This window comes from Belliella alkalica (assembly GCF_022549785.1).
Classification (GTDB): Bacteria; Bacteroidota; Bacteroidia; order Cytophagales; family Cyclobacteriaceae; genus Belliella; species Belliella alkalica.
Genome location: NZ_JAKZGO010000010.1, coordinates 1 through 57671 on the forward strand (window position 1 = coordinate 1; position 57671 = coordinate 57671).

47 protein-coding genes and 1 tRNA gene are annotated in these 57671 nt (G+C 36.5%); 24 read left to right on the top strand and 24 right to left on the bottom strand.

The window, feature by feature from the left end; genetic code table 11:
• Positions 1-165: 165 nt before the first annotated feature.
• The 6 genes from MM213_RS12870 to MM213_RS12895 form a co-directional block, all read right to left on the bottom strand.
• Positions 166-1509 (bottom strand): hypothetical protein, encoded by a 1344-nt coding sequence (locus MM213_RS12870; protein WP_241412804.1) that lies wholly within the window; start codon positions 1507-1509, stop codon positions 166-168.
• The gene (locus tag MM213_RS12875) at positions 1509-2756 is read right to left on the bottom strand and encodes a hypothetical protein (protein ID WP_241412805.1); all 1248 of its coding nucleotides are present in this window, start codon (positions 2754-2756) and stop codon (positions 1509-1511) included. The genes MM213_RS12870 and MM213_RS12875 overlap by 1 nt, the downstream gene beginning before the upstream one ends.
• Before the next feature lie 231 nt (positions 2757-2987).
• Positions 2988-5057 carry an IPT/TIG domain-containing protein gene (locus MM213_RS12880; RefSeq protein WP_241412806.1) on the bottom strand — a complete coding sequence of 690 codons (2070 nt, stop codon included), beginning with the start codon at positions 5055-5057 and terminating at the stop codon, positions 2988-2990.
• 11 nt (positions 5058-5068) lie between these two features.
• Complete coding sequence (locus tag MM213_RS12885) at positions 5069-6283, bottom strand: hypothetical protein (RefSeq protein WP_241412808.1); 1215 nt, start codon at positions 6281-6283, stop codon at positions 5069-5071.
• A gap of 120 nt (positions 6284-6403) precedes the next feature.
• Entirely contained in the window at positions 6404-7723 is a 1320-nt protein-coding gene (gene rseP / locus MM213_RS12890) for an RIP metalloprotease RseP (RefSeq protein ID WP_241412810.1), read from the bottom strand.
• A 3-nt stretch (positions 7724-7726) separates the two neighbouring features.
• The gene (locus tag MM213_RS12895; RefSeq protein ID WP_241412812.1) at positions 7727-8893 is read right to left on the bottom strand and encodes a 1-deoxy-D-xylulose-5-phosphate reductoisomerase; all 1167 of its coding nucleotides are present in this window, start codon (positions 8891-8893) and stop codon (positions 7727-7729) included.
• Positions 8894-9117: 224 nt separating this feature from the next.
• Between MM213_RS12895 and MM213_RS12900 the strand changes: the two genes are divergently transcribed.
• The 9 genes from MM213_RS12900 (at position 9118) to tnpA (ending at position 20388) form a co-directional block, all read left to right on the top strand.
• A complete protein-coding gene (locus MM213_RS12900; RefSeq protein ID WP_241412813.1) occupies positions 9118-10560 on the top strand; it encodes a S1C family serine protease in 1443 nt (480 codons plus the stop codon).
• 384 nt (positions 10561-10944) lie between these two features.
• Positions 10945-11358, top strand: coding sequence for a nucleotidyltransferase substrate binding protein (locus MM213_RS12905; RefSeq protein WP_241412814.1), 414 nt, complete (start codon positions 10945-10947; stop codon positions 11356-11358).
• Between the two features lie 108 nt (positions 11359-11466).
• Positions 11467-12894, top strand: coding sequence for a YncE family protein (locus tag MM213_RS12910; protein ID WP_241412815.1), 1428 nt, complete (start codon positions 11467-11469; stop codon positions 12892-12894).
• Positions 12895-13286: 392 nt separating this feature from the next.
• Positions 13287-14573, top strand: a complete 1287-nt coding sequence (locus MM213_RS12915) for a hypothetical protein (protein WP_241412816.1) — start codon at positions 13287-13289, stop codon at positions 14571-14573.
• Positions 14574-15173 carry a hypothetical protein gene (locus MM213_RS12920; protein ID WP_241412817.1) on the top strand — a complete coding sequence of 200 codons (600 nt, stop codon included), beginning with the start codon at positions 14574-14576 and terminating at the stop codon, positions 15171-15173.
• A gap of 49 nt (positions 15174-15222) precedes the next feature.
• A complete protein-coding gene (locus MM213_RS12925; protein WP_241412818.1) occupies positions 15223-15936 on the top strand; it encodes an ABC transporter ATP-binding protein in 714 nt (237 codons plus the stop codon).
• Positions 15929-17575 carry a putative ABC exporter domain-containing protein gene (locus MM213_RS12930; protein ID WP_241412819.1) on the top strand — a complete coding sequence of 549 codons (1647 nt, stop codon included), beginning with the start codon at positions 15929-15931 and terminating at the stop codon, positions 17573-17575. Before MM213_RS12925 ends, MM213_RS12930 begins: the two co-directional genes overlap by 8 nt.
• 150 nt (positions 17576-17725) lie before the next feature.
• Positions 17726-19093, top strand: a complete 1368-nt coding sequence (locus tag MM213_RS12935) for a cystathionine beta-synthase (RefSeq protein WP_241412820.1) — start codon at positions 17726-17728, stop codon at positions 19091-19093.
• An 842-nt stretch (positions 19094-19935) separates the two neighbouring features.
• Complete coding sequence (gene tnpA / locus MM213_RS12940; RefSeq protein WP_255806961.1) at positions 19936-20388, top strand: IS200/IS605 family transposase; 453 nt, start codon at positions 19936-19938, stop codon at positions 20386-20388.
• 904 nt (positions 20389-21292) lie between these two features.
• Here tnpA and MM213_RS12945 read toward each other — a convergent pair.
• From MM213_RS12945 to MM213_RS12955, 3 genes are read right to left on the bottom strand one after another with little or no spacing between them, the layout of a single operon-like run.
• Positions 21293-22339: a vWA domain-containing protein gene (locus MM213_RS12945; RefSeq protein ID WP_241412822.1), complete on the bottom strand. Its 1047-nt coding sequence runs from the start codon at positions 22337-22339 to the stop codon at positions 21293-21295.
• Positions 22326-23228 (bottom strand): hypothetical protein, encoded by a 903-nt coding sequence (locus MM213_RS12950; protein ID WP_241412823.1) that lies wholly within the window; start codon positions 23226-23228, stop codon positions 22326-22328. Before MM213_RS12950 ends, MM213_RS12945 begins: the two co-directional genes overlap by 14 nt.
• Positions 23221-24099, bottom strand: coding sequence for a DUF58 domain-containing protein (locus MM213_RS12955; protein WP_241412825.1), 879 nt, complete (start codon positions 24097-24099; stop codon positions 23221-23223). Before MM213_RS12955 ends, MM213_RS12950 begins: the two co-directional genes overlap by 8 nt.
• Positions 24100-24189: 90 nt before the next feature.
• On the opposite strand from MM213_RS12955, the gene MM213_RS12960 reads away from it, so the two are divergent.
• Positions 24190-24552: a DUF4296 domain-containing protein gene (locus MM213_RS12960; protein WP_241412827.1), complete on the top strand. Its 363-nt coding sequence runs from the start codon at positions 24190-24192 to the stop codon at positions 24550-24552.
• On the top strand, positions 24536-26923 hold the full coding sequence (locus MM213_RS12965; RefSeq protein ID WP_241412829.1) for an endonuclease MutS2: 2388 nt from the start codon (positions 24536-24538) through the stop codon (positions 26921-26923). The genes MM213_RS12960 and MM213_RS12965 overlap by 17 nt, the downstream gene beginning before the upstream one ends.
• 85 nt (positions 26924-27008) lie before the next feature.
• On the opposite strand, the gene MM213_RS12970 is transcribed toward MM213_RS12965, so the two are convergent.
• Genes MM213_RS12970 through MM213_RS12995 form a run of 6 tightly spaced genes read right to left on the bottom strand, consistent with a single transcriptional unit; the run spans position 27009 to position 32694 of the window.
• Positions 27009-27509, bottom strand: a complete 501-nt coding sequence (locus MM213_RS12970; protein ID WP_241412831.1) for a hypothetical protein — start codon at positions 27507-27509, stop codon at positions 27009-27011.
• Between the two features lie 55 nt (positions 27510-27564).
• Positions 27565-28200: an ABC transporter ATP-binding protein gene (locus tag MM213_RS12975; protein ID WP_241412832.1), complete on the bottom strand. Its 636-nt coding sequence runs from the start codon at positions 28198-28200 to the stop codon at positions 27565-27567.
• Positions 28201-28203: 3 nt separating this feature from the next.
• The gene (gene lpxA / locus MM213_RS12980; protein WP_241412833.1) at positions 28204-28983 is read right to left on the bottom strand and encodes an acyl-ACP--UDP-N-acetylglucosamine O-acyltransferase; all 780 of its coding nucleotides are present in this window, start codon (positions 28981-28983) and stop codon (positions 28204-28206) included.
• On the bottom strand, positions 28980-30374 hold the full coding sequence (locus MM213_RS12985) for a bifunctional UDP-3-O-[3-hydroxymyristoyl] N-acetylglucosamine deacetylase/3-hydroxyacyl-ACP dehydratase (protein ID WP_241412834.1): 1395 nt from the start codon (positions 30372-30374) through the stop codon (positions 28980-28982). Before MM213_RS12985 ends, lpxA begins: the two co-directional genes overlap by 4 nt.
• Positions 30375-30413: 39 nt before the next feature.
• Complete coding sequence (lpxD, locus tag MM213_RS12990; protein ID WP_241413022.1) at positions 30414-31436, bottom strand: UDP-3-O-(3-hydroxymyristoyl)glucosamine N-acyltransferase; 1023 nt, start codon at positions 31434-31436, stop codon at positions 30414-30416.
• A gap of 19 nt (positions 31437-31455) precedes the next feature.
• The gene (locus tag MM213_RS12995; RefSeq protein WP_241412836.1) at positions 31456-32694 is read right to left on the bottom strand and encodes an HD domain-containing protein; all 1239 of its coding nucleotides are present in this window, start codon (positions 32692-32694) and stop codon (positions 31456-31458) included.
• Between the two features lie 51 nt (positions 32695-32745).
• Between MM213_RS12995 and porX the strand changes: the two genes are divergently transcribed.
• The 3 genes from porX to MM213_RS13010 are packed head-to-tail and all read left to right on the top strand — an operon-like array spanning position 32746 to position 35945.
• The gene (porX, locus tag MM213_RS13000; protein WP_241412837.1) at positions 32746-34302 is read left to right on the top strand and encodes a T9SS response regulator signal transducer PorX; all 1557 of its coding nucleotides are present in this window, start codon (positions 32746-32748) and stop codon (positions 34300-34302) included.
• Positions 34303-34306: 4 nt separating this feature from the next.
• A complete protein-coding gene (gene tsaE, locus MM213_RS13005) occupies positions 34307-34750 on the top strand; it encodes a tRNA (adenosine(37)-N6)-threonylcarbamoyltransferase complex ATPase subunit type 1 TsaE (RefSeq protein WP_241412838.1) in 444 nt (147 codons plus the stop codon).
• Positions 34743-35945 (top strand): alanine dehydrogenase, encoded by a 1203-nt coding sequence (locus MM213_RS13010; RefSeq protein WP_241412839.1) that lies wholly within the window; start codon positions 34743-34745, stop codon positions 35943-35945. Before tsaE ends, MM213_RS13010 begins: the two co-directional genes overlap by 8 nt.
• Here the strand turns inward: MM213_RS13010 and MM213_RS13015 are convergent.
• A complete protein-coding gene (locus MM213_RS13015; protein ID WP_241412840.1) occupies positions 35942-36415 on the bottom strand; it encodes a response regulator in 474 nt (157 codons plus the stop codon). The genes MM213_RS13010 and MM213_RS13015 overlap by 4 nt on opposite strands.
• A gap of 222 nt (positions 36416-36637) precedes the next feature.
• Here MM213_RS13015 and MM213_RS13020 point away from each other — a divergent pair, with 222 nt between their 5' ends.
• From MM213_RS13020 to MM213_RS13045, 6 genes are all read left to right on the top strand, one after another.
• Positions 36638-37741 (top strand): ThiF family adenylyltransferase, encoded by a 1104-nt coding sequence (locus MM213_RS13020; RefSeq protein WP_241412841.1) that lies wholly within the window; start codon positions 36638-36640, stop codon positions 37739-37741.
• Positions 37731-38426, top strand: coding sequence for a hypothetical protein (locus tag MM213_RS13025; RefSeq protein WP_241412842.1), 696 nt, complete (start codon positions 37731-37733; stop codon positions 38424-38426). Before MM213_RS13020 ends, MM213_RS13025 begins: the two co-directional genes overlap by 11 nt.
• A complete protein-coding gene (locus tag MM213_RS13030; RefSeq protein ID WP_241412844.1) occupies positions 38423-40546 on the top strand; it encodes a sensor histidine kinase in 2124 nt (707 codons plus the stop codon). Before MM213_RS13025 ends, MM213_RS13030 begins: the two co-directional genes overlap by 4 nt.
• Complete coding sequence (locus MM213_RS13035) at positions 40539-41627, top strand: hybrid sensor histidine kinase/response regulator (RefSeq protein WP_241412846.1); 1089 nt, start codon at positions 40539-40541, stop codon at positions 41625-41627. Before MM213_RS13030 ends, MM213_RS13035 begins: the two co-directional genes overlap by 8 nt.
• 147 nt (positions 41628-41774) lie before the next feature.
• The gene (locus tag MM213_RS13040; protein WP_241412848.1) at positions 41775-42314 is read left to right on the top strand and encodes an inorganic diphosphatase; all 540 of its coding nucleotides are present in this window, start codon (positions 41775-41777) and stop codon (positions 42312-42314) included.
• A 52-nt stretch (positions 42315-42366) separates the two neighbouring features.
• Entirely contained in the window at positions 42367-43413 is a 1047-nt protein-coding gene (locus MM213_RS13045) for a porin (RefSeq protein WP_241412850.1), read from the top strand.
• Here the strand turns inward: MM213_RS13045 and MM213_RS13050 are convergent.
• Positions 43385-43861, bottom strand: coding sequence for a hypothetical protein (locus tag MM213_RS13050; protein WP_241412852.1), 477 nt, complete (start codon positions 43859-43861; stop codon positions 43385-43387). The two genes, MM213_RS13045 and MM213_RS13050, sit on opposite strands and share 29 nt — an antisense overlap.
• Positions 43858-44454 (bottom strand): acyl carrier protein phosphodiesterase, encoded by a 597-nt coding sequence (locus tag MM213_RS13055; protein ID WP_241412853.1) that lies wholly within the window; start codon positions 44452-44454, stop codon positions 43858-43860. Before MM213_RS13055 ends, MM213_RS13050 begins: the two co-directional genes overlap by 4 nt.
• Before the next feature lie 74 nt (positions 44455-44528).
• Between MM213_RS13055 and MM213_RS13060 the strand changes: the two genes are divergently transcribed.
• A complete protein-coding gene (locus MM213_RS13060) occupies positions 44529-46460 on the top strand; it encodes an AAA domain-containing protein (protein ID WP_241412855.1) in 1932 nt (643 codons plus the stop codon).
• A 385-nt stretch (positions 46461-46845) separates the two neighbouring features.
• Here the strand turns inward: MM213_RS13060 and MM213_RS13065 are convergent, their stop codons facing one another.
• A complete protein-coding gene (locus MM213_RS13065) occupies positions 46846-47370 on the bottom strand; it encodes a DUF4924 family protein (protein ID WP_241412857.1) in 525 nt (174 codons plus the stop codon).
• Positions 47371-47580: 210 nt separating this feature from the next.
• On the opposite strand from MM213_RS13065, the gene lepA reads away from it, so the two are divergent.
• From lepA to MM213_RS13080, 3 genes are all read left to right on the top strand, one after another.
• The gene (gene lepA / locus MM213_RS13070) at positions 47581-49374 is read left to right on the top strand and encodes a translation elongation factor 4 (RefSeq protein WP_241412859.1); all 1794 of its coding nucleotides are present in this window, start codon (positions 47581-47583) and stop codon (positions 49372-49374) included.
• 171 nt (positions 49375-49545) lie between these two features.
• Positions 49546-50430 (top strand): bifunctional 5,10-methylenetetrahydrofolate dehydrogenase/5,10-methenyltetrahydrofolate cyclohydrolase, encoded by an 885-nt coding sequence (locus tag MM213_RS13075; RefSeq protein ID WP_241412861.1) that lies wholly within the window; start codon positions 49546-49548, stop codon positions 50428-50430.
• 97 nt (positions 50431-50527) lie between these two features.
• Positions 50528-50610: transfer RNA gene (locus tag MM213_RS13080), tRNA-Leu, on the top strand.
• Between the two features lie 124 nt (positions 50611-50734).
• Here MM213_RS13080 and MM213_RS13085 read toward each other — a convergent pair.
• From MM213_RS13085 to MM213_RS13105, 5 genes are all read right to left on the bottom strand, one after another.
• A complete protein-coding gene (locus MM213_RS13085) occupies positions 50735-52018 on the bottom strand; it encodes an ATP-binding protein (RefSeq protein WP_241412863.1) in 1284 nt (427 codons plus the stop codon).
• Positions 52019-52115: 97 nt separating this feature from the next.
• Entirely contained in the window at positions 52116-52715 is a 600-nt protein-coding gene (gene rnhB / locus MM213_RS13090) for a ribonuclease HII (protein ID WP_241412865.1), read from the bottom strand.
• Positions 52690-55359, bottom strand: a complete 2670-nt coding sequence (locus MM213_RS13095) for an MGH1-like glycoside hydrolase domain-containing protein (RefSeq protein WP_241412867.1) — start codon at positions 55357-55359, stop codon at positions 52690-52692. Before MM213_RS13095 ends, rnhB begins: the two co-directional genes overlap by 26 nt.
• A 165-nt stretch (positions 55360-55524) precedes the next feature.
• Positions 55525-56667, bottom strand: coding sequence for a glycosyltransferase family protein (locus tag MM213_RS13100; protein WP_241412869.1), 1143 nt, complete (start codon positions 56665-56667; stop codon positions 55525-55527).
• 3 nt (positions 56668-56670) lie between these two features.
• The gene (locus tag MM213_RS13105; RefSeq protein WP_241412871.1) at positions 56671-57543 is read right to left on the bottom strand and encodes a UDP-2,3-diacylglucosamine diphosphatase; all 873 of its coding nucleotides are present in this window, start codon (positions 57541-57543) and stop codon (positions 56671-56673) included.
• Positions 57544-57671 lie beyond the last annotated feature (128 nt).

Genomic DNA, 57671 nt, shown 5'->3' on the forward strand with positions numbered 1-57671 from the left:
TTAAACAGGGATTCTGTCAAAGGGATTGGTATGTCTTGTTGAAAAAGAAAAATGTTATAAATGATGAATATCAGAGCCAATTTATTGATTAAGTACGACCTAAAAATCAGAATCCTCGAAAACAAAGATTTTAAATACCCATAGGGATAGCCCAGCTTAGTCCAACTATGTTTTAAACGCAATCTTGATATATCTATTTATTATAGTTATTTTTTTGGGTAGATTGCGTCTAAAACACTTTACGTTAGATATGTAATAAATTTTGTCCCCAATAGATCTGAATACTCTTACTGAACCATTATTCAAATCCATGATTGGAGTACGAGGGTCGATGATATTGACCTGAACTTTGTTTGCTGATTCTATACCAGCGTTTACAATTGAGACATTGATTGTTTTGTTTTGATTTATCTCATTACTGTAAAAAAGTACTTCCAATTCATTTTCGGTCACACTTATCACCTCATATTCAATGCTGTTGTCTTCTATTTTAAGAGGATTAAGGTATGGTGCAAAGGAGTTGAAATTATTTCCTTTGAGTATTACTGATTTACGCTTAACGCTATTAATATTTATAACTTGATTGGGATCGAAGGTTGTTGGTTTTATTTTGAAGTTGTTTTCTACTAGATATTTTTGTCCTCTTATTCCTACATTGAACTTAGGTGAGTTTGTGTTGAAAAATGCCATAGGTTTGAATGCGATGGTTGAATCCGTCACGGTTATATTGTCACTAAAATAAGGGAATTGCCCATCAATTATTTCGACATATATACTGCTTGTTCTGAAATATTTACCTTTTATTATAAATAGGGTGGAAAAATCCAGAAATCGATTTTCATCTACCAAAAATTCTGGTTCTCGTAAATTGAAAGGAATGTAAAGGGTTAACTTTTTTTCAGAGACTTCAATTTCAAAGCTAACATCTTGTGATTTTGAGAAGGTCGCTCCGTCAGGAATTGTAAACTCAAAGTACTCTGTTGTAACATTGATGACTGTTGTTTGCTGATTGTTGATTTTTACTTTGTATTTAGATATGTTTTGGGTTAAGTTTCTGGCATACATTCTGATTGTGTCTCCATAATAGGCATTTTCCGGAAACTCAATTCTTTCATATATAAAACCTGTAGATCCCTGACTTATAAAATTTGTAGGTTCTGACAAAGTAATCCCCTCACTTGTTTTGATATACGCTGCCACAAAGTATTGACGTTCTTTGATTAGTGAATAGTTAGCTTTGAGTTCGAAAAATTTATCGGGCTTTCCTGCTTGTTTTACGATCTCACCATTTTCCAAAAGATCCAATTGGGATCTCCCATAATAAAAACCATACTCTATAACTTTTTGCTTTCCGATATCATAAATATTAGCAGCAAAAACGACTCCTGTGGAATCGACTTCTTGAATATATGCTACACTAAACCTAGGATTGGTCACTTCAGGTAATTTCTCTTCTTCACATGAAAAAAGGAACATACACAAACCAAAAAGAAAGATCAATTTTTTCATTATTTCATTTGTCTAAAAGAGTACCCAATCATGAATCCAGTGTTTAAGCTATTAAAATAGACTAATCTGGGGAGATTTATAGTCATTTGACTTGGTGTATAGTCAATCACAAGCTCGGCGGACAGTCTGCTGTTTTGGTTCTTTAGCAAGATAGCGCCTAGTTTTAGAGAAGGACTGAATGTAGTTGGACTGATTTTGACAGCTTCAAACTCATTTACCAATGTGATTCCTTCAGCCTTCATATGATAATCCGATATCATAAATTGATTTTTCGTGAAGTTCACTCTGTTTATAATACCTGCTCCAAAGTAAATATCTATTGCTCTTGATTTGACAACAGAATAATTAATGAACCATTGTGCAGAAATTACCTGCCTGGTGTACGTACTTGTACCAGTGACCCTATCTACAGGGTTGTCATGCATGAAATTGATGGTGTTGTTTTGGCTACTGAAGCCTATCAGTAAGTCCATTGATGCCCTTGGTAATTCTCTGTAGAAGTCTAGTCTAGTGCCAAGTAGAAAAATAGGAGAGAAGGGATTTTCAAGGTTTTGTGTTGTAGGTAGCGAATTTGGCGTTGATTTACTGCTAGTATGTACAATGCCAGTTTGAGCCAAAATGCTCATTCTGAATTTCGGGGCGCTATTTAAGTTTTTAGCGTAAGCTGTTTCCTTACATTCATGATATTTGACAATGTAGGAGGTCAAACTCTGATCATTGAGAGAAACTTTTTTTAGGTCATCTTTTAATATAAGGTTACATTCGCCAGCAGTGAGATAGCTTAAGATATTCAAATGTCTTTTTGAGGTACTTTTTGAACCTCCCACAATTGATGTGTTACTTTTCTTATTTAGGTTGAGGATATCACCATTTTCCAGTTCGATAAAATACTTGCCGTTTGATTTTAAGAGTGAAAATTCTCCTACAAACAAAATCTGAACAAATTTATTAGGCTGAGCAAACTCTTCGGGGTTTGTGTTGAGGTTTTTTACCACATATTTCTGATTATTTTCCAGCAGAAAACTATCAGCTTCTGAAGTAGAATATGTAGTAGTTTCGCCATCAATCCCAATTAATTTGATACTACCTTGTTTTTTCTTTTCTTTAAAAACAATGGATCCTGTAACTGTTGATCCGTTTTTTAGATAAAGATAATCTTTGGAAGGGTTATCTTTCTGGGCGAAAGTGACATTCGTTAAACAGTTGAATATCAACAAGGTTAAAAAATGAATGTAGATTTTTTTCATATAGCGAAAGTAAATATTCACCAATTCTAACTAAAAAATAATTCAAAAAAAATAGGTCAAAGAAAATTTTCTTTGACCTACTAAATATTTTTTATAAAAAAAGGATTTTGTTTTTTTAAACAACTTCAAAATGTAGTCTGCCCATAGGGAAAATCATCATTTCGATATAGACAATTTGACAAAAAGTAACTGTAAATTACATTACTTTCATGCTAGTTATATGAATTTAAATCATGGGTTTAAGAGGTATTTAGGATCAAATTCTCCCAGAAAACCATACTGAGTAAAATACACGAATTTACTATTGTCGATTAATATTGCATTTGTATTGATTTGTTTTTGATACATATAGTTTGCTCTACTGAAATAGTTTGCTTCACCAGTATTTAAATTCAATTTATAAGCACCATCCTCTTCTATAGTAAATACATCTGAATCAATTAAAATGAAGTCTTGGATAATTCTTGAAGTATTTATGTTTTGGAATTTTTTCACTTCCACCCAGCCTTCTAAGTTTTCTTCAAATTTCATGACCCTTATTTGTGAGTTTTCTTTTTCTACAAGCATTGGGCTGTTATTGAATTTGTTAACTTTTTCAAAGATTATAAGAGATGAAGAAAAATTTCCATTTGTCAATTTTTCCCATGTTTCATTTGTCAAATCAAATCTCCATCGTTGGTTTGTTAATTGACCAAGTACAGCAACATTTTCTGCTAATTGACCTCCTTCTATATAAAGATACCTAGAAGTGGAAAACACTCTTCTAGGTTTATATAACTTTATTGGAAGAGAAGGGAGCTCTTTTATTGTGTTTGAAGTCAGATCAACCTTATAAAATTTTGGATCAAAAAGATCTTGGCTATATGTGGAGATGTATAATTCATGATCATTGTGTTGCAGATTGAATATTGTATTGAGGTTGTTAAAAATTGACCAGTTTTCCATTTTTTTCACAATTGCTTGTGCTTCAAAATCAATTTCAAATATGGCATTCTCAATCGTCAGTAGTTTTCTTGATCGAAACCCATTAAATGAGTTGGCTTGTTGTGATATAATAGAATAATTGAAACTATTTAAGTTAGGCTGGCTTGTTTTGATGTCGGGGTTCGTTTGTGTGAATTTTACTGAGTGATTTGATTCTTTCCCCATACTTCTAATCGATATTTGGTTGACCCTACCTTCAAGCATTCCATTCGGTCTAATGTATAGTTTATTAGGTTCAGGTAACCTAGCTGGATAAAAATCAGTTGAGATATTTCCATTTACTAGAATTGTCTCTCCATTAATTATATTGCTATTAAAATTTTCGCCAGTTATCTCGTAGCTATTTTCTTCTTTAAATTCACCAATTATTTCCTGATCGGGATCTAGTTCAGTTTGATTTAAATTAAACAACCTCACATTACTTAATCTTCGATTTCTTAAAGTCAAGTTGACTGTGGGTTGGGTACTTATGAAGCTTGAGTTAAGCTTAAATGAAAACAGACTGTCTGTATTAGATATAATTTCCAAAGAAGAGCTTTGACCATTAAGCATTCTGTTCTCAATATTTTGAATATTGGATCCTAAGTATTTGCCTCTGATGACAACAGTGTCTATGAAATTAAATGTATTAATATTTTGCAAGTATAATTCAGGCTCTCTAAAAGTGATTGGAAACCATGCGTTAAATGTTTTTCCAGAAATTTTAAAATTAAAATTATAATTTATTGTGTTTGGGTCATCACTTATCAATGGTAAGGTAAACTTGAAATATTCACTAGAAATCGCGACTACGTTTGCTTTTATCCCATTAAAATTGATTTCATAATTTCCAATTAGATTGCTGAGATTGGTTCCAAAAACCGTAATAGTGTCTCCAAAGTATATCGGATTCTTAATATCAATGCTTTCGAAAATGAAACCATCACTTCCTTCACTTCTGAATTTTTCAGGAACAGAATATACATATCCTTGACTTGTTTTAATATAAGCGACTACATTGTAGTCTCTAGTTGCTTCCAATGAATGGTTGACTTTTACTTCAAAAGTTTTTGATGGTGCACCTTGAATTGAGAAGATTTCAGAATTGTCAAACCTAGGTATAATTGGAAATCTTGTAATCATAAAGCCATGTTCTATGATTTCTACCTTTCCTGAATTATAAACATTTGCAGATAGTGATACCCCTGACTGAGAGGTTTCTTGTATGTAAGCTACGCTAAACTGTGGGTTGTCAATTTCAATTTCGGCTTCTTCTTGACATGAATAAAGCAGGAGAATAGACAAAACTAGTGCAAGGATTTTAGATGAGTTTTTCATTTTACGTTTGATTAAAATGTTATACCTAAAAGTAGTCTGCCATTCAATCTATGGTAAGTTGAGCTCATTGTTGATAGTAAAATGTTTTCAGAAGAAAAGACTCTTGATACATTGAGCTCTGTTACTAATTGGTTTTTAGGAGTTAATTGTTTGCGATACCCTATTTTCGCAACAGGTGAAATGGTACTTTTCTTTATTTCATGCCATGTAATTTCCCGTACTATGATTTCATTGGTCATAGAAAGTTCGGTGTTTACCAAAGAGAAGTCTTGATCAATAAAGTTGTAGCTATGTTGAACTCCCACACCAAAATAAGTTTGATGATTATCATTCTTAATAAGGTTATAGTTTAATATAAAGGCACTTTCCAGAGTAGATAGTTTATAATTTATTGATCCTATGTATAAATTAGTTTGGTCGATGGTTCTTGACATCAGTTCTTTTTCATAAGAATTGTAACTAAACAAAATATCGGCAAAATATTTTTTTGGTATTCTAATTATATTGGAAGCTGACAATCCAAAAGTTAGGCTAGGAGAGATGGTTTTACTAGAACTGATTTCGATTGGAGAAGAGGAGCCTTGTCCATCAGAAATTCCAGAGGCATTTAATCCAACCCCAAAAAGAATATTAATGACTGCTAATTTATAATTGTAGTAATACTTATTGTATGGTGAATTTTCACATTTATGAAACTGCTCTAAAAGTTGGATCAAATTTTCTTCTTTATATACGAAAGATTTAAGTGCCACTTTGGTCGTTGGATTGCATTGTCCTGTTGTGACAAAGCTTAATGTCCCAAGGTTTTTTATGATTTTATTTCTGTCTCCTTCTGGATTTACTAATTCCAGTAATTCATTGTTTTTGAGTTCTAATAAGAGGTTTTTACCTACTGCATACAGAGAAATATCTCCTTGAAACAATATTTGAGTAAACTGGTTTTTTGCAATATTTATGTTCTCAATAAAATAGAGGCCTGAGTCTGTACCAAATCCCTCTAGTTCTGTAGTGCTATACGTAGTGACTGCAGAAGTAAGAGGATCTAAAAAAACAACTTCCCCAGGACTTTTGGAAGGATTGAAAGATACTACACCATTTTTTTTCTGACTCGATTTTAAGATTACGAATCCTCCTTCATCTTGGAGTGTTTGTGACAAACTTACATTTATAGGCAAAAAAACTACTGCCATTATGAGGATGAATAAAGATATTGATTTTTCTTTCATTATACTTTTACAAGCTATGTATCAGGGGTGAAGCATCAATTCTACAAAAAATAAAATTCAAAAAAAATAGGTCAAAGAAAATTTTCTTTGACCTACTAATCTTTTTTTATTTGGACGGAATTATCCGCCTGTGAAAAGCTTCAAAATATCATTTCCAATAGCAAATACCATTAGCGCCAAAAGCATTACCATGCCCACTTTTTGAGCATTTTCGAGGAATTTATCTGATGGGGTTTTGCCTGAGATCATCTCGTACAATAAGAATACTACATGGCCACCATCTAAAGCTGGAATAGGCAACAAATTCATGAATGCCAGTATCATAGATATCAATCCAGTAATGCTCCAGAATTTTGTCCAGTCCCATTTGTTGCCATATATTTTTGCCATTCCGATAGGGCCGGAAACATTTTTCGGAGAAACATCACCTGTAAACATACGTCCCAAAGCTCTCGCATTGATTATCACAACCCCAAATGCTTTCTCAGTTCCTTTTGTAATCGATTCTGCAAATCCAAACTTCTTAGATACAGGCTCCAATAGTGGATTGATCTGAAAGCCTAGGGTGCCATCTTCAGCTACTTTGACAGTTTTGTCAATTTCTTGGCCGTTTCGATCAATTTTAATAGAAACTTCGCTATTGGCAGCTTCAGCTAAAGCATTTTGCCATTCGTTAAAATACTTGACAGGCTGACCGTTTACTTCTATAAATTTATCTCCTTTTTGTAATCCTACTCTTTCGGCCTCAGTCCCTTTGGTTACTTCAAAAATATCAAAAGGCATCCTAATGTGGATGAAGTTGGACATGCTTTCTTCATTTGAGAAGGAATTGATAAATCCTCTTGGGATTTTCACCTGAATTATTTCCCCATTTCTCTCCACGGTATAATACCCATCTGTACTCAAAAGCGCATCACCACCACTTATTTCTGAAAGACTCTGATATGGCTCTCCATTGATGTCGAGTATTTTGTCTCCATCCTGCAAACCTATTTGCTTCCCAATATCATAAGCTACAATTCCGTGCTCTACAACTTGCTCTTTGGAATAGTAAGTCTCACCCTTTTGATAAACCAAAGCAACAAAGATCAAAATACCTGTGATGACGTTGACTATAATACCACCAAGCATCACGATCAATCTTTGCCAAGCAGGTTTGGATCTAAATTCCCATGGTTGTGGCTCTGAGCTCATTTGCTCAGTATCCATTGATTCATCCACCATCCCAGAGATTTTTACAAAACCTCCAAGTGGAATAGCACCAATTGAATATTCTGTTTCGCCCCATTGAAAACCTATGATTTTTGGAGGGAATCCTATTGAAAATTTTTCTACTCTCATGCCAAACATCTTGGCTGTAAGCAAATGGCCTAATTCATGTAGCCCAACTAAAATAGATAGCCCAAGCAAAAGCTGACCTACCATTATTAATGTATCCATTATTTATTTTTTACTCTTGATTAATTCTTCTGTTACTATTCTGGTTAATTTGTCTGTCTCAACAAAGTCCTGCAAGCTTGGTTGCTTGATGAAATCCACTTTTTCCAATGAAGTTGCAATAAGGTCTGACATTTCCAGAAAACCTATTTCCTCCCGCAAAAATGCAGCCACAGCGATTTCATTTGCGGCATTTAATATACATGGCGCATTACCACCTCTTTCCAATGATTCAAATGCCAATCTCAGATTCTGAAATGTCTCCATATCGGGCTGTTCGAAGGTCAAACTTGGATATTGTACGAAATCGAACCTTGGGAAATCCGATCGCAACCTTTCGGGAAAGCTCAATGCAAATTGAATAGGAATACGCATATCTGGAAGTCCAAGTTGCGCTTTGATCGAACCATCTTCAAACTGAACCAAACTATGTACAATAGATTGTGGATGCACTATAACGTCTATCTGATTCGCATTGATTCCAAAAAGCCATTTTGCTTCGATTACTTCCAAACCTTTGTTCATCAAAGATGCTGAGTCAATGGTAATCTTTGCACCCATATCCCAATTTGGATGCTTCAAAGCTTGTGCTTTAGTAACCGATTCAAGGAATTTCTTATCTTTTCCCCTAAATGGGCCTCCCGAAGCTGTAAGGATGATTTTTTCAATTGGATTGTGAAATTCACCTACCAAACATTGAAAAATCGCAGAATGCTCAGAATCTACAGGATATATATTTACACCTTTTTGCCTTGCCAACTTGGTAACCAATTCTCCAGCTACCACAAGTGTCTCTTTGTTTGCCAAAGCTATTTGCTTACCACTTTCTATGGCTTTGATCGTTGGTATCAACCCTGCATATCCAACTAAAGCTGTCAAAACTACATCAATGGTGTCCATTTCCACTACCTGAGCCAATGCTTTTTCGCCAGCATACACTTTTATATCCATGGGAAGTAGTACTTCCTTGACTTTTTCGTAAAGCGATTCATTGGCAATGACTACACAATTGGGCTTGAATTCAATAGCTTGCTGAATCAGCAGATCAGCATTGTTTTGGGCTGTAAGTACTTCTACTTCAAACTTGTCTAAGTTTGATTTGATGACATCGAGGGTTTGTGTTCCGATACTTCCCGTAGAGCCTAAAATGGCAACTCTTCTTTTTTCTGACATGAAATAATTTGTATTAGGCAATTTGGGTTTAAATAAGTCAATAATTCTAAGTCTAACTTTCTCACCCTTCCTTAAGTCTGACAAAATTACAAGGTTCAAAGACTTTTCCTTGTGATTTTTCAGTCTTTTTGACTTTTCGTCGATTTGGCATGAAAATCGGTGTTTTTTTTACATAATTTAACTATTCTATTTAACCGAAAAATTGAATAATCGTTAAAAATTAAATGATGAAAAATTTCAAGTTATTAGTACTCGCTTTCTTTGCCGGAATTGGAGGGGCATGGGTGTTCCAAGAGTTTATGGCAAATCCTCAAGTGCAGGATAACGTTTTTCCTGATCAAGAGTCATTTCAGAGACAACAAGTCAATTTTGATGCAGAAGCATTTATCACAAATGTCCCCAATTCCCCTGTGTCATTTATTGAAGCTTCCGAAAAAAGCACTCCCTCTGTTGTCTTTATCAAAAATTTTTCCGGAACAGACTATAAGCGATATGGAATTTTTGATTATTTCTTCGGGACAGGCCCAAATCAACGTGTAAGTACAGGCTCTGGGGTTATCCTGAGTCAGGATGGTTACATTATTACCAACAATCATGTAATCGATAGAGCAGAGACTATTGAGGTAGTTCATCAAAAGAGAACTTATCAGGCAAAGTTGATAGGTACAGATAAGAATACTGATATTGCTGTATTGAAGATAGAAGCAGGGAATTTGCCTGCAATAAAGCAAGGAAGTAGCCGAGATTTGAGAATTGGAGAATGGGTGATTGCCGTAGGGAATCCCTTTAATTTGACTTCAACAGTGACAGCGGGAATAGTTTCCGCAAAAGAGAGACAGATAAATATATTGGGCGGGGATTTTCCTTTGGAATCATTTATTCAAACAGATGCTCCGATCAACCCAGGGAATTCAGGTGGAGCCTTGGTAAATACTAAAGGAGAATTGGTAGGGATCAATACGGCGATTTTATCGAGAACAGGTTCCTATACGGGGTATGGTTTTGCTGTACCTGTGGATATAGCAATGAAAATTGCAAATGACCTTATCAAGTTTGGAGAAGTACAAAAAGCGCTTCCAGGAGTAGATGTTGTTGAGATTACTCCAGAATTGGCTGAGGAGATGAAATTAAACACCTTGGATGGGGTTATTGTCACCAATGTCCTGCGTGGAGGAGCTGCTGAAAAGTCTGGAATTCAAAAAAATGATGTGATTACAAGAGTGGAAGGCTTTAATGTAACAGGAAAAGGGAGCTTTGAAGAAGTTTTGTCATATTATTATCCTGGAGATCGTCTGAATTTCACATTCCAAAGAAAATCAGATGTGAAAAATGCTGAACTTACACTTCAAAACTTAGATGGAGGGACAGGAGTCCTTAAGAGGGAGTTTTACACTTCGGCATTGTTGGGAGCTCGTCTGGAAGCGATCAATGCCATTGAGAAAGATAGGTTGGGTGTAGATAATGGCGTGAAGATAGTAGGCTTGACGAGAGGATATTTGAGAGATTTGGGATTGAATAATGGCTTTGTACTAACCCAAATAAATGGCGACCCAGCCATCAATCCCGAAAAAGTGGGGGCGTTTTTGGAAAAATTCAGTGGCAGACTACTTCTTGAAGGATTTGCATCAAATGGACAGCCCTTTATGCAGAGTTATAGCATAAGGTAGGGAGATGGATGAAGGAGAAATGATTAAAGATGAAAGGGAAATGATCTAGATTACATAGTTAGGAAGGGTGAAAGTCGAGAAGAGAAGCGTTTGAGAATCAAGAGAAAGGAAGCGAGATACAAGAGGGGTTTGAAACTCAAGATAGCCCTGAAAGGGCTTATGATCCAAGCATCGGATTATGACCCGATGTCTAAAAAGATTTCAGTTGAACATTTGCCCTTGCAGGACAATTGAATAGATGAAGAGGATAAAGAAAAATCAAAAAAACATTATTAACTATTTTAATGATGTGGCTTCTGATTGCTTTGCAAGAAACGAAAATATTTAGCTGATTTTTTCGGAGAATGAAAGAAAAAACCTATCTTGAATGAAAACAAAATAGCCATGAAAACTGCACCCTTGACCTGTGAAAAATGTTTTTCGGATTTTCAAGAAGCCTTAGAAGAGCTGAAAGCTGTCATAAAATCAGCTAAAAACAAAGGTTTGGATGCCAAAACAGAAGCCCAGATTGTTCGGGTATTTGAATTGACTCATGAATTGACCTTAAAGACAATCACGGAATTTTTCAGGAATCAAGGACATTCAGGATTTAGTGGTTCCAGAGATATTACAGTAGAAGCATTCCATGAAGATTTGATTGATGATGGCCAAGGTTGGCTCGATATGATAATCTTAAGGATCAAATACAACCCAATATATCCAGAAAACACCCAGAATGAATTGGTAGATCGGATTATAAATTCCTTTGTAAAGCTGTTTGAGAATTTCGAGAGAAAGATGGAAAAAAAGCTTGAATAGCCCTATTTCATTTAAATGATTTAGTTACTTTTTTTAACTGTAATTATTTGACTTACATGTTTTTATTTTTTAAAAATAAATGAATAGTTTTGCTAAATTTCACTTCTTATGAATAAGCGCTCTATTCTGTTAATCGTCTATTTGTTTTTTTTTGTTTTCTCTTGTGATTTTTATTCTCGGGAAGAAACTACCATTGAAAAAAAAGAGGAGGTTTTTCCTTCTGAGTTAGAAGTAATCAGTACAAGATTTAGGCCTGGAGAAATTTTGAAAAATGAGCCAGACTCTGTTGTTATTGGTTATAATGAAGCGCTTGAGAAAGTTAAAATCACGATTGCAAATGGGCATTCGAGTTTCCCAGGATTTACCGTAGATCTGATTTCTGAAGCGAAACAAATTGTAATTCAATCAAGGGATTTTTTTAGCGGATCAAATCTAATTTTTAAAATTGAAGGTGAAAATTCTTCTGGAAAAATCTTTACCAAAGAAGTAAATGTAGATTTGTTTCAACAAAAAAAGGTTTTTGCAGGGCGAGTTGCTTCTATGCAATTAGACAAAGATGGTAAGACAGTTTGGATGACAGCATTGGAACCAAATCGATTGTACAAGATAAATTCTGAGGATTTGACTATTGAGCAAAAAATAGATCTGCCATTTTCTCCCCATGATGTTCATGTTAGTCCTTATGATGGATTGGTTTATTTGACTAATTATGATTATCCTGAAATTTGGGTTTTAGAATATCACAACCTTAATGTCGTACATAAAATTCCTATTTTTAAAGAACCAATTCCTTTCGATCATCCTGATCATCCGTACATTTTGCCATATAGTGTGGCGTTTTCCAAATCCGGGATAGGATTGGTTTCTTTTTTATCAGACGGAATGAGTGGAGGTAAGATCAGAATAATTGATGCTTCAAAAGACTACCAAATTAGGAATTTTGAAGAGAATACTGAAAGGATCTTTGAAAGTGAGTTCGTCACTTATAATCATGTAGTGGAATATGTGAGGACCTCAGCTGATGGGAATTCCATTTTTATAATACCAAGTGCAGGCAATGGAAATGTTCTTCACATATTCGATCCAAAAACGGAAAAAGTGAAAAATGAAGAAGCTCCTTGGAGAGTTGCTAAAGGTATCAACCCTTTTAAATTCCATTATTTAAAAGACATGTTCTTTCACCTATCATTTCTACATCAATATTTGCGACTTGAGTCAGGAGAGACTTCAAATAATGCTGGCTTTCTATGGTCAAGATATATTGATGGAGATTTTGCTAACGGAGAAAAAGATACACAGGTGTTTTATATTTTACATAATAGGCTTATGGTTAGATATGATTTTTCAAAAATGAACTATACTGCAGTTAGAGTGAATGCTGAACATTTCAGGAAAATGATCTCTTTGCCATTTGATAGGTCTTTCTTGTTTGCTGCCCTCAATGAAGATCCAAACAAGCAAGGTGTCATTCAAACTGAGCTAATCAAAATGCCTAGGGGTTGGTTTTCACAAAATCCTCTTGATTTTCGAGAATAAAATCCCTTGAGAGCTTCATAAATAAAGGTCTAATGATTTGATTTTGAAATAAACAACTTGAATCTTTGGGTTTATCGATGTTTCTGTTAGGATTCAGATATGGCATTTGTTGTAAAGTACTTTTCACTTGGAGTGTTTGGTGTTAAAACTCTGAGATCAACCACTTCTTATGCTTGCTGACCGAAGTATGATATATGCGCTATGGGCTATCTATTTGCGGAAAATTTATCACTTAGGACATGCACTCTCCAAAAAGCATACTACGCAACAGGAAATTTTTAAAATTTAAAAATAAATATAAAATCATGTAGCGTTTACATAACATTTTACGTCTTAGAGAAGTAAGTCAGTAAAATTTTCCTAAATCGTCTTTTTTCAAAATTATTTATGATATGAAATCTACCTTCCAATTGCCCATCCAATTGCGGCTCCTTCCCTTCGCTCTGTTAATTATGTTGGTTTTTCAGGGATGTCAGGATCAGACTACAAGTACATATACTTATAGAACTCAGATGCCTGTTTATTTGCAAATGAATGATTTTAGAACTTCCGAGGCAATTATTGAGCCTGGTAAAGAACTGGAAAACCCTGGGAAAATTTATATTTATGAGGATTTTTTGTTTATCAACGAGCCACAGAAAGGAATTCATATCCTAGATAATTCAAACCCTTCTAACCCCATCACAGTCAATTTTCTCAAAATCCCGGGAAATGTTGACTTGGCAGTAAATAGCAATATGCTTTATGCTGATAATTATCTTGATCTTTTGGTTTTTGATATAAGCAATCCAAGAAATATCCAACAAATAAAAAGAGTTGAAGATGTTTTTGAAAGTATGTACACTGAAAGAGGTACAGGAACTTTTATGACTTTGAAAGATACCGTTTTGACCATGGATTCTGAATTCAGCCGCGGATGGGGATGGGGTTGGGGTAATATTTTTTGGAATAGAGGAGGAATGTTAGCCATGAATTCCGATGCTTCCAGAGGTGGAGGAGAAAGCTACGGGCAAGGTGGATCCATGGCAAGATTTACTTTGATGAATGCACACCTTTATGCAGTAGATGAATATTCGCTTAGGGTTTTCAATGTAGAGCAATCAGATAATCCTGATTTTCTTAAAAATATCAATTTAGGTTGGGGAATAGAGACTATTTTTCCTTTTCAAAATAAACTATTTATCGGTTCAAACACAGGTATGCATATCTATGATGCCAGTTCTCCCTCAGATCCTAAGCAAATGTCAGTCTATCAGCACGTGACAGCTTGCGATCCTGTTGTTGTCAATGAAACCTATGCTTTTGTAACTTTGAGAACTGGCGTCAATTGTAGGTTTGGAGTTGATGAACTTCAGATTCTTAACATAGAAGACCCTTACTCGCCTAAGTTGCTGAAATCATATCCAATGGAAAATCCCCACGGTTTAGGTCTTGCTGGAGATTACTTGTATTTGGCTGAAGGCAGGCATGGACTCAAAAGCTTCAATGTAGCAGATGTGATGAATATCGATAAGAATCAGCTTGAATATCTCAAATCTTTAAAATCTGTGGACATCATTCCTGGTCCAAAATCATTGATTGTAATAGGTCCTGATGGCGTTTGTCAGTTTGATTATTCGACGCCAAACAAACTGGTTCAATTGAGTTGTATAAATGTCAAAAATCCAATAGTTGTTTAAGTGAGGTTATTTCTATTATTTACTGTTTTGTTTTTTACGAGCCAATTTTCCTATTCTCAAAGGGAAGTTGGCTCTTATGTTCATCATGCTGAGATTGGAGCTTTGCTAGGAACAAGTAACCAGGGGGAAAGAGTTAATTTTTCATTACAATCTTTCCATGGGGTTCAAATCGATAAATTCAATACAATCGGGTTTTTTGTAGGATTTGACACATATCCTGATTTTAGTCTGATGCCGATAGGTTTTGGTTGGAAACATACCATAACTCCTGAGAAAAAATATTCTTTTTACAGCAGTTTAGATCTTGGGTATGGTTCAGCTTGGTTTCAGAAGAAAGTAACAGAAAATGGGTTTCAGTCTTGGAATGAAGGGGGGGTTGTGGCTAGTCCAGCCATTGGATTGAGAAAGAAGGATAAATCTGGGAACGATAAGTATTCGTTTGCAATAGGCTTCAAGAAGCAATATGCCAGATCGTATGAAGGGCGATTGACTACAGGCGTAGCCACTCCTGTGGATGGAATTCCACCGGGTTTCGAATCACTTTTTGAAGAAAAATTTGTTTTCAATAACTTATTCATTCGCTTAGGGATGATTTTTTAGCATATATTGAAGGCTAATTATTAAATTGGGCTTTCAAAAAATTTCAGAAATGCTAGAAGTTATTGGTTTAGTAAAGAAATACGGCAAGGCGAATGCGGTGAACGATATAACTTTTTCGCTACAAGGAGGGGAAGTAGTTGGGCTTTTGGGGCCAAATGGAGCAGGGAAAAGTACAACCATGAAGTGTATAGTAGGTTTGCTCAGGAAAACTTCCGGCGAAATCTATATTGGTGGAATTGATCACATGCAAGTAGGGGCAAAAAAGCTCTTTTCGTATATTCCTGAAACTCCAAGTGTTTATGACTTGCTGACTGTCAAAGAGCACATGCAGTTCATCGCTCAAGCATATAGTGTTGAAAATTGGCAAGAAAAAAGTGAAGTACTTTTTGAAACTTATGACTTGACTGATAAGAAAGATAAGCTAGGTAGAGATTTGTCAAAAGGAATGCGTCAGAAAGTATCGATCTGTTGTGCTTTGCTTCCTGATCCACAGATTTTGTTTTTTGATGAACCAATGATTGGTTTGGATCCAAAAGCAATTAGAAATACTAAAAGGATTTTCAAAGAACTCAAAGAACAGGGAAAGACCATCTTGGTTAGTACCCATCTGATCGATAGTGTGGAAAGTATTGCTGATAGGATAATGATCATGAAAAGTGGCAACATCGTGGGTAATGATACTTTGGAAAACCTAAAGCTGCAAATGAAGGGAAATGATTCTAGTTTGGAAGACTTATTCTTAGAATTGACAAAAGATGAATGAAATAAAATTACTCTTCCGAAAAGATCTTTTTATCCTTATCAATAATATTAAGCTGATTCTCAAAAACCCTTTGAGACTTTTGCCTTATATTTTTGTAGTGGGGTATTTCAGTTTTTTCTATTTTAGGAGAACAGGAAAATCCACTGAAAGTGTCAATCCTGAGGATCTTGAAAAGCTGCAAGAAGCTGCAAAAGGAGCTGTTGATATAAATTATGGGATGGCTGTTCTGGTTGGGAGTTTGACATTTTTGGCATTGGTATTTCTGGTTTTCCAGTTGTTCAGAGCTACCAAAAAGAATGTGAGTTTCTTCAGTATGGCAGATGTGAATTATTTATTTACAGGGCCATCCTCACCAGCCAATATATTGGTCTATTATATGATTAGGTCACTTTTGCCAGCTATTGGTGGAAGTATTTTCTTTATGATCTATGCAAGTTCGCAATTGGTGGAGACCTTTGATCTTGAAGTCTGGCAGATCTGTATCATGGCAATTGGATTGGCACTGTTTATTTTTATCCTATCTCCCATCAAGTTCTTGGTTTACACTTTACATACCAAATACAATATACTTGGATATTTCAAGACGGGTGTTTTTGTTTTGGGTGTAATATTGGGGTTGATGATCCTGATTCCCGGATTGATGGCAGAAAAATTTTGGCAGGGAATGTTTCTTTGGATAGCGTCTCCATGGTTTGATTTCTTTCCTTTGATAGGCTGGAGCCGTGCAATATTGATGTTTGCAGGTCATCAAAACATTTTGATTGTCCTCGGTTTTGTGGCAGTCTATGCCATTACATTCTTCATTATCCTTAAGCTGGTCTTGGTACATTCTGGATATTACTATGAAGATGTATTGGAATCGACCCAGTCCAAAGAAGAGGTAAAAGAAAAAGCGACTGGCAAAAGCCAAGCTTCAGAATCTACAATGAGTTTGAATGCCAAAAAACAATTAGATATTCCAAACTTTGGGTTTGGTGGCAAAGCACTCTATTGGAGGAATTACGTCCATAGCTCCAGACAAGATTTCCACCCTCTGTTTGGCTTGTACGGGTTGGGTTTTGCTGGGTTAGGGGTGATTTTTGCAGTACTTTCTAAATTTGATTGGTTTGCACACCAGGTGATCTATTTCTATTTGCTGATGTTGATCTTCATCTACTTTTTTGCCGGGATGGGCAGAAACAATGTTGGTGATTTGAAAAAACCGTTTTTCATTTTGATACCTGCAAGTTGGTCATCGAAATTCTGGAACATGATCAAGCTGGATGTGATGCAGACTTTGATTTTTGCTACTATATTGATCGTACCGACAGTTTTGATAGCATCTTTAAGTCTTTGGTTGATTCCGACATTTATCTTCTGTATGCTTGCGTTTTATATGTCAGGATTTGCCATGACACTTTGTACCAATGTAGGGTTTGATGAGGGATGGGACAGAAAGCTGATTAAGCCTGTTTTGATTATTGGTGTATTGATGTTTGGGATACTTCCAGCTATTGGAGGAGGTGTATTTGTGTACATTGTATCCAAGCAATTTGCCTTAGGGATGTTGGGTATTTCGCTGGGGATGTTCATAGTCACAGCAGTGATGTTGCATGTCGCGATGGATTTGGTGAGAAGGGTGGAGTTTAAGGAGCTTTGATGATTTTTAAAGCAAAATCTAGTCAAAACTTTCAATTTCATTTTATTTGATGATTGTTTACCCCAAATCATTCCCCCAAAAATTCAACACCCCAACAGATCCCCTTTAAAATTATTCGTAACTTGCAGCCAAATTAGCAATAGCGATCTTATGATTTATAATTCAATAATTGAAACAATAGGAAATACACCTTTGGTCCGCCTGAATAAAGTCAATCAGGGCATCAAAGGTGAAATTTTGGTGAAAGTGGAATACTTTAATCCAGGTAATTCTATGAAAGATAGAATGGCCATCAAAATGGTAGAGGATGCGGAGAAAGAAGGTATTCTGAAACCAGGAGGGACGATCATTGAAGGAACAAGTGGTAACACTGGGATGGGCTTGGCCTTGGCAGCAATCGCAAAAGGGTACAAATGTATCTTCACCATGGCTGACAAGCAGTCAAAGGAAAAAATCGATATTCTTAAAGCCGTAGGAGCGGAAGTAATCGTCTGCCCAACTAATGTGTCCCCAGAAGATCCAAGGTCTTATTATTCTGTAGCAAGGAAATTGAACAAAGATATTCCCAATTCTTTTTACCCAAATCAGTACGATAACTTATCCAACTGGAAGGCGCATTATGAAACTACAGGCCCTGAAATTTGGAAAGATACAGAAGGGAAAATTACCCATTATGCTGCTGGTGTTGGTACTGGTGGTTCTATGTGTGGCACTGCCAAATATTTGAAAGAGCAGAACCCAGATATCATCACTGTGGGAATTGATACCTATGGTTCTGTATTCAAAAAATATAAAGAAACAGGCATATTTGATGAAAATGAAGTTTATCCATATCTGACTGAAGGTATTGGTGAAGATATTTTGCCCAAAAATGTAGATTTTGACATGATCGATCACTTTGTGAAAGTGACTGACAAGGATTCGGCTGTGATGACAAGAAGGTTGTCGAGAGAAGAAGGTCTTTTTGTCGGTTGGTCATGTGGATCGGCTGTGCATGGAGCTTTGGAATATGCCAAGGAGCACCTTAAAGAAGGAGATAGAATGGTCATTATTCTTCCTGACCACGGCACAAGGTATTTGGGGAAAGTTTATAATGATGATTGGATGAGAAATCATGGCTTCTTGGAAGATAGATCATTTGGAACTGCAAGAGATATCATTGCATCTAGAAATGGAAGCTATCAGCTAGTAGTTACCCAAAAATCAGACAAAGTAAGAGAAGCGATTGCATTGATGAATAGCACCAGTATTTCCCAGATTCCAGTAATGGACAATGGAAATGTAGTCGGATGTATTACAGATAATAAGCTTTTGAGCAAAATCATCGATAACCCAAACCTCAAAGATTCACCTGTGTCGGAAGTGATGGAAGATTCGATGAAGTTTGTCGCTTTGGATAGTACGCTGGATGTGCTTTCATCGATGGTGGACAAAGAAAAAGCTGTTTTGGTACGTGATGATAAACATCAGATTCACATCATTACAAAACATGATATATTAGAAGCAATTACTAAGTAAAGATAAGATCCTAGGTTCCTAGGAACAGAACGCCTACTGAAAGATGCTTTCTTTCGGTAGGCGTTTTTTTTCTCATAATCAGATAATTCCTGCACCCTTTCAGGGTTTCTTGGGTAGATTCTAGCTTGGTTATCGATGGGTTTTACCCATCGTTAATGTCACTAACCCTTTCAGGGTTTTTGAGATTAAGATTCTCTTATTTTGTAATGAATTTTAACCGTTGGATCCCTACACCCTTATAGGGTTTTTTGGGGAGGTTCTGGCTTGGGTGTCGATGGGTTTTACCCATCGTTAGCTTCATTAACCCTTTCAGGGTTTTTGAGATTAAGATTCTCTTTTCTGTGAATTTTAACCGTTGGGTTCCTACACCCTTATAGGGTTTTTTGGGGAGGTTCTGGCTTGGGTGTCGATGGGTTTTACCCATCGTTGGCGTCACTAACCCATTCAGGGTTATTAGATTTTATCCAAAAGCAATCAGATTTTTAGCTTTTAAAATTCTTGATGTATCGTAAAATGCAAAATGCCCTGAAAGGGCATTTGATACTAACAATGGGTAATGCCCATTGAATAAATAGGCTAGAGCTCCATCTTGCCCTGAAAGGGCAATTGATATTAGCAATGGGTAAAACCCATTGAATAAATGTATCGTCACGCTACCTCCCCAGCCCTGAAAGGGCTATTGAAAGATGTTAATTTCAATTTTGGAATTTAAAAACATTTAAATTAAATTGATAGAGCATTAAAACAGATAATATCAAACTAATTTGGCACATCGAAAATTAAGCTTCTCAGTATTTTTAATTAAATTTTTAATCTAAAACCCTTTTTCAGGGATTTGTTTTATGGGACAATCGTTAGTAAAAAATTATATCCATATTGTATTTAGCACTAAGCATAGAATGCCGCTTATTAAACCAGATATTGAAAGCCGCATTCATAGCTATTTAGGAGGGATTTGTAATCATTATGAATCACCTTCAATTATAGTAGGTGGGTATGTTGATCATGTTCATATATTGTGTATGCTCTCTAAAAAGATTGCTTTAATGGAGTTTGTAAAAGAATTGAAATCTAAATCTTCAAAATGGGTGAAAACAATAGGTCAAGACATTGATTCATTTTATTGGCAAGATGGGTATGGTGCATTTTCTGTAAATCCAAGCGAGATTGATATAGTGGTAAAATACATTCAAAATCAACATCAACACCATTCCAAAAAATCTTTTCAGGAAGAGTATAGATCTTTCCTAAAGAAATATAAAGTGGAGTATGATGAAAGGTATGTCTGGGACTGAATTTCTTTTTGGTCGTAATCCTACACCCTTACAGGGTTTTTTTGGAGATGTTCTGGCTTGGGTATCGATGGGCTTTACCCATCGTTAGCGTCACAAACCCTTTCAGGGTATTTTGGGTTTAAGATTTTCTTTTCTTTGAATTTTAACCGTTGGATTCCCACACCCTTTCAGGGTTTTTTGGGTAGGTTCTGGCTTGGGTGTCGATGGGTTTTACCCATCGTTAGAGTCATTAACCCTTTCAGGGTTTTTGAGAATAAGATTTTCTTTTCTTTGAATTTTAACCGTTGGATTCCTACACCCTTTCAGGGTTTTTGGGGATGTTCGCGCTTGGTTATCGATGGGCTTTACCCATCGTTAGCGTCACAAACCCTTTCAGGGTATTTTGGGTTTAAGATTTTCTTTTCTTTGAATTTTAACCGTTGGATTCCTACACCCTTTCAGGGTTTTTTGGGTAGGTTCTGGCTTGGGTGTCGATGGGTTTTACCCATCGTTAGCTTCATTAACCCTTTCAGGGTTTTTGAGAATAAGATTTTCTTATTTTGTAATGAATTTTAACCGTTGGATTCCTACACCCTTTCAGGGTTTTTTGGGGATGTTCTGGCTTGGTTATCGATGGGTTTTACCCATCGTTAATGTCACTAACCCTTTTAGGGTTATTAGATTTTAGCCAAAAGTAAACAGATGCCTAGCTTTTAAAACTCTTGAAGTACGTAAAATGCAAAGTGACCCGAAGGGGTAATTGAAACAATAAAAATGCAGGTCAATTGAACAGAAGCTTACAGTAACAACCCATGCCCTGAAAGGGCACTTGATACTAACAATGGGTAAAACCCATCGACCAAATAGGCTAGAGCTCCACCTTGCCTTGAAAGTGCACTTGAATGGTAAATGAATAAGAAATAACTTAATCCAATAAGAAGTTGTTAAAGAATGTACTTTTCATTCCTAGCCAAACAAAAAAGAAAAGTAAGCCCCAAAATAAATAAACCCTATAATAATCCATGGTTTCTTTGTATCGGGATTCTATAATCTCAGCTTTTTCAAGTGTATCGATTTCTTCAAAAATTCTTTCTAATGCATTGTCGTCGGAAGCTCTGTAGAATTGACCACCTCCAATCTTTGCGATTTCTCTCAAGGTAGTTTCATCCAAATAGCTTTCTATCATCTGTGGTCTTCCAAAAAAGTCCACACCATACGGTACCATTCCATCTTTTCCCACTGCGATAGAGTATATCTTGATATCAAAAGCAGCGGCAAGTTCAGCTGCAAAAATAGGATCTACATTCCCCGCATTATTCTCTCCATCACTTAGAAGGATCATTACTTTGGATTTTGATTCTGCTTCCCGCATTCTGTTTGTCCCCGATGAAATCGCACTTCCTATAGCGGTTCCTTTTGCATCCATCATGTTGAAGGAAATATCTTTGATCAAATCAGTAAGAAGGCCATAATCAGTTGTCAATGGTGCCAAGGAGTATGCCTCCCCTGAGAAAATCACCATTCCAATTCTATCTCCAAACCTTCCATTTATGAAATCAATAGCCGTTTCTTTAGCGGCTTCCAGTCGGTTTGGTTTGAAATCTTGTAAATCCATGGACTCGGAAATATCCATCACCAGCATGATATCTATCCCCTCCGTGTACTGTTCGACCCTTTCGTTGGTCTTTTGTGGACGGGCAAGTGCTACCACCACCATCCACAAGGTCAAAAGAAAGAACAGGGTAGGGATTAATCTCAAATATGTCCAAGGATTGCTTCGGGCAACGCTTTTTGGAAGGGAGATTTCCAACACAGGGTTTTTGAGAAATTTTATAAATTTCCTCAAAAGCATCAACAAAGGCACAGCCCAAATCAGGTGTAATGCCCAAATATTTTCCCATTCAAATCCACGAAGCGTTTCTGGAAAAAACCAATACAAGGATAAAAAATCAGATATACTATTTGCGCTCATCTTTCTGGGTAATTTTTTGTTGATAGGTATCCGCACATATTCCCTTTAGGTTCTGACATGCTTGTCCTATATCCTTGCCTTCCTTTCCGGCATAAATAATCATCTCAATTTCTCTAAAATCCTTGATAATTTCCTTGTTTTCCAAGAATTCTGAAATCTCTACAGTAGTCCACTCTCTGAAAGGTTTGTTTTTGAGGTGCTCCATATAAGCCTTCCATAATCCCAGCATTTCATCTGCATTGGACATATCAGGATTGCTTGAGAAAGCTTTTTCTGCCTTTTCCCAACGCAATAAGAATCTCTTGTATTTCTGCTTTTCCAGCCAAAGATTCCATCTTTTTTGAATAGGTTTTCCAAAGAAGAAAAGAAGAACTGATGCCACAATCAATACAGCAACCAAAACACCTATCAAAAGAGGGTAATTGAAATCCTTTTCAATAGGCTGATATACATTATTATTCTTAAAAGCAAGCTCCTCAGGAAGAGGGTTAATGGTAAGTTTGAGTGCCAAATCGGCCTCGTCAGTCATGTACGTAATGCTGTCATATTTGAGGACCTCATAGACAGGAAGGGAGAATTTCAGTACTGGATCCAAAGAGAAGTTTGACAGATAGTAAACTGCACTATCCAAAGTTTGCCCCTCTTTTGTACTGGAGATGTAGGTTTTCTTTTCCAAAAAAACCAAAGGGCTAAAGTCATAAGTGGAATCTGGGAAAATGATATTGTATCCTTTTCCATAAGTAGCCTTGAGGACATAAGGAACCCTCTCTCCAAGTTTGGCTGAATCCTGTAAGAAATAACCTTCCACTTTCAAGTCTTGACCCAAACTCAAAGTACTTGAAATCAGCATGATTGCAAATCCGAGTAAAATTATGCGAATTTTAGCCACGTTTCATGGTTTTGTTACGAGTTTTGAATAATTCGATCAAAGGTAGTACGATATCTTGTCTTGTATCGATGCCTAGATAATTGATTTGGTTTTTTTTGCATATATTTTTCAGATGGTCTCTTTCTGTAGTGAAAGTTCCAGAGATTTTCTTGGAAAATGAACCAAATGCAGTATTTACCCAAGTAGTATTTCCTTGTTCTTTGTCATACACAGGAATGATACCCAGCGATGGTAATTTGGATTCTCTAGGGTCAGTCAATTGTATCGCTACCAAATCATGTCTTTCTGCGAGCGCTTTGAATGGCCTTTCGTATCCTTCATCGATAAAATCTGAAATGATGATAACAATGCTCCTCTTTTTGATCAAGTTGAGTGCAAAAGTGAACATTTCGTTCAGATTTGTCTTCAGGGATTTGTTTTCGTGGTTGAAAACACCCTTGATGATTTTTACTCCCTGTTTCGGCCCCTTTCCTGGCAAGATGATTTTTTCCTTTTCATCAGAATAAGAAATCAATGCTACTTGGCTTCCTTCAAAGATCGCAGCCAAAGTCAACACTCCCGCAACTTCCTTTCCAAGATCTATTTTTTTTCTGCCAACTTCCCCAATATCTTGAGATCCACTGACGTCCAAGAGGAAATAGACACATTGGTCTTTATCTTCTTTGAATGTTTTCACAAAGGTTCCGTGACCTTTGGCAGAAACTTTCCATTCTATAGTCCGTACATCATCACCATACTGGTAAGGTCTCAAATCATCAAACTCCAAGCCAGCGCCTTTGAAAATTGACTGATAATCTCCTTGTAGGTGGTTGTTGGCTACCTTTCGGATCATTATCTCATATTTTCTTAATTTCTTTAGCAGTTGGTTCATATTCGTCGTTTTCGGATGACTAATTTAAGGCAGTCTTTTGAATAATAAAATTTATATGATGATCTCTATTAAATGTATTAATTTTGAAACGTGAAAAAGCTAATATTCATTATACCGATTATCATTTTACTTTATGGATGTAAGGATAGAAATATCCCTTCAGGAGTCTTGGATGAAGACAAAATGGTCAGTGTTCTGATCGATATACACCTTGCAGAAGGGTTTGCTAGTACCTTTCCGATCAATTATGATTCATCAAGGACTATTTACCCTATGTTCGAAACAGACGTTTTTAGAAAACATAATGTCTCTGACACAGTTTTTCACAAGAGTTTGGAGTTTTATTTGGCTCATCCGAGAAAGATAGACAGGATTTATGCCAGAGCGATAGATTCCCTTAATGTAATAGAAAAATTAGGAAATACGAAAGAGACGGATGATTTACCCCAATAGTGTAGAAGATAAAATTAATTTTGATAAAATTAAAGAATTGATCAAAGCGGAGTGTAATAGCTCCCTTGGTGTCGATTTTGTAGATAAAATGAATTTTTCAAAAGACTTGAGACTTATCACAAGGCTTTTGGATCAGACAGAAGAGTTTAGGCAGATTTTGGTTTCTGGGGAATCATTTCCATCATCGAATTTTACCAACATCTATCCTTATCTGGAAAAAGCCAAAATAGAAGGTACTTTTTTGTATGAAGATGACTTCCACGAAATCAAGCTTTCTTTGATGACTCTAAGTGGTTGCGTTGCGTTTTTCAACAAGTTTTCTGAAGAGTACCCCAATTTGCACCAACTTTTGGGCTTGGTAAGTTTGGATCAGACTTTACTGAAAGCCATTGAACGCATTATTGATGAAAAAGGAAAGATAAGAAATAATGCATCCAAGGATTTGTCTTTGATCAGGTCGCAGATTATTTATGAAGAAAGCAGGTTGCGAAAAGTACTTGATAGGATTTTTAGGGATGCTAAAGCAAAAGGTTTAACTCCAGATGATGCTTCAGTGACGATTAGGGGAGGGAGAATGGTTATTCCTGTGTTGGCAGAAAACAAAAGGAAGATCAAAGGCTTTATCCACGACGAATCAGCAACTGGTCAGACGGTATTCCTCGAACCGGCTGAGGTTTTGGATATCAATAATGAACTGAAGGATCTAGAGTATATGGAGCGTCGGGAAATTCAGAAAATCCTCACGCAACTTACTGATCTCCTCAGAGGGTATATTCCAGAATTGAGAAAAGCTTATCAATTTTTGGGTTTGGTCGATTTTATCCGTGCCAAAGCCAAATTCGCTATCAAAACCAATTCCTCTAGACCTATTCTCGAGAAACAAAGACAGGTAGAATGGTATAATGCCACTCATCCTCTATTGCAATTTGCTCTGAAGCAACAGGGAAAGCAGGTGATACCACTTAATATACAACTTGACCACAATAGAAGGTTGCTGGTAATATCAGGACCAAATGCTGGAGGTAAATCCGTGACGCTTAAGACTGTCGCAATGATTCAGTACATGCTTCAATGTGGATTGCTTGTGCCTGTAGATTCGCATTCAAAGTGTAGCATTTTTGATCACTTTTTTATCGATATTGGAGATGAACAAAATATTGAAAATGATCTGAGTACATACAGTTCTCATTTGATGAGTATGAAGTATTTCACGCAGTTTGCGGATAAGAAAACCATCTTGTTTATTGATGAATTTGGTACAGGTACTGAGCCGCAATTTGGGGCAGCTATAGCAGAAGGTATTTTACTTTCCTTGAACAAGCTAGGGGCTTATGGTGTGATTACTACCCATTATGGGAACTTGAAGGAAATAGCTTCCAAAAATCAGGGCCTCGTCAATGGAGCAATGCGCTATGATGTTGATAAGTTGGAACCGCTATACCAACTAGAGATCGGTAAGCCTGGGAGTTCTTTTGCTTTGGAAATAGCTTCGAAAATTGGCATTTCCAAGGAGATCATCAACTATGCAAAGGAAAATATAGGCGAGGAGCGAGTACGATATGATAAAATGCTCAACAAGCTGGAAAATGAAAAAGTCCGATACGAGCAGTTGATCAATGAAAATGCCAAAAAAGAGCGTCTTCTTGATATCAGAATGAAAGAGTACAATTCCCTGAAAGAAACAATAGATTCTAACAAGAAACAATATATCCAAGAGGCCAAGAATGAAGCCAAGCAGCTTTTGGATGAGGTAAACAAAAAGATAGAAACCACGATCAGGTCAATCAAAGAAAATAAAGCTGACAAAGAAGCAACTAAGAAGCTAAGGGCGGATTTGGAGTCATTCAAATCTAAGATCAAGCCTGAAAAGGTTATTGAAAAAGCACCAGAAATCAAAGTGATAGATGGGGAAATCGCGGTGGGTGATTTTGTAAGACTCAAGGATAATGGGGCTGTAGCTGAAGTGCTTGCTATCAAAAATAAAGATATCGAAATAAGTATTGGGGATTTGAAATCCAATGTGAAAATCAAGCGTCTGGAGCGGATTTCGAGTACGGAAATGAAGAAGGAGAAAAAGTCTTTTGCCAAGAGAACTGGTTTCGACACCAATGCCAAAATGATGGAATTTTCACCAAACTTAGATATTAGGGGGAAAAGGGGAGAAGAGATCCTTCCTTTGGTTCAGAATTTTATTGATGACGGCTATATGTTGGGAATGAAAGATCTCAGGATTGTTCATGGAAAAGGTGATGGGATCCTGAAAGATATTACAAGAAACATCCTGAAAAACATGAATCAAGTAGCAAAAGTATCAGATGAACATGCCGACCGTGGAGGTTCAGGTGTTACATTGGTTGAGATGAAAGCTTAAGCTTTTTTCTTTTCAAGGCAAAAAAAAGTGGTTTGGAATCTTAAAGATCCAAACCACTTTTTTTGATGCTATATATTGTTTTTTTTTACTGCTTACGCTTAAGGTTAAATCTATAGTTACCAGCCAAAGCGGCTCCTTGGGTTCCTTTTTTTTCTGCTCCTGGAGCTACGATACTAAATATCAAAACAAGATCATTTGCAGAAGGCTTGGTATGTGATATTTCTGGACCTGATGCAGGTCTTGTTCCTGCCAATGAAATTTTTGTTAGGTCACCAGCCACAAAATTCCAGTTTCCTGAATTGTCAAAGAGATCACCACCATTGCTGACAGAGTAAGTTTTGCTGTTTTGATTGGCAGAAAAAGTAATCTCAAAATTTTGATAAAGGTTGGTTACTGAATTGCCTTCTCCTCTAAATACGGAGCCTCCACCAGCCACTGTCCAAGTGGTTGAAGATTTCCCTGCTAGAGATTCTATCGCGAGTTCTTCTGGGGATTTGATTGGGGTAGGGTCATCATTCTTTTTACATGCAAAAAAGATCAATCCAAATGCTGAAATCCATAAAATTACTAAGAGTGATTTATTCATATATGGGTAGTATTGGGTAATCAATGAATGTAAATTTAATAATATGGATTATTAATCAAAGCTTTTGTTTGATCTTGTAGTCTTCAATTTTGATGATGTTATTGCAGGATTGATATTCTCTTGGATCATTAGAGCAAATAATTAACGTTCTGCTTGAGCTGAATTTTTCAATTAACGATAAATACCAATCTACACCTTTTTGATCTAAGTTGGAAGTAGGTTCATCCAAAAGTATCAGGGGAACTTGAGAAAAAAAACAAAGACCAAGCTTCAGCCGTTGTTTCATACCAGAAGAAAATTGACTGATAGGCTTATTTTCATGACCATTAAGATACATTTCGCCAATCATTTTTTCAAAAGAAAAACCAGGAATTGAAACCTTGAATTTAAAATGAAAATTCAAAAGCTCAATAAGTGAAAATTCTTCTGGCAGCTCTAAATAGGGGGCAGAAATTGTGAGGTGATTGAAGATTTCTTCTGTCGATATTTTCTTTTCTTCTAAAAAGTAAGATACAGAACCTTCTGTTACAGGACTTAGGCCAGCTATAGCTTTTATCAATGTTGATTTTCCTGAACCGTTGCTTCCGGTTATTGCAAGTTTTGATGCCGCATGAATAGTTAGATTCAAGTTTCTGAATATCCATTCATATTGAAACCTTTTTGCGGCATTTTCAAGCTTGATCTCAATCATGAACTAGTTGATGTAACCTTTCATGACACCTCTTTCTGATGAGCGAATGAAGTTAACAATCTCGTCTCTTTCTTTCGTTGCAGGTAGGTTTACTTCGATTTCTTCAAGAGCACGACTATTATTGAGGCTATTTAAGAATAAAAATCTATAAACATCTTGAATGTGACTGATCGTTTCGCTTGAGAATCCTCTTCTTCTCAGGCCTAGACTATTTACCCCTGCATAGCTTAGCGGCTCTCTAGCTGCTTTTGTAAACGGAGGTACGTCTTTTCTCACCAATGATCCACCTGAAATCATAGAGTGCATTCCAACTTTCACAAACTGATGTATAGCGCTGCTTCCACCAATTATTGCCCAATCGTCAACAATGACATGTCCAGCAACTTGGACAGAGTTTGCAATGATCACATTATTGCCTACAATACAATCATGTGCAATGTGCACATAAGCCATTAGCAGGCAATTGCTTCCGATTTTTGTTGTCTTTTTATCGATAGTTCCTCTGCTGATAGTAACACATTCCCTTATAGTAGTATTGTCTCCAATTTCTACAAGTGTTTCCTCTCCTTGGAATTTCAAGTCTTGAGGTATGGCTGAGATTACAGCTCCAGGAAAAATTTTGCAGTTTTTACCGATTCGAGCACCAGGAAAAATTGTGACGTTCGATCCTATCCAAGTACCATCTCCGATGATCACATCTTCATGGATCATGGTAAAAGGATCGATCTGTACGCCTTCTCCGATTACAGCGCTCTCGTTAATATGGGATAAATTGCTGATCATGATTCTTTTCTAACAATACTTGCAGTCATAACGGCTTCACATACCAATGTGTTGCCCACATAGGCTTCACCTTTCATTTTTGCAATACCTCTTCTGATAGGTGCAAGTAATTCACATTTGAATACTAAGGTGTCTCCAGGGACAACCATTTTTCTAAATTTACAATTCTCAATTCCTAAAAAATAAGTCCAATAATTTTCAGGATCATCTACTGTGCTCAAAACCAAAATCCCTCCCGTTTGTGCCATTGCTTCAACTTGTAAAACACCTGGCATTACAGGGTTAGCGGGGAAATGCCCCATAAAGAACGGTTCATTTATCGTCACGTTTTTCACTCCAGCTACCACAGTTTCGTCTAGATAGATAACTTTGTCCAATAATTGGAAAGGATATCTATGTGGCAAGATATTACTAATTTGCGCGATATCCATGACCGGTGGTAATTTTGGATCATAATGTGGGATATGGCTTGGGCCAGCTTTTTCCATTGCTCTTTTTAGCTTTTTCGCAAAGGCTACATTCGCTGCATGGCCAGGTCTAGCTGCTAGAATTTGAGCTTTGATCGGCCTACCTACCAATGCCAAATCACCTACCACATCCAGAAGTTTGTGTCTTGCTGGCTCGTTTTTATACCTTAATTCGACATTGTTAAGAATTCCTTCTTTCCTAACTTCTACTTTTTGTTTGTTGAACATCTTCGCCAAATGTTCTAATTCTTTTTCTTCTACAACTCTATCTACTACAACAATAGCGTTGTTGAGATCTCCTCCTTTTATGAGGTTTTGATTGTAGAGCATTTCCAATTCGTGCAAGAAACAAAACGTTCTACAAGAAGCAATTTCCGTCCGGAATTGACTAATGTCTGTGATAGAGGCGTGTTGAGACCCAAGGACAGGTGAATTATAATCCACCATCACTGTCACTCTATAGTCATCCAACGGCAAAGCTGCCATTTCTACTTCTCTGGATGCATCTCTGTAAGTAATGCTCTCAGGAACTTCAAAAAATCTTCTTAGCGCATTTTGCTCTTCAAAGCCAGCACTGTCTAATATTTCAATAAATTGAATAGAAGAACCATCCATAATTGGGGGTTCTGGACCATCTAGTTGAATCAAAATATTGTCAATCTCCAATCCAACCAAGGCCGCCAAAACATGCTCAACAGTAAATACTCTCGCCCCACTTTGTTCTAAGGTAGTGCCTCTAGATACGTCTACTACATTGTCTACATCAGCATCGATGGTAGGCATACCTTCTATATCGATTCTTTGGAATTTATAACCGTGATTTGGAGGTGCTGGTAAAAAAGTCATGTTTGAAATTACTCCAGTGTGGAGACCAACACCTGATACGGTGACTTGTTTTTTAATTGTATGTTGTTTTACCCTCATAGGTATTAGACTCTAACTTGAATGTTTTCGTGCGTAAATTTATTGTTTTTTTTCCAGTTCTCTCAATCTGTCTTGTAGTATGGGCAGATTTTTGAAAACTGCATAGGATTTTAGGAATAATTTTAAGTCAAATCCCATGTAGCCTAATAATGTTTGTCCAGGTTCTACAATAGATTTGCTTATCCCTGTATTTGCTCCAATGGTAGTTTTGTCTGCAATTTTTAAATGACCTACGATTCCTGCTTTTCCTGCAATCACACAGTTTTTGCCGATTTCTGTAGATCCAGAAATTCCGGCCTGTGCAGCCACTACTGTATTTTCTCCGATGATTACATTGTGTGCGATTTGTACTTGATTGTCTATTTTGGCTCCTCTTCGAATGATAGTTGATCCCATAGTAGCACGATCTACTGTACTGTTTGCGCCTATGCTGACATGATCTTCAATGATTACATTACCTATTTGGGGAATAGCTTTGTACGTTCCGTCTTCTAAAGGAGCAAAGCCAAAACCATCCGATCCTATGACTGCACCGGAATGAAACTCACAAAAGGATCCAATTACCACATCGTTGGCAATTTTTACTCCTGGATGAAGAATGCAATTGTCTCCAATTGTGACATTATCGCCAATAGTTACATTCGGGTATATTTTTACATTGTCACCTATTTTATTGTTTTTACCAATGTACGAAAACGCCCCTCTGTAAAAATTAGTCCCAATGTTACTACTTGGGTCTATAAATGAAGGCTCCTCAATTCCTGACTTGCTGTTTTTGGTGAATTGGGCATAAGCTTCCAAGATTTGGGTAAATCCTGCATAAGCATCCTTTACCCTAATCAGCGTTGCCTTAATTTTTTTTCGTGCTTGAAAATTTTCCGAAACAATCACTCCAGAAGCTTCGGTTTCATAAATGAAATTCTCGTATTTTTCATTAGAAAGAAAACTGATGCCTCCAGGTTTTCCTTCTTGAATTTTATCTAATCTATTAACTACTTTAGATCCATCACCTTCCACCTTTCCGTTCAGAAGCGATGCAACCTGATCTAGTGTAAATTCCATCATGAATAATATTGTGTGGTTACAAAGTTAAGTTTTTAGCACGACAAGCATAATGTTTTTTGACTATTTTACTCATTGCTTTTATGTTTGGCAAGTCAGCAGCCTGTGCTACATCTATAATTTGACCTTTTTTAGTCAAAATGTGTATACGTTCTTTTGCAAGGTATGCATTGTTGCTAATAGACCCATGCGAAAAGAAATACTTCATGTCTTCATCAGGAACTTGGAGTTTTACTCTTGTCTTCTCCTTCATAGCCTCCAGTTCTTCTGCTGAAAACTCCACATTGCTGAGATTTATTTTAAATAGATTCCTGGAAAGAAACATTTGGGAAATATTCCTTAAAATGTAGTCTGAGTCTTTTTTCCAAAATTTGATAGATCCCCAAATGTCATAGTCATCAAGCTCCAGAAACGTTTTTACCAATGTTTCGGAATTTTGGAAATCACCTATTGTAAAGTCATTTTCAAGAAAGAACAAAAACTCATCGGTAGCAAAAATATTGCGGCCTGATTGCTTAAGGTCTTTTGCTCTTGAGATTAAGTTGATCAACATCTTTTCTGCACTCACAGTGGTCTTGTGTAGATATACCTGCCAATACATCAGCCTTCTGGCGCTAAGGAAGTTTTCGATACTATAAAGTCCTTTTTCCTCTACAACCAGCTGATCATCTTTGATAGCCATCATTTTGATGATTCTGTCTGCGCCAATAGTGCCTTCAGAAACCCCTGTGAAGAAACAATCTCTTTGCAAATAATCTAGTCTATCTATGTCAAGTTGGCTAGAAACAAGTTGATGAAAAAATTTTCTTTCATAATGATTCTTAAAAATTCTTAACGCGAGATCTAATTGGCCGTTTAATTGTTTATTCATTATATCAATCACCAAAAGCGATAAGGATTCGTGAGGCACATCTTTGAGGAGGCTAAATTCTAAAGCATGGGAAAAGGGTCCATGCCCTATATCATGAAGCAAAATAGCAATCAGTGCAGCTTCATATTCTTCATCGCTAATTTCATTACCTTTATTGCGAAGATTATCCAAAGTGATGCTCATCAGGTGCATAGCTCCTATAGCATGATGGAATCTGGTATGAAGTGCCCCAGGATAGACAAAATCTGTCAAACCTAATTGCTTGATGCGCCGTAACCTTTGAAAGTAAGGGTGATCAATGATTGTAAAAATCAATTCGCTTGGAATTGTAATGAACCCGTAAACAGGATCATTTAATATTTTGTGACTTTTCAATGTCTTTGACATTTGATTGGTTTCAAAAGTAATTATAATTTTAACAGAAGTAAACCAAACATTATGCAAAATTCTAAAATCCTTTGGGCTGACGACGAAATAGATCTATTGAAACCACATATTCTTTTTTTACAGCAAAAAGGTTATGAAATAACCACAGTCAATAGTGGTGTTGACGCTATCGAGCTGGTAGAACAAGATAATTTTGATGTGATCTTTCTTGATGAAATGATGCCAGGAATGACTGGGCTAGAGACATTGCAGCAGATAAAGATGATCAAACCTCAGATTCCTGTGGTCATGATCACCAAAAGTGAGGAAGAGCATATTATGGATGACGCGATCGGTGGAAAAATCGCAGATTATTTGATCAAACCCATCAATCCAAATCAGATTTTGCTGTCTGTGAAGAAAATACTTCAAAACAAACAGCTGATTTCGGAAAAGACCAACCTATCATATAGACAGGATTTTATGAATATAAGCATGGCTTGTAGCGATGCTTCCACTCATCAGGAGTGGACAGAGATTTATAAAAAACTCACATACTGGGAGCTGGAAATCGATAAGACAGAAAATAAAAGTATGCGAGAGATTTTAGATTCTCAAAAAGTCGAAGCTAATTCATCCTTTGCGAAATTTATCAAAAACAATTATATCGATTGGTTGAATGACTCTAAAGCAGACAAGCCTATTCTATCGCCAAACTTGATGAAGGAAAAAGTATTTCCTCATCTTAAGGAGGGAAAGCCTTTGTTTTTTATAGTTATTGACAATCTACGTCTGGATCAGTGGGAGGTGCTCGAGCCATTGGTGAATCAATATTTTAACACCAAAGACGATGATACTTATTACAGTATTTTGCCTACTACGACAGCATTCTCCAGAAATGCACTTTTCAGTGGAATGATGCCTTCAGACATGGCAAGATTCCATCCTGACCTGTGGGAAGGTGAAGATACGGATGAAGGGAAAAACAACAAAGAAGAAGAGTTTTTGGCAGAAAACCTTCACAAAAATAGGCTTAACATCCGATATAGTTACCACAAAATACTCCAAGCTTATCAGGGGAAAAATCTCGTTGATCAATTTCATAACTTGCTGAATAATGATCTCAACGTATTGGTATTTAACTTTGTAGATATGATGTCTCATGCTAGAACTGATATGAAAATGATCAGAGAGCTTGCTCCTGATGAATCAGCTTATAGGTCTTTGACCAAAAGTTGGTTTGAGCATTCGTCTCTTTTTGAGATGTTCAAAAGAATAAGTGCTGCCGGAGCGGAACTAATTGTTACCACGGATCATGGTACCAAAAGGGTAAATAAACCTTACAAAATCATAGGTGACAAAAATGTAACAACCAATCTGAGATATAAGCAAGGAAAGAATCTAAACTTTGAGAGTGGGAAGGTTTTTGAGATCAATAGACCAGAAGATGCGAAACTTCCAAGATTTAATGTGTCAACAAGTTATGTTTTTGCCGTAGAAGATTATTTCTTTGCATATCCAAACAATTACAATTATTATGTAAATTACTACAAAGATACTTTTCAGCATGGAGGAGTATCTTTAGAAGAAATCATAATACCTGTAGTACATCTGTTACCAAAGAATTAATATATTGAAAAAAATCCATTGTGACCATTTAGATCAAGTTGAGCAAGTTGCTACAGAAATTGTGCATCATTGTGAACATGACAAGATATGGGTATTTAAAGGGGATATGGGTGCGGGTAAGACAACTCTGATAAAATCTATTGCCAAAAGTTTTGGTGTTAAAGATATTGTATCAAGTCCCACCTTTTCCATTGTCAATGAATACATCAATGATTCTAATGAAAAGTTTTATCATTTTGACTTTTACAGAATCGAAGATCCTGAAGAAGTTTTGGAGATAGGTATAGATGAATATTTCTATGGGGGCGCGTATTGCTGGATAGAATGGGCTGAAAAAATCCCAGAGTTCATCCCTGATACATTTATGTTGATTAGTATAGAAGTAGATAGTATTGGAGGAAGAGAGATCAGTATTTCGAAAATCGTAAACGGTACACAGCATGGTTGATATTGCCACAACTGTAGAGATGCTTCCAAAGGAAGCGTCTGCGAAAGTGAAAAATTCAAAAGGAGGGTTCAGTATTGGTATTCCAAAAGAAACCGATGATCAAGAAAAGCGAGTACTTCTAACTCCAGAGGCAGTGCGTCTTTTGACAAACAATGGCCTAAAGGTAGTGGTAGAGTCAGAAGCTGGTACACAGTCTAAGTTTGCTGATAAAGAATATTCTGACGCTGGAGCAAAAGTAGTTTATTCAGCAAAAGAAGCATTTGAGACAGAGGTGGTTTTAAAGGTCGAGCCACCCACAGCCGAGGAGATAAATTACATGTTGCCTGGAGCCTGCTTGATATCAGCACTGCAGATCGGAAGGCAAAATGCAGACTATATCAACGCACTCAATTCCAAAAGAATCACAGCTGTATCTTTCGAGAATTTGGAAGACAAGGTAGGAGGGATGCCTGTAGTAAGGGCTATGAGTGAAATTGCCGGTAGTACAGTTATGTTGATTGCATCTGAATATCTAAGTAGCGTAAGTGAAGGCAAGGGTTTGATCTTGGGAGGAGTCACAGGTGTTCCGCCAACTCAAGTTGTAATAATAGGTGCAGGTACAGTAGCAGAATATGCTGCAAGAACTGCACTTGGACTTGGCGCTAATATAAAAGTTTTTGATAATCACATTTATAAACTTAGAAGGGTGAAGCAATTGCTTGGTCAGCAGGTTTTTACCTCTACAATTGATAATATTACATTGGCGCAAGCATTGAAGGAGGCAGATGTAGTGATAGGTGCGCTTAGGGCAGAGAAGGGTAGGAATAAAATTGTAGTTACTGAGGAGATGATAGCTGCGATGATGCCAGGTAGTGTAGTGATCGACGTGAGTATAGATCAAGGCGGCTGTATAGAAACAGCAGAAATGACTTCACATTCTAAGCCGATTTACTTGAAACATGATATCATTCATTATTGTGTTCCAAATATAGCATCTAGAGTATCAAGGACTGCATCTGTGGCACTTAGCAATATTTTCACTCCAATATTACTTCAAATGTCGGACTTGAAGGGAGCTGAAGAAATGATCTTCAATTATAAGTGGTTTATGAAAGGGGTTTACACCTATCGAGGTAGTCTAACAAATGCTCATTTGGCAAGGAAGTTCTTGATGACACACAAAGAATTACAGCTTTTGCTGGCGGCGCGTTATTAAGAAAGTAAGTTCTGTCTAAGTAAAAACTCGAGTTGTTCGTTTGCTTTAATTAAGTCTGTAGTTAGTTTCTTGTTTTCATTTCGAAGAGAATATACTTCAAAAGCATTTTTGATGACTGTACGAAGATAGTCTTCTTCCCAAGGCTTGGTTAGATAGTGATAAACCTGTCCCTTGTTTATAGCGTCAATTACTGCCTGTATATCAGTATAACCTGTCAATAGTATTCTAATAGGATCGGAATATAGAGGTATGATAGACTCAAGAAATTCAACTCCAGTCTCTTCTGGCATTCTTTGATCCGTAATTATGATATCAACAGTCTGAGTGGTAAGTATATCACGCGCTTCTTTCGCAGAAATCGCAATAAACACTTTATAATCTCTTCTAAATGTTGCCTTGAATGCCTGAAGATTATTTTCTTCATCATCAACATATAAAATTCTTATCTTTTCATTACTCGTCTCAGACATCAGATTCTATTTTTTTGAAAATATATGAAAAATAATTTCAGGAAACTGTTTTGTTCAAATTAGTTTTCCATTACTTATTCTTTTATAAGTTCTGTTTATTACTCTCGTTGTTATCAAATATCTAAATAAAATTCTTTTTTGTGAATATTTTTTGCATTTTTAATATGATTCTAGAATCAAAAATATAACTTTACCACTATCAATCACCCCTTATTCAGAATAATGAACTTTATTAAAGATCTTGATCTCACCAGTCAAATTGATGCTTTAATTTTAAAACCAGCAGAATTTAGTGATTTCGAACTACTCCAAAAAATAAAAGGCCTTCCTTTTATTTCTGTTATTGATGAAATTGAAAGCCAAGTCTCCGAGTTGGTAAAGATGAAAAACCCCACTAAATATTTCAGTCCTTCAGAGTTGTTAAAAGAAGCGGAAATGTTTCTTAGTAAATTTGATAAAGAAAAGTATGGAGTTTGGGTTTATTATCCATGGAAAAACAGTCTAGTCCATTTGCTTCCAGAAGAGGATTTTATTGCTGTACGGACAGTGAGAAATAAATATAAAATCACGGAAGAAGAGCAAATGGAACTTGCTAGAAAAAAGATTGGAATCATTGGACTTTCAGTTGGTCAAAGTGTCGCAATTAGCTTAGCTATTGAAAGATCGTTTGGTGAGTTGAGAATAGCTGATTTTGATACTTTAGAGCTAGGTAACATGAACAGACTTAGGTCTAGTGTGACAAATATTGGTATCGAAAAGACTAAATTAGTGAAGCGTGAAATAGCTGAGATAGATCCGTTTTTGAAGGTTACCATATTTGAAGTAGGCTTGACAGATGAAAATATAGACTCTTTTTTTGTTGAAGGCGGTAAGCTCGATCTTCTGATAGAGGAGTGTGATAATATCAAAGTAAAAATACAATCTAGATTGAAAGCAAGATCATTAGAGATCCCAGTAATTATGGATACTAGTGATAGAGGCTTGCTTGATATAGAAAGGTTTGATTTGGAGCGGAACCGCCCATTGTTTCATGGATTTCTTTCAAAATTCGGATCAGAAGATGAATTGTTGGGAAAATTAGACACTATCAAATATGAAGTATTAATGGCAATACTAGATTATGAGAAAATTTCAAAAAGAGGTAAAGATAGCTTGCAGGAACTAGGGAAAACAATTACTAGTTGGCCGCAGCTAGGGTCTTCAGTGATTATGGGAGGAGCAATGTGCGCACACTTTGCAAGAAAAATCCTTACCAATAAAAAAGTCAACTCGGGTAGGTCGTATGTAGATTTGGACCAATACTTCAATAGCAATAATGAAAGTTAAAATTCGGGTAGTGAGAGCAATCTCCTCTCCTGAGGCAACTGAAAAATATGTAAGTGGTCATTACAAAGTTTTGGAATCGTATGGGGTGACCAAAGTAACATCAGCAGATCGTTCTTGGATGAATAATCCCAATGTATATCTTCTTTTAGTAGAATCTGAAGACGGTGAAAGAATGCTCGGAGGGGGTAGGGTTCAATTAAGAAGTGAAGGATTTCCTTTGCCATTGGAAGGAGCAATTTTAGAAAAAGATAATAGGATCATAGAGTATATGAAAAGATTTGAGGATCTTAAAGTTGCTGAATATTGTGGGCTTTGGAATTCAAAAGAAGTCTCTGGATATGGAATTGGTAGTATTTACTTGATTAGGATAGGTGTAGCTTTAACGTCGTTCCTGAATTTGAATTGCCTAATGGCATTTTGTTCACCATTTACGGTAGCCAATTCTCAAGCCGTTGGTTTAAGGATTATTGAAGAGCTTGGGGATAATGGTACTTTTTTATACCCTAAAGAAGGGCTTGTCGCTACGATAATGGAAGTGGAAAATGTAAGGACTTTAGAGCGAGCCAAACCAGAAGAAAAGAACTTTATTTTTGACTTGAGACAAAATCCAAAACAAACCAAATTACTATCTAGTAAAATGGGGGAAATGGAAGTCGAATTTGATTTGAATCTAGAAAAACTATGATCAGAAGTTGGAAAAATAAACAGCCGCTGATTATTGGCTTAACGGTAATTGTATTTATTTTTTTGCCAGTTATTGCTTTTCTATCTTCTATAGGAGATATGAGTACATATGAAATAAATGAATATTACATTTTTCAGAATCAAAAATTTGAAGGCAAAGGAGAAAAGACATCACTTCGTAAGAACACGTTGGGGCTGGGATTTATAGAAGAAGCCTATCTTGGTTTCAGAGCGGCTGATGCCGAGGAATTAGGTCAACAACTGGTAATGGAATTAAAAAACCCAACCTTTAGAGAAGTAGTTTTATTTCAAAAAACTGAAAATGGCCAATTACAAGAAATCGGTCGGGCTGGCACAGACTATGGTAGGACAAATGTTTTCTCAAATCCAAATCCACTATTTGATATAAAAGGATCCGATCTGCATCATGAATTTTTCTTATCTATCAAAAGTAACGAACCAATCAATGTAGAGATCTCCATTGCCGAGTATAGTTTGTTTCATTTTATGTACAATCAACGAACACTCATTATAAGTGCTTACATGGGGGTTATGTTTGCTTTGTTTTTGTATAATTTTATCTTGTTTTTCTTAATCAGAGACAATACATATTTTTTATACTCAGTTTACATTCTATTTATTGCTCTTGCTCAAACGTCACTTCTGGGTTACTCATACTATTACTTTTTGAACCAAAGTTCGGATTTGTACGAGCTTAGCATAATAGGTTTTTCTGCAATTTCGGGAATGGCTGGTATATCATTTATGAGAAAATTCCTCAAAACGAGGGACTTTACACCAATTTTGGATAGGTTTTTGGTCTTGAATATTTTAGTTTATGGAGCCTCCTTTCTTTCAAGAATATTTGGTTTTGTTAAGGTGAGTTATACTTTGACAGATATCTCAGGGTTGCTAGTAATAATACTATTCGTTTTTTCTGCCTCAATAATTGCCAAGAAAGGATATCGTCCTGCAGTTTATTTTATAATTGGTTGGTTATTTTTCTTTATAGGTTTACTCGTATTTATCTTGCAGACAAATGGGTTAATTGAATTCAATGCTCCGCCCAATTTCCCGATGCTTGTAGGGACTGCAATGGAAGCTATTTTACTTTCACTGGCACTGGCCGACAAAATCAATATTCTTAAAAAAGAAAAGGAAGATGAACAAGCGGAAAAATTAAACGTCCTGAAGGAAAACGAAAGCCTTATTTTGAAGCAAAATGAAATGTTAGAATCTAAGGTTAAGGTTCGGACTGAAGAACTAGAAGATACTTTGAGACACCTACAGAATACACAAACTCAATTGGTCAATCAAGAGAAAATGGCATCTTTAGGTCAGTTGACAGCTGGTATTGCCCATGAAATCAACAACCCTATCAACTTTGTAAGTTCTAATATTTCTCCACTCAAAAGAGATATCAAGGATTTGATGGAAATAGTAGAGTTGTATAGAGAGAAAGGCAATGTGCAGTTTACGGAAGATACTAAGAAGGAAATTCAAGAGCTTGAAGATGATTTGGAATTGGAATATATCTTAGAGGAAATAGACCAATTGCTCAAGGGGATGGATGATGGAGCAAAAAGAACAGTAGAGATAGTCAAGGGGTTGAGGCTTTTTTCAAGAGTAGATGAGCAAGATGTGAAAAAAGTAGATATTCATGATGGGATTAATAGTACATTAGTACTACTCAACAGTACAATGTCAGGTAAAATCAGAGTGATCAAGGATTATGGTGGGATTCCAATGATTGAGTGTCTAGCAGGTAAAATCAATCAAGTATTTATGAACATTATTACAAATTCTATACATGCATTAACCGACAGTCTAGTAGAAAACGCTTCTCCTCAAATCCTGATAAGAACTTCTCAAGTAGGTGATTTTGTCAAGATTGAAATAGGAGATAATGGGCCTGGAATGCCTTCGGCAATTAAAGAAAGGATTTTTGAGCCATTCTTTACCACAAAGCCAGTTGGTAAGGGTACAGGGCTAGGATTGTCCATAGTCTATACAATTATAGAGAATCACAAAGGAACTTTGGAAGTAGACACTGTAGAGGGTAAAGGGACTAATTTTGTTATTACTTTACCGGTTTATCAAAACACTCCAACTCATGAATAAAAAAATAAGAGTCTTATACATAGATGATGAAGATAATAATTTAAATTCATTTAAGGCAAGTCTTAGAAAGGACTTTCATATCATTACAGCTATAGATGCTGAAGATGGGTTGAAAGTAGCAGAAAAAGAAGAGCTGCATGTAGTCATAGCTGATCAACGAATGCCAGGTTTGACAGGTGTGGAATTTTTTGAAAAACTAATGAAAATCAATCCAGATCCAATTAGGATTCTTTTGACAGGTTATTCGGATATTGCAAGTGTGATAGATGCTATCAACAAAGGGGAAGTATATCGTTTTATTGATAAACCCTGGAATCTTGAGCAGATCAAAAATGCCATTAAGAATGCCTCTGATATATATTTTACCAAAAAAGAATTACAAGATAAAAATGAAAGATTAAAAAAGGTGTATTCAGAAATGAACCAATTTGTATACAGTCTTTCACATGAATTAAGAGGTCCGTTGATGAGTATCTCAGGTGTTTCAAAGTTGGCAAAGATGGAAACCAATGATGAAAATATTCTGGAGTATTTTGAAATGATTGACTCTGCAACATTGAGGTTGGATGATTTTATTTATAAGATGCTAGATTTTTATCGGTCTACAAAGATTGATACTAAGGCATCTGAGGTTTCATTTCAGGAGATTATTGATGAGCAGCTAGATAGCTATAGAGAAAAACTAGGTTTTGACGAGGTCAATATCGAAATAAAGGTTGATCAGCAGGAAAAGTTCTTTTCTGATGATTCAAAATTGAGGGTAATCATAAACAACTTGTTTAGTAATGCCTATAAATTTCAAAAATTAGAAGGAGTTCAAAAATCAATCAAATTAGAAATAACTGTCAAAGACAAGTCTGCAATAATTCTGATAGAAGATAATGGTATAGGAATAGATGAGAAGTTTCATACAGAGGTATTTAATCTTTTTCATAGAGCTACACAAAGAAATGTCGGCTCAGGATTGGGATTGTATATGGTCAAGGAATCTGTAATCCAGATGGGTGGAGAAATAAACTTGGTCTCTAAATTAGACCATGGGACAAAATTTACAATTGTCTTACCTTCATTGAAAAAGTAGATTTTGGTTGAGAAGATGTTGTTTTTCATGTTTGTAGTAAAATTTTTCTATATATCATTAAAATAGAATCATATTACTTTGATAAAAATGGGAATAGAAAGTAACTTGCACATCATTTGAATTTAGAACAATAAATAGTTTTTAGATATGATTAATCCATGGCACGATGTGCAAATTGGTAAAGATGCTCCTGAATATGTAATGGGAGTAATCGAAATTCCAAAAGGTAGTAAAGGAAAGTACGAATTGGACAAGAAGACTGGTATGCTTATCCTTGATAGGGTTTTGTTCTCTGCAGTTCATTATCCTGCAAATTACGGATTTATACCTCAGACCTTCTGCGAGGATCACGATCCTTTGGATATCTTAATTATCTCTCAAATTGACATTCCTTCCATGACATTGGTAAAAGCCAAAGTTATCGGGGTAATGAGAATGGTAGATGGTGGTGAAGCTGATGATAAAATTATCGCAGTAGCTGCCGATGATCAGTCAGTAAATTATATCGAAGATATTGATGAGCTACCGCCGCATTTGATGAAAGAAGTTCATAGATTCTTCGAAGACTACAAAAAGCTTGAAAGTAAAGAAGTGAAAGTAGAAGATTTCTTGGGTAGGGAAGAAGCTTTCAGAATTATCAAAGAAAGTATAGAACTTTACGACAAAAACTTTAGAACTAAAAGATAATCTAAAAGCCTGAATCCATAAAATTCAGGCTTTGTTCTTTAACTTATACTCAATGAAGAGAGCGCTACTTTTTATATTTTTGATTTTTGCCAGTACTGTTTTTGCCCAAGAGACAAAAAGAGGGGATTTTACTTTTTCCGGATTCCTCGAAGCGTATTATTCTTACGATTTCAATGAACCCGAAAATCATCTTAGACCTGATTTTCTTTACAATTTCAAAAGGCACAATGAATTTAGTATCAATCTAGCTTTGATTCAAGCTTCTTATCAAGAAGAAAATTTAAGAGCGAATTTAGGTTTGATGTTTGGGAATTACGCCCAGTTTAATTTGGCAGAAGAACCCCAATGGGCACAAATGATCTATGAAGCTTCTGTTGGATTTCAGGTTGTAGATAGACTCTGGGTAGATGTCGGTATTATGCCGTCGCACATTGGTTTTGAAAGTGCCATAGGAGCAGATTGTTGGCATTTGAGCAGAAGTCTCTTGGCCGAAAATTCTCCTTATTTCCTTACAGGAGCTAGGTTTTCTTATAGTGTAAATCCTAAGCTGGACCTCACACTTTGGCTGACTAATGGTTGGCAAAATGTACAAAGACCTTCTGGTAATCAGTCTTTAGGTCTTGGTTTGGGTGTCAATTATCGACCAATAGAGAATTTGGAATTTAATTATTCCAATTATTTTGGAAATGATGAAAGGCAGCCGCTGAGACAAGACAGGTTTTTTAACAATTTCTATGCGCAATATGCTTTTGGGAAATGGGGTGTTACCGCTGGATTGGATTACGGAATAGAAGCTGCTTTTGGGAGTAGGGTCAATCAATGGCTCGGTGCAACAGCTTCTCTCAGAAGAGAAATCGTAGAGAAAGTTACATTAGCAGGTAGATTTGAATATTACTCAGACCAAGCTGGGGTTATTTTAAATGAAGGGATGCGCGTGTCTGGACTTTCAGCAAATTTAGATTACCAAATTCATCCAAGAGGATTAGTTAGGTTGGAAGCTAGACAATTCATAGGAGAGGAAGCCGTTTTTCAATTGCCAGAGGCAAAATTCAGTAAAGGGAATACTGCAATTACGATGTCTTTTTCTGTGAAGTTTTAACAGCTTTTATTTTCTTTGAAATTGCTTTTTTTGTCAAGTAACCCACAAAATCTTCGTAATTGACGTGCTCATGATTGCTCATGGAAAATGAAGTTTTGTCATCAAACACTATTGTGATTTGTTTGAACTCTTTCTTATTGGCCAAAACCTTTTCTTCTTCCCAAGCTAAAATTTGTTTTATGTCATAGGTTTTTGTGAAGCCTCTAAGAGGTATTTTAGTTGTGATTTTTTCTTTTCCAATCGAGATAAACTTATAGCCTGCCATCATTTTTACCAATAGCATCAATATAACAAGTGTGATCAATGGGGCGCTAATCAGATAGAAAATCAATCCAAAGTTTCTAGAATTTGCAAAGTCATTCAATAAATAAATTAACCCACTCAAAAGTATTATTAAGACGATGGTAAGTGAAAAATAAGTTGATTTTTTTGGCTTACAATGAATCATATTTCTCCTTTCAATATTTGATATCTATTTTTTGAAAAATTAACTAAATCTTCAAAAAAGTCCCCAAAATGTTCTCGCAAATAATCATGATTATCTATTAAAAACAAATGGGCGGTTTCCATTTTTGAGTCAAATCTAGTCCTTTTGGATAGTCCTGTAAGTGCTCTCCTTATACCTTCGATTTCAGAATATGAATGAAGCCAATTATAATGTTTCATATATTGAAAGGCTTTTAAGAAATTTTCGGGTAATATGTCTCTATGTTCTTCTACTATTGCATAGGTTTCTTGAGCAAATACATCCAGCGGTATATGGTGGTAATTATTCCAATATCTTCCTAAGAAATAGTCAAAATACATATCTGTAATTACACTTCCATATCTACCATACTCGGGTTTCAATCTTTCTTGTGCATCTTTGACTACAGGATGTTTGTCTGTAAATCTATCTATATCTCGATGAAGTAAAATCCCAACAACAATATCTTTTTCATAAATTTCTTCAATAGGCCCTCTTACGAAGTCGCCAATAAAGTTTCCTATGAGTACCTTTGGATCGCCAAAGGATAAATATGCATGTGCTAGAAAATTCACTGGTTTTTAAATTTAAGTAATTTTAATTTTAACTAATAGATTGTCTAATTGGTTCTACCAATAAATTAATATTCATGCACAATATACAGGAAGAATTAAACATTTCTTTAAAACTTTTGAAGCAAGAGTGGAGAGAAGATTTAGATCAATACAAGAAAAAATTCCTATATACTTCTATATCAGATAAGAAAAAGCAAGGTGTATGTTGGTATCCTTTACAAATAAAAAATACAAAAATTGGTTTTGGTGATCGAATGATCCTTGAAATGGAACGTTACGATTCTAACGAGTCGCATGTCTTTCAGTCAGGGAAGTCAGTTTCTGTTTTTTCAAATCAAGAAGGTTATCAAGGGCAAGACTCAAGAGTGAGCGGAGTTATTAATTTTGTAAGGAAGGATTCCATGACAATTACCCTTCAAGGAGATGCTTTTCCAGAATGGCTCAATGATGGCAAAATTGGTGTTGATCTGCTTTTTGATGAAGCTAGTTATAGGGAAATGGAATCTACCATGAAAGCTGTAATCAAGGCAGACAAAGGCAGACTAGGAGCAATCAAAAATATTTTATTGGGAGCACAAGCCCCATCTTTTTCTGATCGAAAGTACGCACTTCAAGAAAAACTGAATCCGGCACAAAACCAAGCTTTGAGGTTAATAGATTCTGCTGATGATATAGCAATCATCCATGGTCCTCCGGGTACAGGAAAAACCACTACCTTGATCGCCGCGATCAAATATGCCCTGCAATCCAATAAGCAAATTCTTGTCTGTGCGCCAAGTAATGCAGCAGTGGATTTATTGGTCGAAAAACTATCGGATGATGGGGTCTCTACTTTGAGAATAGGTCATCCAGCTAGAGTAGATGATAAGATCCTTGCTCAGACATTAGATGCGAAGATATCATTGCATGATAGCTACAAGGATCTGAAAAAGCTTAGGAAATCTGCAGAAGAGTATCGAAAACTAGGGAAAAAGTACAAAAGGAGTTTTGGGCATGAAGAACGAATGCAAAGAAAGCGAATGCTTGATGAAGCCAGTAGGATAAAAGATGATGCTGAAAATCTCGAAAGCTATATTATTTATGATGTTTTTCAATCTACTCAGGTTTTTGCAAGTACTTTGGTAGGGTCATCAAATCAAGCGCTTCGAGGAATGAATTTTCCTTTGGTATTTATAGATGAAGCTGGTCAGGGATTGGAAGCTGCAACTTGGATACCCATTCTCAAAGCTGATAAAGTGGTGATGGCTGGAGACCATTGTCAGCTACCCCCAACAATTAAATCTTATGAAGCAGCAAAAGCAGGTTTGAGCGAAACTTTGTTTGAAAAAGTAATCAAAAGACAGCATCAAGCATCAAAAATGCTGACTATCCAATACAGGATGCCTGAAAAAATCATGGGTTTTTCGAGCAAGATGTTTTACAAAAATAATTTGGAAGCTGCAGAAAATACACTTTCTCATTTTTTGTCTTTCGAAGAGCCTGTGTTGGAATTTATAGATACAGCAGGGTCAGGATACTTGGAACATCAAGAAAAAGAGTCTCTTAGTACTTTGAACGCTGAGGAAGCAAAATTTACGTTACGGCATTTAGAAAATCTACTCAAAAGGGTGGGGATTGCCAAAATCAAAACTGAAAAATGGAATATTGGTCTGATTTCACCATATAGAGCGCAAGTTCGGAAATTTCAGGAATTGATCTTTGATAGCTATGAATATCCTAACCTCAGGTCATTTTCTGACTTGTTGACAGTAGATTCGATCGATGGATTTCAGGGTCAGGAAAGGGATATTATTTTTATCAGTCTTGTCAGATCCAATGAAAAAGGAGAGATAGGCTTTTTATCTGACACCAGAAGGATGAATGTAGCCCTGACTCGTGCCAAAAGAAAACTTGTAGTGATTGGAGATAGTTCTACACTCTCTAGCAATGATTTCTACAACTCCTTCTTGACCTATGTCGAAAAGCATGGAGAATACAAGAGTGTTTATGAGTTTATGGAAGAGTAAATGTGAGACAAGAGATTTGGGACATGAGACAAAAGACACGAGACCCAAGAAGCGATAGGAAAGAAGCAAGAAGCAAGTGACATCTAAAAACCCCGAAGGGGTTAAACCTCGATTAGCCCCGCATTACAATGCGGGGTTTGAAAAGAATCATGGGAGTAGCGCAACCAACCCCGAAGGGGTTAACCTTTGAATAAACGCGGGTAGCAACCCGGGGAATAATGATGATACAGGAGATAACAACCCCGAAGTGGGTTGAACTCCTCTAGTTGTAAAAAAAACAACTATTTTCACGAAATTAGACAAACCATTAAATGCCTTTTTCTTACCAAAAGCTTTCGGTATAGTCGTTACATTTCTTCAATTGAAACAAAAAGTATCTTGGCCTTTATTTCTTTTCAGCATAAACAAAACTCAGGTAGCTTAGCACACTGCCAAAAGCATCTATGGCTTCGGTGTAGCCTTTTGGGATTTCCCTTCCTTTCAATTTAGCTAGAAGTAGTCCATATATCGCATTGATGCAAATTTGGATTTCGTGTCCGACAGGTTTATCTCCTGCTTCCATGATCATTTCGACGACAAAAGGTTTTGCGGTATTATAAATTCCGAAGTACTCCTTGTCGCTTTTCAAAAGTGACCAATGAATCTTTGCCAAATCATCTACTATCGCCTGAATCTCAGAAAGATGACCTGACGCTGTTATTTTTTCAGAAATCATCTGTTCACAAATGCTTCCAAACCAAAGAGCTGTATCCTCTTTTTCAGAATCAGAAATTGGGTAATGGGCGATTACATATTGTCTGATATCAAGCATATTGAAATCATAAGCCCGGATCAAATCCTCCATCTGATACATGTAAATGATGTATTCAGCGATATTTTGACCCTTTTTTTTCTCAGCAATGCTTTTCATAAACCTAAATTCTTTCTTTTTGCAAAGTAAAGAATAATCAATCGAAATAAGCAAAGTCAGTCAAAAGCAATTATTTCTCATGTTATAGAAAAATGACATCCAATTTAAAGCAACAATAGACTGCCAAAGCAGGTTATGAATTGAAAATCTCGTGCTTAGTGGGAGAATATGCTGTAAATCCACATAAAATTTCCTATTTTTGCACCCTGAATGAATATGAAAAATATAAGGAATTTCTGTATAATCGCCCATATTGATCATGGGAAGAGTACATTGGCGGATAGATTATTGCAAGAGACCCATACTGTTGCGGATAGGGATATGCAAAACCAGTTGTTGGACAATATGGATCTCGAAAGAGAGCGTGGTATTACCATTAAGTCTCATGCAATTCAGATGAGATACATGCACGAAGGAGAAGAATATACGCTCAACCTTATTGATACTCCAGGACACGTGGATTTCTCCTATGAAGTGTCTCGTTCGATAGCTGCTTGTGAGGGAGCATTGTTGATAGTAGATGCTTCTCAAGGTATAGAAGCTCAGACTATTTCTAATTTGTACTTAGCTTTAGGACATGATCTAGAGATCATTCCTGTTTTGAATAAAATTGACTTACCAGGCGCAGATCCGGAATCAGTAGCTGACGAAGTGATCGATTTGATCGGTTGCGACCGTGAGGATATTATTTTAGCATCTGGGAAAACTGGAATTGGGATTGATGATATTCTCAAGGCTGTTGTGACTCGTATTCCTGCACCGACGGGAGATATAGAAGCACCGCTTCAAGCGATGATTTTTGATTCTGTGTACAATCCATTCAGAGGAGTGGAGGTGATTTTTAGGATTTTTAATGGAACAATCAGCAAAGGTGATAAAATCAAATTTGTCAATACAGGCAAAGAGTATGAAGCTGATGAAATTGGAATATTGGGACTCAATCAAATCCCCCAGCAAACCATGTATGCTGGTAATGTAGGTTACCTAATCTCAGGGGTAAAAGTCGCCAAAGAAATTAAAGTTGGTGATACTATTACGCATATCAAGCGCCCTTGTGAAAAAGCAATACAAGGTTTTGAAAATGTTAAACCAATGGTTTTTGCTGGGATTTACCCGGTAGATACTACCGAGTATGAAGAGCTAAGAGCCTCCATGGAGAAATTGCAACTCAATGACGCTTCTCTAGTATGGGAACCTGAAACATCAGCCGCTTTGGGCTTTGGGTTCCGTTGTGGATTTTTGGGAATGCTTCATATGGAAATCATTCAAGAGAGGCTTGAACGTGAATTTGATATGACTGTGATTACTACGGTACCTTCAGTGCAATTTAGAGCATTGATGACCAATGATGTTTACGAAGTCATCAATGCCCCATCTGATATGCCCGATCCTACCAGGTTTAAGCATATAGAAGAGCCTTTTGTCAAAGCTTCAATCATCACAGCCTCAGAGTACGTAGGGCCTGTTATTCAGCTTTGTATGGATAAGCGTGGACAGATCAAAAATCAAGTTTACTTGACAGCTGAAAGAGTCGAATTGCAATTTGATATGCCTTTAGCAGAGATTGTATTTGATTTCTTTGATAAGTTGAAGACGATTTCTCGTGGTTACGCTTCCTTGGATTATGAATTAAAGGGTTATCATCCTTCCCACATGGTTCGCTTAGATGTAATGCTCAATGGTGAGCCTGTAGATGCACTTTCTGCGATTGTCCATAGAGACAAAGCCTACGAGTGGGGCAAAAGACTTTGTGAAAAATTAAAAGAACTTGTGCCAAGACAAATGTTTGAGATTGCGATCCAAGCAGCGATTGGTACAAAAATCATCGCTAGGGAAACAGTGAAAGCTTTGCGTAAAAACGTATTGGCGAAATGTTATGGTGGTGATATTTCCCGTAAGCGTAAGCTCCTAGAGAAGCAGAAAAAAGGTAAAAAGAGAATGCGTCAAGTTGGAAACGTAGAAGTGCCACAAGAAGCATTTATGGCTGTGTTAAAGCTTGATTAATAATTAGACACAAGACCAGACCTTTGGGGTTTTATAAACCCCGAAGGTCTTAAAGCTTGTTTAAAACAGTTAAAGAAAGTCTTTACAAACTTTAAAACCTTTCAACCTTCCAATCCAAAACCTTCCAATCCAAAATCATTCAATCCAAAATCTAAAATCTTATATAAAAACATGCTTCTAATCGACGGTAAAAAAACCTCAGAGGAAATAGAATCGGAAATTGCTCTTAGAGTATCAGAAATCAAGCAAGAAGGTGGGAAAACACCTCATTTGGCTGCAATTTTGGTTGGTAATGATGGTGCAAGTCAGACTTATGTAGGAGCAAAAGTAAAATCTTGCGAGCAGGTAGGCTTTGAGTCAACACTAGTACGTTTGGAAGAAAATGTTTCTGAAGAAGAGCTTTTGAAAGTAGTGGCTGATATCAATGAAAACCCAGCAATCGATGGTTTGATTGTTCAGCTTCCATTGCCTAAGCATATATCAGTAGAAAAAGTAACGAATAAAATCAAGCCTGAAAAGGATGTTGATGGATTCACTCCAGCTAATGTAGGAAGAATGACTTTGGGGTGGCCAGCTTATGTAGCGGCAACTCCCTATGGCATCGTGGAATTGCTGAAAAGATATAAAATCGAAACATCAGGCAAGCACTGTGTAGTAATCGGAAGAAGTCATATTGTAGGTTCACCTATGAGTATTTTGATGGCGAGAAATGAATACCCTGGCAACTGTACTGTTACTTTGACACATAGCAGGACTCAAAATCTTCCTGAAATTACGAAAACAGCCGATATCTTGATCGTGGCGATCGGAAAACCAGAATTTGTAACTGCTGATATGGTGAAAGAAGGAGCTACCGTGATAGATGTAGGAATCCATAGAATAGCAGATGCAAGTAAGAAGTCAGGGTTCAAATTAATCGGTGATGTGAAGTTCGACGAGGTATCGGAAAAAGCCTCAGCAATCACTCCTGTACCAGGTGGAGTAGGACCGATGACCATCGCTTCCTTGCTTTACAATACGCTATTGGCAGCAGAAGGGAAAGTATATACAAAATAAAGTATTGACAGTGAGCATAAAGCTTGGAGACTGCCTAAAAATCTAAAAATTGATTTGCACGGATAATGTTTCCTTTCTACTTTTGCTCACAAATCACGCGCACGTGGTGAAATTGGTAGACACGCCATCTTGAGGGGGTGGTGCCCTTCGGGTGTGGAAGTTCGAATCTTCTCGTGCGCACTTAGAAGCTCCAAGAAATTGGGGCTTTTTTTTATAAGTCTTACATTTTTTTAAAAAATACAGGGTAAAGCGAATGAAATCAACGTCATGATGTAAAATTTTGATAATTCCTGTGGTTTTTAAATCATGTTGAAATTCGAATTGCTAGATCTTCAAATTCCCATGCTTGGGCATGGATGATTCCATTTTTTTGAGGCAAAGAGACGTCATCTAAAGAGACAATTATTTTTGGGTAATTATCATTGATAGCTTCCAGAGATGCATATTCTCTATTGAGTGTAGTCTCGTCATGCAATAGGTAGGCACATTGGATATAGAGGGTTTGGTCCCCTTTTTTGGCAACAAAATCTACTTCCTTGTTTGGAATCACACCTACATATACATCAAAATTTAATCGACGTAATGCTAAATAAACTAAATTTTCAAGTTGGTATCCGATTCCGTATCCAAATCCTTTATATAGATAGTTTTTGTATGCAAGGTCATTGCAATAGTATTTGGCATTGCCAGCAATAGTGTCTTTTCCTTTGATGTCAAACCGTTCTGCTTTATGGATCAAAAAGGTATCTTCTATATAGCCTATGTAATTGGCAATGGTATCAAAAGTTGTTTTTCTCCCACTGCTTTTTAAATAGTTAGTGATGTTGTTAATTGACATCATGTTTGAGGCATTATTTACCAAATAGACAAACACATCTTCCAATAATTTGGGGTCTTTGATAGCGTGTCGTTGGATTATGTCCCTTAGCAAAACAGTGTCTTTTACAGAGGATATATAATGTCTCTTGGTTTCTTCATTGGGTAGCTCAAAAAGTTCAGGTAAGCCACCGCTCTGCATGTAATTGATATAAGAAGATTTATTTGCTTCCTGCCGTGTGATTCCTGTATATTCTTTGAAGCTGAATGGGAAAATTTCAAAACTCACATACCTTCCTGAAAGTAAGGTAGCTAATTCACCAGAGAGCATTTTTGAATTTGATCCGCTGATATAAATTTCATAGTTTGCTGTGAAATCTTGTGAATAGGAATTGACAAGCCGTTCCCAACCTTCGATGCTTTGAATTTCATCTAAGAATAAATACACTTTCCCATTTGGGTTTAAGTTCTTTAGATACAGCTGTATCAATATCTCCAAATCTTGGTAGGTCTTAACAAAATCAAAATCTATAAACTCTTTATTTAAATAAAAGATTTGGGTAGGAAGGATTCCATTTTTAATAAGGTTATTGGCTATTTGTCGTAGGATATAACTTTTGCCAGTCCGTCTTTGCCCTACAAGTACTTTAACTAGTTTGTTGTTGGAAAACCCAAGTATGTTGTCTAAATAAGCAATACGCAAAAATCCCTGTTGAGGAACATTTCCATTCCAAAAATTGAACTTCTCTAAAGATTTAAAATTTTCTTCCATACTCGAATAATTTGTGTAAAAATACAAATTATTCTTCTACAACTGAATTTTTTTTCTCTAATTATCTCTGCGAATAGCCAATCTGTCGACCATTGATCTAAAAATCCAACTTTATCTGCTCTGGTAAATGTCGGAAAGACTTTCTATGGATTGGAGTAAGTCCCATTTTTCGGATTCCGTCCCGATGGGCTTTGGTTGGGTAGCCGGCATTGCTTTCCCAAGCATAGCCAGGGTAAGTTTCTGAATAGTCGCACATCAATTGATCTCTGTAAACCTTCGCCAAGATAGATGCTGCTGCGATGCTCGCGTATTTGCCATCACCTTTGATGATACAGCTATAAGGGATTTCACTTTTTGTTTTGAATCGATTGCCATCTATCAAAAGATGTGCTGGTTTGACAGTCAAAGAATCAATAGCCCTGTTCATGGCCAAAAATGAAGCGTTGAGGATATTGATTTGATCAATCTCCTCAACGCTTGCTTCTGCTACAGCCCAGGCTATGGCAATATTTTTTATTTCCAATACCAGAGACTCCCTGTTAGATTTACTGAGTTTCTTAGAATCATTGATCAATTCATGAGCATAGCCTGCCGGTAGGATCACAGCGGCAGCCACCACTGGCCCGCATAGGCATCCTCTACCCACTTCATCACATCCAGCTTCAAGTCTATCAGATTCTAAATAAGGGAGAAGCATGACTGTCCTTTTCTTCAGTTTTATGGAATTTGTAAATCATCTCTGCTACCAATCCTGTCCAACCAGTTTGGTGCGAAGCTCCAAGTCCTCTTCCATTGTCTCCATGGAAGTATTCATAAAAGAGAATATGGTCTTTGAAATGGGGATCTTCTTGGATTTTTTTGTTGTCTCCATTAAATGGTCTATGACCATTTTCATCTTTCATGAAGATTTTCATACATCGATGTGAGAGTTCTTTGGCGATCAAATCCATGGTCAAGAAATTCCCGGAACCTGTTGGGTATTCTATCGAAAATTCGCCACCATAGTAGAAATCATACCGCTTCAAGGATTCTATGATCAAGTAATTGATAGGGAACCAAATTGGGCCTCTCCAGTTAGAGTTACCGCCAAACATCAAGGAGTCTGATTCTCCGGGCACATATGAAATTGTGGCTATGTCACCATTTAGGCGCATAGAGTAGGGGTTTTTCTCATGGAATTTGGACAAAGATCTGATACCAAATTCACTCAAGAATTCATCTGAGTCAAGCATTTTCTGCAAAATACTTTTCATTCTATGTCCTCTTAGTAAAGCAAAGAGTCTTCTTTTGTCTTGACCAGGGAGTGTCCAGCTGGTCACTAAGGAAGCTAGTTTTGGTTTTTCTTTCAAGAAAAACTCCATTCTTTTTTTGAATTCGGGGAGGTTTTCAAACATTTCTTCCCGAATAGGTTCTACAGCAAAGAATGGGATGATTCCAACTATCGACCTTACTTTCATGACTTTAGGGTCTTTTCCTGGTACATGAAAAATATCATAGAAGAAATTGTCCTCGTCATCCCATAGGCTGATGTTTTCACCTGAAATATTGTTCATTGCCCCTGCTATATAGAGAAAATGCTCAAGGAATTTCGTAGCAGTATATTGATAGGTTTTGTTGAACTCACAAAGGTCCAATGAGATGCGTAGCAAATTCAAAGAGAACATTGCCATCCAAGAAGTAGCATCTGCTTGTTCCAACTTACCTTTGTACAATGCTGCGTGACTTCTGTCGATCAGGGAAATATTATCCAATCCCAAAAATCCGCCTTCAAATATGTTTTTACCGTCGTTGTCTTTCCTATTGACCCACCAAGTGAAGTTTAGCATGAGTTTATGTAGTGCTCTTTCGAGAAACTCCTGATCTCCAACTCCGCCATTCATTTTTTTGTCAATTTGATATACTCTTTCGACGGCATAAGCATGCACGGGAGGATTTACATCACTGAAATTCCATTCATATGCAGGTATTTGCCCATTTGGATGCATATACCATTCATTCAAAAGTAGAATCAATTGGTCTTTTGCAAAATCAGGATCAATTCTCGCTATAGGTATACAATGAAAGGCCAAGTCCCAAGCCGCATACCAAGGATACTCCCATTTGTCAGGCATAGAAATGATATCATAATTCTGCAAATGCCGCCAATGATGGTTTCTTCCTTTTTTTCGCTCTACAGGAGGGACATATCTCCCCGAATCACCATCTAGCCATCTTTCTACATTATAGTAATAAAACTGCTTGCCCCACATCATTCCAGCAAATGCTTGACGTTGGATTCTCTTTAGGTCTTCATCTTCAATTGTCTTTTGAATATCTCCGTAGAATTCCTCAGCATCCTTTTTACGTGCTTCCAAAATCTCCTCACAAATCTCAAGCGCACCATCCGAACTTTGATGCATCATTCTAAACTTGACATCGACACTTTCGCCAGCAGGAATATTCAATTTGTAGATAGCGGCTGCTTTTGTTCCGTAATTCTCCGGGTTTAAGTGGGAATCATCACCATCTACAACATAATCATTGATTCCATCTTTGAGATATTTTTTCTCATTTGGAATATGATATAGCCTTTGTCTATTTGTTTCATTGTCACAAAACTTTAATTCCGGGTTGCCATCAAATGTGAAAAAGTAGTTCCCGTTTTTTGGAGAAAAAGCCTTAATTCTATTTTCATCTATTTTACTAAGCTTTGGCATAAATGGCTCGTGACCTGTAAACCAAGTCTTTCTAAACCAAATAGTAGGCATTACCCATATCTCAGCGTCTTCTTTTCCTCTATTAAAAATAGTCGCTTTTCCTACTATATCTTCAGCGTCATATTTTGCATATTCTAAATATATATCGAAATAGGCATCTTCATCGAATATCCCTGTATCTATCAATTCAAACTCCCTATCACTTTTTCCCCTTTTTCGATTTTCATAGACGAGATGTTCGTAAGGGAATTCGTTTTGAGGATATTTGTACAACATCTTCATATAGCTATGTGAAGGTGTACTGTCAAGGTAATAATAGAGTTCTTTTACATCTTCACCGTGGTTGCCTTGATTCCCAGTAAGGCCAAAAAGTCTTTCTTTGATCATGTGGTCTTTTCCATTCCAAAAAGCCCAACTTATACATGTCTTTTGCTTATGGTCACAGATTCCAGCGATTCCCTCTTCACCCCACCTGTAAGCTTTGCTTCGTGCATCCTCATGCGTTACATTTTCCCAGGCAGAACCATCTTTACTATAATCTTCACGAACCGTACCCCACTGTCTTTCTGTCAAGTAAGGACCCCATTTCTTCCAATGTTTCTTTCTTTCTCGATCCTCTTTGAGTCTTTGTATTTCTATATTCATGAACTTCGATTGCCATTTAACAAACCGAAATTTACTAATTTATAGGTGATGATTGTGATTTTTAGAGGATTGATATTATAAAAAATTAGAAAAAAATCCTCGAAATCGTTTTAAATGCATTTCAAGACATGTATAATATTTTAAGCTAGTTAAATTGATTTGTTTTTATATGGGTAGAAAATCTGGGGAGGAAGAATCTTTTTGACTCTCTATTTCCTCTAACTTGTACTCAGCTTTTTCAATTTCTTGTTTAAAAATACGTGAAGCCATTCCAACCCAACTTTTCATCTGTGTGGTGTTGTATTGGTTTGAATTAAGGTAATCATGAAAAAATTCAAAATCAAATTCATGATTGCAAATGCCCGCCGCTGCATTCACAGCGTCTATAGCATTGCAGGCTTGCTCGTATTGACCAGCTACAGGGACCATCATGACAGGCTTGCCTAGATACATTGCTTCGCAAATCGACTCAAAACCCGCAGTGCTCAAAAGTCCTCTGCAAGATGCCATTTTTTCTAAGAAAAGCTTATCATCTACTTGGTGAAAAACCAAGTTTGGCAATGCTTGGTATGTCTTTTCAAAGTCCTTTTTATCCCAAAAAGCTTCGATCTTTATTTCTGGATTTTTTTTTGCGAAGCGAATCACCTCATCCCCATAACCAGAGTTTACCATATATGTCAAAATAAAATCTCCATGCTGAGGTCTTAAATTAAAAATCAACTCCCTAAGGATAGGGGGAAATACAGTGACTTTAGAATTAGGTATTTCAGGATATTTCTGAAATGACAATGCAAATACCCTATCAGCTCCGATGGCGGTGATTTTTGTGTTTAATTTAAATAGGGTTTTTTCTAAAAATGAAGATTTTGCATAAGGGAAGGCAGGATGAAATATCAAATACTGATGTCCAATAACCCATGATATAGCCTTTGGGCGATAAGCCATCTTATATATTCCTCCCAAAATATCATAAAAATTTATAATAACATCTGGCTTGTGAAAAGTCACAGCTTCATCTATTTCTTTGAGGCTATTGAGGAACTTTGGAAGTTTAAAAAGGTTGAAAAATATACTTTTTCCCAAAAGAATTTTTTTATTGTTTTTATCTGAAATAAAGTTTGGACTTTCTATTTGATATATTGGGCCTTTTAAGTTTTGAAAAACAAAATCAGGAATTTTTCTACGCTTGCTTTTTCCGATACAGGTAGCGACATGCTTATGTCCAATGTTTTTCAAGATTTGCGATAGTGCAATAGCTTGAGTCATGTGACCCCGGCCTTCTCCTTGGACTATGAAAAGGAATCTCATTGCTTACCTGAAATTTGGAGAGTTGAAATCATCGCTTAGCTTGTTGAAAGCTACCGTCTTAAGTTCTCTTATGATTTCAGTGTCTTCTTTTTTAGGAGTGATAGGAACGGTATCCGTATCAAAATCCTTTTTGCTAAAGTCCATTTCGTTGTAGTAAATCAATTGCCAATTCCCATCATGATCTTCTGCAAGTGCACTCATAGTTTCTACCCAATCACCAGAATTGAGGTATTCGATGCCATCGATGATTCTATTTTCTGCTTTGTGGATATGTCCGCAGATGATTCCATCGCAATTTTTGGCTTTTGCCATTTTTGCCAACTCTTCTTCATATTGGTCTACATAGGATACTGCAGATTTCACTTTTCCTTTCACATATTGGCTCAATGAAAAATAACCTAGTCCTCTCTTTCTCCTGTGATAATTCACCAACCGATTTAGCCACAGTAAGAATGTATATCCAACATCTCCCAAATACGCAATCCATCGTAAGTTAGTAGTGATGCTGTCGAAAATATCTCCATGAGTGATAAAATATTTCTTTCCGTTTGATTCATAGATCATGTCGGAGAGAATAGAAAGATTGCCGATTTGCAAGGGGAGGATTTGATCCAAAAAGTCATCGTGGTTTCCCCTGAGATAAAAAACCTTTGTGTTCTCTTGCTCGATCATTTTCAACATTCTGTTAAAAAATCTGGTATGTTTTCTCTTCCAAGATCCTGATTTCTTCAACTGCCAACCATCAATAATGTCACCGTTTAGAATGAGATTGTCGCAGCTATATTGCTTCAGAAACCTTGAGGCTTCTTTTGCTTTTGATCCCTTGGTTCCGAGGTGAACATCTGAGATAACGATTGTTTTGAAGTGAGTTTTCAAAGTCTATCAGTTTTGTTTGCAATTTAGAGTGTACGTGTGAACTGATCATGTATTTGATATTATGATAATGAGATATTTAACCTAACAATTGGTGCTATTATGAATTCTTAGTTAAGGGAATATTAAAA

Excerpts from the sequence above, each read along its gene's own strand:
- MM213_RS12870 (WP_241412804.1), bottom strand. The coding sequence starts at position 1,509 with ATGAAAAAATTGATCTTTCTTTTTGGTTTGTGTATGTTCCTTTTTTCA.
- MM213_RS12875 (WP_241412805.1), bottom strand. The coding sequence starts at position 2,756 with ATGAAAAAAATCTACATTCATTTTTTAACCTTGTTGATATTCAACTGT.
- MM213_RS12880 (WP_241412806.1), bottom strand. The coding sequence starts at position 5,057 with ATGAAAAACTCATCTAAAATCCTTGCACTAGTTTTGTCTATTCTCCTG.
- MM213_RS12885 (WP_241412808.1), bottom strand. The coding sequence starts at position 6,283 with ATGAAAGAAAAATCAATATCTTTATTCATCCTCATAATGGCAGTAGTT.
- rseP (WP_241412810.1), bottom strand. The coding sequence starts at position 7,723 with ATGGATACATTAATAATGGTAGGTCAGCTTTTGCTTGGGCTATCTATT.
- MM213_RS12895 (WP_241412812.1), bottom strand. The coding sequence starts at position 8,893 with ATGTCAGAAAAAAGAAGAGTTGCCATTTTAGGCTCTACGGGAAGTATC.
- MM213_RS12900 (WP_241412813.1), top strand. The coding sequence starts at position 9,118 with ATGATGAAAAATTTCAAGTTATTAGTACTCGCTTTCTTTGCCGGAATT.
- MM213_RS12905 (WP_241412814.1), top strand. The coding sequence starts at position 10,945 with ATGAAAACTGCACCCTTGACCTGTGAAAAATGTTTTTCGGATTTTCAA.
- MM213_RS12910 (WP_241412815.1), top strand. The coding sequence starts at position 11,467 with ATGAATAAGCGCTCTATTCTGTTAATCGTCTATTTGTTTTTTTTTGTT.
- MM213_RS12915 (WP_241412816.1), top strand. The coding sequence starts at position 13,287 with ATGAAATCTACCTTCCAATTGCCCATCCAATTGCGGCTCCTTCCCTTC.
- MM213_RS12925 (WP_241412818.1), top strand. The coding sequence starts at position 15,223 with ATGCTAGAAGTTATTGGTTTAGTAAAGAAATACGGCAAGGCGAATGCG.
- MM213_RS12930 (WP_241412819.1), top strand. The coding sequence starts at position 15,929 with ATGAATGAAATAAAATTACTCTTCCGAAAAGATCTTTTTATCCTTATC.
- MM213_RS12935 (WP_241412820.1), top strand. The coding sequence starts at position 17,726 with ATGATTTATAATTCAATAATTGAAACAATAGGAAATACACCTTTGGTC.
- tnpA (WP_255806961.1), top strand. The coding sequence starts at position 19,936 with ATGGGACAATCGTTAGTAAAAAATTATATCCATATTGTATTTAGCACT.
- MM213_RS12945 (WP_241412822.1), bottom strand. The coding sequence starts at position 22,339 with ATGAGCGCAAATAGTATATCTGATTTTTTATCCTTGTATTGGTTTTTT.
- MM213_RS12955 (WP_241412825.1), bottom strand. The coding sequence starts at position 24,099 with ATGAACCAACTGCTAAAGAAATTAAGAAAATATGAGATAATGATCCGA.
- MM213_RS12965 (WP_241412829.1), top strand. The coding sequence starts at position 24,536 with ATGATTTACCCCAATAGTGTAGAAGATAAAATTAATTTTGATAAAATT.
- MM213_RS12970 (WP_241412831.1), bottom strand. The coding sequence starts at position 27,509 with ATGAATAAATCACTCTTAGTAATTTTATGGATTTCAGCATTTGGATTG.
- MM213_RS12975 (WP_241412832.1), bottom strand. The coding sequence starts at position 28,200 with ATGATTGAGATCAAGCTTGAAAATGCCGCAAAAAGGTTTCAATATGAA.
- lpxA (WP_241412833.1), bottom strand. The coding sequence starts at position 28,983 with ATGATCAGCAATTTATCCCATATTAACGAGAGCGCTGTAATCGGAGAA.
- MM213_RS12985 (WP_241412834.1), bottom strand. The coding sequence starts at position 30,374 with ATGAGGGTAAAACAACATACAATTAAAAAACAAGTCACCGTATCAGGT.
- lpxD (WP_241413022.1), bottom strand. The coding sequence starts at position 31,436 with ATGGAATTTACACTAGATCAGGTTGCATCGCTTCTGAACGGAAAGGTG.
- MM213_RS12995 (WP_241412836.1), bottom strand. The coding sequence starts at position 32,694 with ATGTCAAAGACATTGAAAAGTCACAAAATATTAAATGATCCTGTTTAC.
- porX (WP_241412837.1), top strand. The coding sequence starts at position 32,746 with ATGCAAAATTCTAAAATCCTTTGGGCTGACGACGAAATAGATCTATTG.
- MM213_RS13010 (WP_241412839.1), top strand. The coding sequence starts at position 34,743 with ATGGTTGATATTGCCACAACTGTAGAGATGCTTCCAAAGGAAGCGTCT.
- MM213_RS13015 (WP_241412840.1), bottom strand. The coding sequence starts at position 36,415 with ATGTCTGAGACGAGTAATGAAAAGATAAGAATTTTATATGTTGATGAT.
- MM213_RS13020 (WP_241412841.1), top strand. The coding sequence starts at position 36,638 with ATGAACTTTATTAAAGATCTTGATCTCACCAGTCAAATTGATGCTTTA.
- MM213_RS13025 (WP_241412842.1), top strand. The coding sequence starts at position 37,731 with ATGAAAGTTAAAATTCGGGTAGTGAGAGCAATCTCCTCTCCTGAGGCA.
- MM213_RS13030 (WP_241412844.1), top strand. The coding sequence starts at position 38,423 with ATGATCAGAAGTTGGAAAAATAAACAGCCGCTGATTATTGGCTTAACG.
- MM213_RS13035 (WP_241412846.1), top strand. The coding sequence starts at position 40,539 with ATGAATAAAAAAATAAGAGTCTTATACATAGATGATGAAGATAATAAT.
- MM213_RS13040 (WP_241412848.1), top strand. The coding sequence starts at position 41,775 with ATGATTAATCCATGGCACGATGTGCAAATTGGTAAAGATGCTCCTGAA.
- MM213_RS13045 (WP_241412850.1), top strand. The coding sequence starts at position 42,367 with ATGAAGAGAGCGCTACTTTTTATATTTTTGATTTTTGCCAGTACTGTT.
- MM213_RS13050 (WP_241412852.1), bottom strand. The coding sequence starts at position 43,861 with ATGATTCATTGTAAGCCAAAAAAATCAACTTATTTTTCACTTACCATC.
- MM213_RS13060 (WP_241412855.1), top strand. The coding sequence starts at position 44,529 with ATGCACAATATACAGGAAGAATTAAACATTTCTTTAAAACTTTTGAAG.
- MM213_RS13065 (WP_241412857.1), bottom strand. The coding sequence starts at position 47,370 with ATGAAAAGCATTGCTGAGAAAAAAAAGGGTCAAAATATCGCTGAATAC.
- lepA (WP_241412859.1), top strand. The coding sequence starts at position 47,581 with ATGAATATGAAAAATATAAGGAATTTCTGTATAATCGCCCATATTGAT.
- MM213_RS13075 (WP_241412861.1), top strand. The coding sequence starts at position 49,546 with ATGCTTCTAATCGACGGTAAAAAAACCTCAGAGGAAATAGAATCGGAA.
- MM213_RS13085 (WP_241412863.1), bottom strand. The coding sequence starts at position 52,018 with ATGGAAGAAAATTTTAAATCTTTAGAGAAGTTCAATTTTTGGAATGGA.
- rnhB (WP_241412865.1), bottom strand. The coding sequence starts at position 52,715 with ATGCTTCTCCCTTATTTAGAATCTGATAGACTTGAAGCTGGATGTGAT.
- MM213_RS13095 (WP_241412867.1), bottom strand. The coding sequence starts at position 55,359 with ATGAATATAGAAATACAAAGACTCAAAGAGGATCGAGAAAGAAAGAAA.
- MM213_RS13100 (WP_241412869.1), bottom strand. The coding sequence starts at position 56,667 with ATGAGATTCCTTTTCATAGTCCAAGGAGAAGGCCGGGGTCACATGACT.